At 65.6% G+C, this 41,955-nt stretch carries 39 protein-coding genes; 11 read left to right on the top strand and 28 right to left on the bottom strand.

The window, feature by feature from the left end; all coding sequences use genetic code 11:
• The first annotated feature begins 18 nt into the window (after positions 1-18).
• Positions 19-1,467, top strand: coding sequence for an aldehyde dehydrogenase (locus tag IAE37_RS24725; RefSeq protein WP_328822774.1), 1,449 nt, complete (start codon positions 19-21; stop codon positions 1,465-1,467).
• Between the two features lie 49 nt (positions 1,468-1,516).
• Here the strand turns inward: IAE37_RS24725 and IAE37_RS24720 are convergent, their stop codons facing one another.
• Complete coding sequence (locus IAE37_RS24720) at positions 1,517-2,893, bottom strand: APC family permease (RefSeq protein ID WP_201177903.1); 1,377 nt, start codon at positions 2,891-2,893, stop codon at positions 1,517-1,519.
• Positions 2,894-3,299: 406 nt separating this feature from the next.
• Between IAE37_RS24720 and IAE37_RS24715 the strand changes: the two genes are divergently transcribed.
• Complete coding sequence (locus IAE37_RS24715) at positions 3,300-4,247, top strand: ornithine cyclodeaminase family protein (protein ID WP_201177900.1); 948 nt, start codon at positions 3,300-3,302, stop codon at positions 4,245-4,247.
• A 68-nt stretch (positions 4,248-4,315) separates the two neighbouring features.
• The gene (locus tag IAE37_RS24710) at positions 4,316-5,536 is read left to right on the top strand and encodes an MFS transporter (RefSeq protein WP_201177897.1); all 1,221 of its coding nucleotides are present in this window, start codon (positions 4,316-4,318) and stop codon (positions 5,534-5,536) included.
• Positions 5,537-5,548: 12 nt separating this feature from the next.
• Here IAE37_RS24710 and IAE37_RS24705 read toward each other — a convergent pair whose 3' ends face one another.
• From IAE37_RS24705 to IAE37_RS24690, 4 genes are read right to left on the bottom strand one after another with little or no spacing between them, the layout of a single operon-like run.
• Positions 5,549-6,211 (bottom strand): hypothetical protein, encoded by a 663-nt coding sequence (locus IAE37_RS24705; protein WP_236410139.1) that lies wholly within the window; start codon positions 6,209-6,211, stop codon positions 5,549-5,551.
• Between the two features lie 49 nt (positions 6,212-6,260).
• Positions 6,261-6,932 (bottom strand): hypothetical protein, encoded by a 672-nt coding sequence (locus IAE37_RS24700; protein WP_201177894.1) that lies wholly within the window; start codon positions 6,930-6,932, stop codon positions 6,261-6,263.
• Complete coding sequence (locus IAE37_RS24695) at positions 6,929-8,251, bottom strand: M48 family metallopeptidase (protein ID WP_236410138.1); 1,323 nt, start codon at positions 8,249-8,251, stop codon at positions 6,929-6,931. Before IAE37_RS24695 ends, IAE37_RS24700 begins: the two co-directional genes overlap by 4 nt.
• A gap of 5 nt (positions 8,252-8,256) precedes the next feature.
• The gene (locus IAE37_RS24690; RefSeq protein ID WP_201177891.1) at positions 8,257-8,685 is read right to left on the bottom strand and encodes a hypothetical protein; all 429 of its coding nucleotides are present in this window, start codon (positions 8,683-8,685) and stop codon (positions 8,257-8,259) included.
• Positions 8,686-8,856: 171 nt separating this feature from the next.
• On the opposite strand from IAE37_RS24690, the gene IAE37_RS24685 reads away from it, so the two are divergent.
• Positions 8,857-9,804 carry a helix-turn-helix transcriptional regulator gene (locus tag IAE37_RS24685; protein ID WP_201177888.1) on the top strand — a complete coding sequence of 316 codons (948 nt, stop codon included), beginning with the start codon at positions 8,857-8,859 and terminating at the stop codon, positions 9,802-9,804.
• 24 nt (positions 9,805-9,828) lie between these two features.
• On the opposite strand, the gene IAE37_RS24680 is transcribed toward IAE37_RS24685, so the two are convergent.
• The 12 genes from IAE37_RS24680 to IAE37_RS24625 all read right to left on the bottom strand — a co-directional run bounded on the left by IAE37_RS24680 (position 9,829) and on the right by IAE37_RS24625 (position 22,738).
• Positions 9,829-11,040 (bottom strand): OprD family porin, encoded by a 1,212-nt coding sequence (locus tag IAE37_RS24680; RefSeq protein ID WP_201177887.1) that lies wholly within the window; start codon positions 11,038-11,040, stop codon positions 9,829-9,831.
• Positions 11,041-11,293: 253 nt separating this feature from the next.
• A complete protein-coding gene (locus IAE37_RS24675) occupies positions 11,294-11,674 on the bottom strand; it encodes a RidA family protein (RefSeq protein WP_201177885.1) in 381 nt (126 codons plus the stop codon).
• A 30-nt stretch (positions 11,675-11,704) separates the two neighbouring features.
• Positions 11,705-13,156: an NAD-dependent succinate-semialdehyde dehydrogenase gene (locus IAE37_RS24670; RefSeq protein ID WP_201177884.1), complete on the bottom strand. Its 1,452-nt coding sequence runs from the start codon at positions 13,154-13,156 to the stop codon at positions 11,705-11,707.
• Positions 13,156-14,538, bottom strand: coding sequence for an aspartate aminotransferase family protein (locus IAE37_RS24665; protein WP_201177882.1), 1,383 nt, complete (start codon positions 14,536-14,538; stop codon positions 13,156-13,158). The genes IAE37_RS24670 and IAE37_RS24665 overlap by 1 nt, the downstream gene beginning before the upstream one ends.
• 55 nt (positions 14,539-14,593) lie before the next feature.
• Positions 14,594-15,655, bottom strand: coding sequence for an ABC transporter ATP-binding protein (locus IAE37_RS24660; RefSeq protein WP_201177879.1), 1,062 nt, complete (start codon positions 15,653-15,655; stop codon positions 14,594-14,596).
• Between the two features lie 20 nt (positions 15,656-15,675).
• Positions 15,676-16,476, bottom strand: coding sequence for an ABC transporter permease (locus IAE37_RS24655; protein WP_201177877.1), 801 nt, complete (start codon positions 16,474-16,476; stop codon positions 15,676-15,678).
• A gap of 2 nt (positions 16,477-16,478) precedes the next feature.
• Complete coding sequence (locus IAE37_RS24650) at positions 16,479-17,387, bottom strand: ABC transporter permease (protein ID WP_201177875.1); 909 nt, start codon at positions 17,385-17,387, stop codon at positions 16,479-16,481.
• A 73-nt stretch (positions 17,388-17,460) separates the two neighbouring features.
• Entirely contained in the window at positions 17,461-18,543 is a 1,083-nt protein-coding gene (locus IAE37_RS24645; protein ID WP_201177873.1) for an extracellular solute-binding protein, read from the bottom strand.
• Positions 18,544-18,594: 51 nt separating this feature from the next.
• Complete coding sequence (locus tag IAE37_RS24640) at positions 18,595-19,560, bottom strand: membrane dipeptidase (RefSeq protein ID WP_201177871.1); 966 nt, start codon at positions 19,558-19,560, stop codon at positions 18,595-18,597.
• A gap of 21 nt (positions 19,561-19,581) precedes the next feature.
• The gene (locus tag IAE37_RS24635) at positions 19,582-20,292 is read right to left on the bottom strand and encodes a hypothetical protein (RefSeq protein ID WP_201177869.1); all 711 of its coding nucleotides are present in this window, start codon (positions 20,290-20,292) and stop codon (positions 19,582-19,584) included.
• Positions 20,289-22,019 carry a hypothetical protein gene (locus tag IAE37_RS24630; RefSeq protein WP_201177867.1) on the bottom strand — a complete coding sequence of 577 codons (1,731 nt, stop codon included), beginning with the start codon at positions 22,017-22,019 and terminating at the stop codon, positions 20,289-20,291. The genes IAE37_RS24635 and IAE37_RS24630 overlap by 4 nt, the downstream gene beginning before the upstream one ends.
• Positions 22,016-22,738 carry an IclR family transcriptional regulator gene (locus tag IAE37_RS24625; protein ID WP_201177865.1) on the bottom strand — a complete coding sequence of 241 codons (723 nt, stop codon included), beginning with the start codon at positions 22,736-22,738 and terminating at the stop codon, positions 22,016-22,018. The genes IAE37_RS24630 and IAE37_RS24625 overlap by 4 nt, the downstream gene beginning before the upstream one ends.
• A 196-nt stretch (positions 22,739-22,934) precedes the next feature.
• Here IAE37_RS24625 and IAE37_RS24620 point away from each other — a divergent pair, with 196 nt between their 5' ends.
• From IAE37_RS24620 to IAE37_RS24595, 6 genes are all read left to right on the top strand, one after another.
• Positions 22,935-23,846 (top strand): LysR family transcriptional regulator, encoded by a 912-nt coding sequence (locus tag IAE37_RS24620; RefSeq protein ID WP_201177863.1) that lies wholly within the window; start codon positions 22,935-22,937, stop codon positions 23,844-23,846.
• A gap of 110 nt (positions 23,847-23,956) precedes the next feature.
• Positions 23,957-24,877 carry a hydroxymethylglutaryl-CoA lyase gene (locus tag IAE37_RS24615; RefSeq protein ID WP_201177862.1) on the top strand — a complete coding sequence of 307 codons (921 nt, stop codon included), beginning with the start codon at positions 23,957-23,959 and terminating at the stop codon, positions 24,875-24,877.
• Positions 24,877-26,079: a CaiB/BaiF CoA transferase family protein gene (locus IAE37_RS24610; protein ID WP_201177860.1), complete on the top strand. Its 1,203-nt coding sequence runs from the start codon at positions 24,877-24,879 to the stop codon at positions 26,077-26,079. Before IAE37_RS24615 ends, IAE37_RS24610 begins: the two co-directional genes overlap by 1 nt.
• A complete protein-coding gene (locus IAE37_RS24605) occupies positions 26,080-26,604 on the top strand; it encodes a gamma carbonic anhydrase family protein (protein WP_201177858.1) in 525 nt (174 codons plus the stop codon).
• Positions 26,605-26,672: 68 nt separating this feature from the next.
• A complete protein-coding gene (locus IAE37_RS24600; RefSeq protein ID WP_201177856.1) occupies positions 26,673-28,001 on the top strand; it encodes an MFS transporter in 1,329 nt (442 codons plus the stop codon).
• A gap of 48 nt (positions 28,002-28,049) precedes the next feature.
• Positions 28,050-29,333 (top strand): OprD family porin, encoded by a 1,284-nt coding sequence (locus tag IAE37_RS24595; RefSeq protein WP_201177854.1) that lies wholly within the window; start codon positions 28,050-28,052, stop codon positions 29,331-29,333.
• 12 nt (positions 29,334-29,345) lie between these two features.
• Here the strand turns inward: IAE37_RS24595 and IAE37_RS24590 are convergent, their stop codons facing one another.
• The 6 genes from IAE37_RS24590 to IAE37_RS24565 all read right to left on the bottom strand — a co-directional run bounded on the left by IAE37_RS24590 (position 29,346) and on the right by IAE37_RS24565 (position 35,122).
• On the bottom strand, positions 29,346-29,663 hold the full coding sequence (locus IAE37_RS24590) for a DUF202 domain-containing protein (RefSeq protein ID WP_201177852.1): 318 nt from the start codon (positions 29,661-29,663) through the stop codon (positions 29,346-29,348).
• Positions 29,656-30,042, bottom strand: coding sequence for a YidH family protein (locus tag IAE37_RS24585; RefSeq protein ID WP_201177850.1), 387 nt, complete (start codon positions 30,040-30,042; stop codon positions 29,656-29,658). The genes IAE37_RS24590 and IAE37_RS24585 overlap by 8 nt, the downstream gene beginning before the upstream one ends.
• 158 nt (positions 30,043-30,200) lie before the next feature.
• The gene (locus IAE37_RS24580) at positions 30,201-31,475 is read right to left on the bottom strand and encodes an OprD family porin (RefSeq protein ID WP_201177848.1); all 1,275 of its coding nucleotides are present in this window, start codon (positions 31,473-31,475) and stop codon (positions 30,201-30,203) included.
• Between the two features lie 34 nt (positions 31,476-31,509).
• Complete coding sequence (locus IAE37_RS24575; protein ID WP_201177846.1) at positions 31,510-32,844, bottom strand: MFS transporter; 1,335 nt, start codon at positions 32,842-32,844, stop codon at positions 31,510-31,512.
• A 209-nt stretch (positions 32,845-33,053) separates the two neighbouring features.
• Positions 33,054-34,130: an aromatic ring-hydroxylating dioxygenase subunit alpha gene (locus IAE37_RS24570; RefSeq protein WP_201177844.1), complete on the bottom strand. Its 1,077-nt coding sequence runs from the start codon at positions 34,128-34,130 to the stop codon at positions 33,054-33,056.
• A gap of 38 nt (positions 34,131-34,168) precedes the next feature.
• Positions 34,169-35,122 (bottom strand): PDR/VanB family oxidoreductase, encoded by a 954-nt coding sequence (locus IAE37_RS24565; RefSeq protein WP_201177843.1) that lies wholly within the window; start codon positions 35,120-35,122, stop codon positions 34,169-34,171.
• 286 nt (positions 35,123-35,408) lie between these two features.
• Between IAE37_RS24565 and IAE37_RS24560 the strand changes: the two genes are divergently transcribed.
• Entirely contained in the window at positions 35,409-35,879 is a 471-nt protein-coding gene (locus IAE37_RS24560; protein WP_201177841.1) for a MarR family winged helix-turn-helix transcriptional regulator, read from the top strand.
• Positions 35,880-35,900: 21 nt separating this feature from the next.
• Here the strand turns inward: IAE37_RS24560 and IAE37_RS24555 are convergent, their stop codons facing one another.
• The 5 genes from IAE37_RS24555 to IAE37_RS24535 all read right to left on the bottom strand — a co-directional run bounded on the left by IAE37_RS24555 (position 35,901) and on the right by IAE37_RS24535 (position 41,666).
• Complete coding sequence (locus tag IAE37_RS24555) at positions 35,901-36,866, bottom strand: isopenicillin N synthase family dioxygenase (RefSeq protein ID WP_201177839.1); 966 nt, start codon at positions 36,864-36,866, stop codon at positions 35,901-35,903.
• A gap of 13 nt (positions 36,867-36,879) precedes the next feature.
• On the bottom strand, positions 36,880-37,962 hold the full coding sequence (locus IAE37_RS24550) for a BMP family ABC transporter substrate-binding protein (RefSeq protein WP_201177837.1): 1,083 nt from the start codon (positions 37,960-37,962) through the stop codon (positions 36,880-36,882).
• Between the two features lie 65 nt (positions 37,963-38,027).
• Positions 38,028-38,954 carry an ABC transporter permease gene (locus tag IAE37_RS24545; RefSeq protein ID WP_201177835.1) on the bottom strand — a complete coding sequence of 309 codons (927 nt, stop codon included), beginning with the start codon at positions 38,952-38,954 and terminating at the stop codon, positions 38,028-38,030.
• Positions 38,955-39,011: 57 nt separating this feature from the next.
• Complete coding sequence (locus IAE37_RS24540) at positions 39,012-40,112, bottom strand: ABC transporter permease (RefSeq protein WP_201177833.1); 1,101 nt, start codon at positions 40,110-40,112, stop codon at positions 39,012-39,014.
• A 12-nt stretch (positions 40,113-40,124) separates the two neighbouring features.
• On the bottom strand, positions 40,125-41,666 hold the full coding sequence (locus IAE37_RS24535) for an ABC transporter ATP-binding protein (protein ID WP_201177831.1): 1,542 nt from the start codon (positions 41,664-41,666) through the stop codon (positions 40,125-40,127).
• Between the last annotated feature and the right edge of the window lie 289 nt (positions 41,667-41,955).

The following is a 41,955-nucleotide window of genomic DNA, read 5'->3' as shown; positions in this document are numbered from 1 at the left end:
AGAGCGGTTCGTCGCAAGATTGGCGGTGTTCATGAGATCGAGCGCCGCCCGTGCAACGCCACCGACGGCGCCACCTTCGACGCCATCAACCCCGCCACCAACCAGGTCCTGGCACAAGTAGCCGCATGCGCCCAGCCCGACATCGACCTGGCCGTGCGCAGCGCCCGCCGGGCGTTCGAGCAAGGCCCCTGGCCGCGCATGGCGCCGGGCGAGCGCAAGAAAGTGCTGCAGCGCCTGGCCGAACTGATCATGACCAACCGCGAAGAGCTGGCCCTGCTGGACTCGCTGAACATGGGCAAGCCGGTCATGGATGCCTTCAATATCGATGTGCCAGGCTCGGCGCACGTATTCGCCTGGTACGGCGAGGCACTCGACAAGCTCTACGACCAGGTTGCACCCACTGCGGCCAATGCCTTGGCCACCATCACCCGCGAAGCGCTCGGCGTGGTCGCCGCCGTGGTGCCGTGGAACTTCCCACTCGACATGGCGGCCTGGAAGCTCGCCCCGGCGCTTGCAGCCGGTAACAGCGTGGTGCTCAAGCCGGCCGAGCAGTCGCCATTCTCCGCCCTGCGCCTGGCCGAACTGGCCCTGGAAGCCGGCCTGCCGGAAGGCGTGCTGAACGTGGTGCCGGGCCTGGGCGAGCACGCCGGGCGCGCGCTTGGCCTGCACCCGGATGTGGATTGCCTGGTGTTCACCGGTTCCACCCAGGTGGGCAAGTACTTCATGCAGTACTCAGCGCAGTCCAACCTCAAGCAGGTCTGGCTGGAGTGCGGTGGCAAGAGCCCGAACCTGGTGTTCGCCGATTGCCAGGACCTGGACCTGGCCGCCGAGAAAGCGGCGTTCGGCATCTTCTTCAACCAAGGTGAAGTCTGCTCGGCCAACTCGCGCCTGTACGTGCAGCGTTCGATCCACGACGCGTTCATCGAGCGCCTGCAAGCCAAGGCCCGCCAGTGGCTGCCGGGCAACCCGCTGAACCCGGCCAGCCGTGCCGGCGCCATCGTCGATGCCGAGCAGACCACGCGCATCGCCCGTGCCATCGGCCAGGCCAGCGAGCAGGGCGCGCGCCTGGTCTGCGGTGGCCGGCGCCTGAACATCGACGGCTCCGACAACTACATCGAGCCGACCGTCTTCGCCGGTGTCGAGCCGCACATGAGCCTGGCCCGCGAGGAAGTCTTCGGCCCGGTGCTGGCGGTGAGCGCCTTCGACACCGAGGAGCAGGCCGTTGCCCTGGCCAACGACAGCATCTACGGCCTGGCGGCTTCGGTATGGAGCGACGACCTCAATCGCGCCCACCGCGTGGCCAAACGCCTGAAGGCCGGTACCGTGTCGGTGAACACCGTCGACGCGCTGGATGTGAGCGTACCGTTCGGGGGTGGCAAGCAGTCCGGCTTCGGCCGTGATCTGTCGCTGCATTCGTTCGACAAGTACTCGCAGCTCAAGACCACCTGGTACCAGCTGCGCGATTGATAGTGTGGGGGCGCGCAGCGCCCCCAATCAACCGGTGCAGAAACCAGCGTCAGTCGGTCATCTGCAGCTCCGGCAGCTTGACCCGGAATGCCCGGGTCAACCCCAGCAGGAACAATACCCCGACCCCCATCCAGCACAGGCCGATGGTGAAGGACATGCTCGACAGGCTGGTCCACAGCCACACCGTGCTGAGGAAGCCCAGCCCCGGGATCAGGCCATAGCGCAGGGCGTTCTGCGTGCCTCGCAGCTTCTGGTCGACCAGGTAGTGCTTGACCACCGCCAGGTTGACCGCCGAGAAGGCGAACAGCGCACCGAAGCTGATCATGTTGGCCACGGTGTCCAGGCTGATGACCAGAGCGGTCAGCGACACCAGCCCGACCAGCAGGATCGCGCAGGCCGGCACGCGCTTTTTCGTCACCAACTGGCCGAACACCCGTGGTAGCGCACCATCGCGGCCCATGGCGAACAGCACGCGTGACACGCTGGCCTGGGACACCATGGCCGAGGCGAAGCAACCGGCGACGTAGGTGGCGGTGAAAGCGCTGGCCAGCAGTTGGCCGCCCGTGCTGCGCATCACTTCCACCGGTGCCGAGTCGGGGTCGGCGAAGCTGCTCCAGTCCGGGTGCACCAGCTGGGCGAAGTACGACACCACCAGGAACAGCAGGCCACCGCTCAGCGACACTGCCATGATCGCCTGGGGGATGCGTCGGGTCGGGTCGCTGGTTTCCTCGGCCATGGTCGACACCGCGTCGAAGCCGACGAACGACAGGCACAGCACGGCGGCACCCGCCATGATCGCCGAGGCGCTGAAGCCGTCATGGTAGAAGGGCGCGGTCAACGACACCGGTTGCGCCTGGTCGGACACGGTCTGGATCGACAAGACCACGAACACCACGATGAACACCAGTTGCGCGACCACCAGGATCCAGTTGACCCGGGTCACCGACTCGATGCCGATCAGGTTGAGGAAGGTGACCAGGCTGATCGAGCCGAGTACCCACACCCACGGGTGGATGTCCGGGAAGTACTCCGACATGTAGATGCCGATGAGCAGGTAGCTGAGCAGCGGCAGGAAGATGTAGTCGAGCAGCAGCGTCCAGCCGGCCATGAAGCCTGCGCAGGCGCCGAAGGCCTTGCGGGTATAGGTGTAGACCGAGCCGGAGTAGGGGTGGGCCTGGACCATGCGGCCATAGCTGTAGGCGGTGAAGAGCATGGCGCCGAGGGTCAGCAGGTAGGCGGTGGGCAGGTGGCCCTTGGTGATCTGGGCCACCAGGCCATAGGCGGAAAACACCGCCAGCGGCACCATGTAGGCGAGGCCGAACAGCACCAGTGCGGTCATGCTCATGGATTTGCGGAAACGGCCGCTGGCGTTCGAGGGTGAATGGGGATGCGCAGGGGGCGTGGCGGTAGTCGTTGTTGTATGCATTGCTAACTCCTGATGGCGGATGCAGGTCACCGCGGCATGCGAGTGGGCTCGATGCCGATGGGGAGGTCTGAAAGGGGGCAGGATGGCAAACGTTGCCCAGGGGAAACGACGGGGCTAGCGGATGAGCCCTGAGCCGCCGAATGCCGGGCTGGGGGGGCCGCAAAGGGTGGGATGACTTCGACGTGGCTGGGCGAAGGATGCGTTCATGACTTTTTTCTCTTTATTGTCAAGGCACGAAGGGTAAGGCCGCGCTCGACGAATGCTCCCATGTTCACTGGGCTGGCGAAATCACCCCTTGGGGTGATGGCCCGCCCAGGCAAATCCGTCCTATAAATTGACGCAAATCTCCAATCCATCACGCGCCGCCCACGCTAAAGTCCGCTCATCAGCACAGGACCTCCCGCCCATGAAAATCGTCTCCGCCGACCAGATCCACGCCGCCCTCGACTGGCAGGGCGTGCTCGATGCCCTGCACCAGGTGCACCAGGGCCCACGCCCGCAGATCGATGACTACTACCTGGGTGACACCGAGTACGGCTTGTTCAGCCGCGGGGTGATCCTCCCTGGCGTGGGCGCCGGAGTGAAGATCGCCTCGATCTTCCCTGCCAACCTCCAGGCCGAGCCTCCACGCCCGGCGGAGCAGGCGGCCTTCGTGGTCATCGATGAGCGGACCAAGGCCATCAGCGCCATCTTCGACGGGCCGGCCATCACGGCCTGGAAGACCGCCGGCGATTCGGTGCTGGCCGCCCGCAGGCTTAGCCGCGAGGACAGCGCGGTACTGCTGGTGCTCGGCGCGGGCCCGGTCGCTCGCGCGCTGACCGAGGCCTACCTGCACATCCGCCCCGGTATCGGCGAGGTGTTGCTGTGGAACCGCACCGCAGCCAGGTTGCAACCCGTGCTGGAGGACCTGTGCAAGCGCGGCATCGATGCCCGCATCGTCACCGACCTCGACAGTGCCGTGGCGCGGGCGGACATCATCACCTCGGCTACGGCCGCCGCCACGCCCTGCGTGAAGGGGCGCCTGGTGCGCAAGGGCACCCATGTCGACCTGGTCGGTGGCTACCGCGCGGACATGCAGGAAGCCGACCAGGACCTGTTCGCAGTGGCCCGGTTGTTCGTCGACGACCGACCGAGTGCGCTGAATTCCGGTGATCTGCAAATACCGTTGCGCGCCGGCATCATCAGCGAAAACAGCATCGAGGCTGATCTGTTCGAACTTTGCCAATCCTCTTCGTGGAGGCGGCAGGCCTCGGACATCACGGTGTACAAGAACGCCGGAGGTGCGCATCTGGACCTCACCGTCTGCCAGCAGGTATTGCGCCAATTGGGCGCTGGATCGTTCCCGCAACGGTGACGCCGTGGGGGCGGTAGCTGTATCGTTAGCAAAACAACGAATGCACTATCGCTATCAATGTGGGGCCCATGGCATCGACCTCTGCAACCCGCGGACTGCCCGCGTTGACCTTCGCCCTGGTGCTCAGCCAGTTCTTCCGTACCTGCCTCGGGGTCATGGCGCCCGAGCTCCAGCATGACCTGGGGCTGACGCCCGCCGGCTTCGGCACCTTGTCTTCGTGTTTCTTCCTGTCGTTCGGCCTGGCGCAGATTCCCGTGGGTATCGCCTTCGACCGCTATGGGGTCGGGCGGCCCGCACGCTGGCTGCTCGCCGTAGGCGTCGTGTCCGCTGCGCTGTTCGTGGTCGCTCCGGGCGGCCTGACGGCGATGCTCGCCCAGATCGGCCTGGGCCTGGCCTGCGCGCCGGTGTTCATGGGCTTGATGCACTATGCGGCGCAGCGCTTGTCCGGGCCATGCTTCACCTCGTTCGTCAGCCGCGCCAATGCCATGGGTATGGTCGGTGGTCTGTGTGCCACCGCGCCGCTGGGGTGGGCGGTGGACACCTTCGGTTGGCGGCCGGCGATCGCCTGCTCGGCGCTGATCATGCTGCTGGTGACGGTGTGGGTCTGGCGCACCGTCGAGGATCGGGCGGACTGCCCGCCGCAAGGCGAGAGCCTGGGCGGTATGCTGCGGGCGAGCCTCGGGCTGCTGGCGGTACCGGCGATGTGGACGTTGATCCCCATGTGCCTGGCGATGGCGGCGGGGACCTCGTTTCGCAATGCCTGGGGCGGACCCTACCTGGCCAGCGTGTTCGACCTCGACGCGGGCAGCCGGGGCGTTGCCCTGGCGGCCCTGAGCCTCGGGGCGCTGGTGGCGGCAGCGACGCAGCCGTGGATCCTGCATCGCTATTCGTTGCGTTCGAGCATTCTCGGCTGGACGCTGATGACCTTGCTGACGGCGCTGGTACTGGTGGCCTGGCCGGATGGTGCGGTGCTTGCCAATGTCGGTTTGCTGGCGGCACTGGCCACGGTCGGGGTGCTGCACCCGATGGTGATGGCCCATGGGCGGTTGCTGCTGGCGCCACAGATCAGGGGGCGCGGGCTAGGGGTGCTGAACAGCTTCGTGTTTCTGGGGTCGGCGCTGACGTCGTGGGTGTTCGGCCTGATCGCGGACGCTGGCAAGGCCGCCGGCACTCCTGCGCCGGTGACCTACGCCTGGATCTTCGCGACGGCGGCGTTGTTGCTGGTGCTGGGGTTGGCGGCGTATGCCTTCAGCCCGGCCGTGCCCTCGATGGATGCCGGGCGGAGGTGAGCGCGCTCGGTTTCACCTCCTGCCCTGCAATCGATCCAGCTCCTGCTGCGCCTGCGCGGCCTGGCAATAGGCCTCGAGCAGCGCATACACATCGTCGCACTCCAGCTTGCGACCTTGGCTCATCAGCCCGGCCGACAGGATGCGGATATGCGGCCGGGGCTTGCGCAGCGCCATGGCCTGGTTGCCGAACAGCTGCAACGCGGCGCGGTGGGTGGGCAGGGTGGTTTCTGGGCGCAGCATCAATTGCTGCTGCATGATGAATCCCTCGTCCTTGACCTCGATGCCGATCACGTCCAACAGGTCGACCGGCGCGCTCAGCGTGTCGACGAACAGCTGGCTGCGGGTCAGGCGCATGAAAGCATGGGTACCGGCGTTGCGGTGTTGCCACGTCATCAGTGCAAAGCTTGCGGTCATCAAGGCGGCGAAAACCGCAAGGCCGGTGGATCCGGTGTGGATGCTCCAGCCCAGCAGGCCCGCTGACAGCAGGACCATCAGCGGGCCGTAGCGCTTGTAGCGGCGGGTGTTGGTGAACTCGCTGGTGACCGGCACGCGCTCGACGACGCGTTGCAGTTCGCCGAGTACCCGAGCCTGCTTCGCATCACGCTGCTGGCCGTATTCGGCGCTCAGGGACTCGCTCAGCGAGGCCAGTGGGTCTGGTTGTTGCGGGGTGGACATGGGGTACTCCGAAAAAAGGGCGAATCACGCAGTCGCTGTGCGCGGCGGGTCAGGCCTGCCAGTCCGGCTGACGGGCCTTGAGCGCCTGCAGCTGCGCATGGGCGCGGGCGGCGTCGCAGTGGGTCAGGATGAGCTGCATCACTTCCTGGGGAATCAGCACGCTGTCGTTGAGGACCAGGCCGAACATCGACAGGCGCAGCTGCGGTGGCCGGCCGTGCTCGACCTTGGCCTTGGGCATCATCGGGCCGAGCGGGTTGTGGCTGGCCGGCAGTGGCGCGCCCTCGCGCAGGGTCAGGGTGATGTGCAACTGGCGGCCGTCCTTGACCCTGGCCTGGGTCAGGTCCAGCAGGTCGATCTGCGCGTCGAGCGTGCGGAACCACAGGTGCGTGCGGCTCAGGCGCAACAGTGGCTGCTTGCCTGCATGGCGCTGCAGCCACACCCCGGCGCCGAGGAATACCCCCAAGCCCAGGCAGATCACCCCGGCGGGCCAGGCTTTGCTGTCGCCGATGCAGAACGCGCCGAGGCCCAGCATGAACAGCGAATACAGCGCCAGGACACGGCGCACCTTGCCAGTGTCGGTCAGTTCGGTGATCTCCGGCACGTTGGCCAGGATCTGCTCGCGCTCCTCGATGGCGGCACGTAGTTGGTCGCCGGTATGGGCATTGAATTCGTCGGTCAGGGACTCGGCGAGGTGGGCCAGCGGATCGTCAGGGTGTGTCATGAATGCACTCCAGGTGAAGGGGGAGCGGTTGCCGCGGGGCTGGCGCTGGCCAATTGGCCGAACCAGTGGCGGTCGCTCTCGGTGGGGCGTCGGGTCGCCTCGGCCAGCAGTTGCGGGTCCAGCATCACGCCCAGTTGCCGCAAGCGCAGAGCGGTCGGCGGATGGCTGTCGAACGGGTGGGGTACGGCGCGGCTCAGCACCTGCTCGTCCAGGCACAGGGGGTGTTCGCGCAGGTGTTCGGCCAAGGCCTGGAGGAGATCTTGACGGTGCCGTTGGTGGAGCAGGGTATCGATGGCGCCATCCAGGGCGATGACCCGTAGCAGCGCCTGGCAGAACAGCCGTGGTCCGGCCACTTGCGCACCGGCGGCATCGGCCACCAGCTCCTGGGTACGGCTCCAGTGCTGCACGGCGATCTGGAAATGATGCAGGAAACGCTCGGCCATCCAGATTGCCGGGCGCTCGAACCACGAAGGTGGCGTGCCTTCGCCGACGATGTTCGAGAAATGCAGGCACATCAGCTGAAAGCGAGCGCCGGCCTCACTGCCGCGCTCGGTATCGCGGCTGCTGAAGTGCCCCAGTTCGTGACCGATGATCGAGGCTGCCTCCGTCTGGCTCATGCATGACAGGTAGGTCAGCGGCAGGTACAGGGTGCGCCCGCCGAGCACCTGGCCGGAGGGTTGCAGCACCACCTCGACGCTGGTGACGAAGAACGACTGGTCTAGACCCACGACGATATGGTCAGGCACCGGTGCTCCGGCAGGCGCAGCCAACGATTCGACCCAGGCCCACAAGCCGGGGGCGTCGGCACGGCCCAGGGCACGGCCGAGAAAAGCCGACGAAGGGGCATCGAGCAGTTGCCAGTGCTGGCGCAGACGCAGCATCAACAAGGTGCCGACATACAATACCGGCACCACCGGCAGGCAGATCAGCAGCATCGCCAGCACGCCGGCCCCAGGGGTGTGGCTGGCCCAGTTCAGCTCATACAGCAGGGCCAGCCCGAGCGATCCCATCAGCAGTGCCGTGTGGGCCATCAGGCAATGGCTCAGGGCGCGCCAGCTGCGCGATAGCTGGTCATGCAGGAAGTCCGGCGAGCGCAATGCCCGCCAGGCGTCTATCCGCAGTTTCAGCCAGGTGGCAGGCCCCGCCAACAGGGCGGCGATAGCCAGCCAGTGGCTGAGCGTGGCCAGCACTTGGCGCAGCGGCCTCGCACCGTCCAAGGCGCTTTCGGCGCGCATACCTTGCAGGCTGCTCCAGCCCATCAGCAGTAGTGGCAACAGCACCAGGCCAAGCACCCAAGCCAGGCGCCTCACACGCTCCATCGCGCTCACTCGGCCTGCAGGTAATCGGTGAGGAACGCCTGGGCATCGCCCTGGTTGGACAGGTTCTCGTCATAACCGACGCTGATTTCCTGTGCTTCGTTGGGCAGGTACAGGGTGCCCCAGCTGCTCTGCAGAATCAGCACCACGAACTTGTGGCCATCGACGGTGGTGGAGTAACGGGTGTCCTTGGCGGTCTTTTCCACGCTCATCTTCTGGATGCGCATGTCCCAGTCGTGGTCGATACCGCCTATCTGCACCAGCGCCTCGTTGGCGCTGCGCTCGCCGATGCGCAAGGTCCAGACCTTGGTGCCTTTCTCGCCCGAGTAGGCGACGACCTTGTCCGCCACCGGTGGGCGCTCGGCGGCGTGGCTCAGGGCACTGAACAGGGCGAGGGAGGTGGCGACGGCAACGGCCCATTTACGAAGGGTTGGCATGGATGAAGCTCCTGGAGAGGGAAAACGCGCCATTGAAGTGGCTGGACGACGCGTTGCCAACCGCGCTGGCCGGGGAACACAACTATTGAACCGGTGGTCACAAGCGCTGACGTTCGGATTGTGTTCGCGTTAACATTCCGGCCCGTGCAACCCATATCTGAGAACAGACCTATGGAAGGGTGGAACCCTTATCTGGATGCGGATTTCCGTTTCGATCAACCGGGAAATCTGGACCAGGCCGGTGTGCTGGACACCGCCACCGGGGCGATAACCGGCAGCTCGGTGGGCCACTACCGGGCCCGCACCGTGCGCCCGCACCTGCAGTACTTCGATTGCGACCTGCAATTTCCCGAGCCGCTGCGTATCCACAAGGTGCTGCCTGGCAGCCTGTGCATCGTGCAGGTACTCAAGGGGCAGTGGCAGCACCGCGTCGATGGTCGGCACAATGCCTACACCACCGGGGCACCCCATACCCTGGGCCTTTCGGAAAGCATGGAGGCGGTGGACCAGTTGCCTGCGGGCAGCTACGTGCGCATGGCCGGGCTACGGATCGCCGGCGACTACCTGCATGAGCTCGCCGAAGAGGACGCCTCGCTGCAACCGTTGCTGGGCTTGCTCGCCGACGGTGTGCAGTTCGCCGAACTGCACCGCTGCCAGGCCCTGGGCAGCCTGTTCCAGCGGCTCTACCATTCGCCATACCAAGGCGCCCTGGAACGCTTGAACCAGGAAAGCCTGAGCCTGGCGATACTGGTGGAGCTGGCCCAACACCTCAAGCGCCAGCCCGACGCAGCCGCGCCGGCGATCCGTGGCCAACGCGACCTGGCCCATGAGGCGCGCCGCCTGCTCGACGCGCAACTGGCCGATCCGCCCGGCAGCCAGGCGCTGGCGCAGCTGCTGGGTGTGGGCGAAACCACGCTGCGCCGAGCCTTTGCCCAGGTGTTCGGGCAGTCGATGCTGCAGTACGTGCGCCGCCAGCGCATGGAGCTGGCGCGGACCCTGCTGCGCCAGGGCAAGTGGCAGGTCGCGCAGATCGCCTACCGCATGGGCTACGCCAACCCGGCCAACTTCAATCACGCCTACAAGGCGTATTTCGGCCATCCGCCGGGGGCGGAACGCTAGCGCGGCCGGCCGCCCTGTGCTGAATCAGAACAGGCTCAGCGGGTAGTCGATGATCAGGCGCATTTCATCCACGCTGTTGCCCAGCGCACTCGAGCGGTGCGAGGCGTGCCGGATCTGCACGGCAAGGTCCTTGGCCGGCCCCGACTGCACCACATAGCGCAGGTTGACGTTGCGCTCCCATTCCTTGCCATCGTCGACGCTGCCGGTGTCGATGTGCTGGCCGCGGATGTACAGCACCATGGCGTTCAGCCCAGGCAGGCCGAGCGCGGCGAAGTTGTAGTCGTAGCGGGCCTGCCATGAGGTTTCGTCCTTGTCCATGAAGTCGGAGTACTGCACCGAGTTGGCCAGCCAGACCGCGCTGCCGCCGTCGACGCCATAGACATAGCCGGTGTCCCCGCTGCTTTTCTGATAGGCGCCGGTCAGGGTGTGCGGGCCGTGTTTCCAGGCGGCGGAGGCGCTCCAGATGGTGTTGTCGACCGGGCCGCTGAGCTCGGCACCCAGGCCCGTGGTGCGATACAGGTTGACGGCGAACTTCAGGCTGTCGGCTTCGCTCAGGGGGGCGGTCCAGTTCAGGTCGGCGTAGCGCTTCTCGAAATGGTCGGTGACGTGCGAGTAGTACAGGCCGGCATCGAGGCCGTCATTGAACTGGTAGCGGCCCCCGACCAGGTTGGCACGGGTCAGGTCGCGGCCGTCGTGGCGCGCGTTGAACTGCGAGCCCATGGCGGTGAAGCGGCCGACGTCCAGGCTCAGGCCTGGGATGTCCTCGCTGTGGATCAGCGTGCCCTGGGCGGTTTCCGGCAGCAGCCGGCCCATCATGGTCGCCAGCACCGGCAAGCTGACGAACTGGTCGCCGTACTTGAGCGTGGTCTGGCCCAGCCTGAGCTTCACCGCCGCACCCGCTTCGGATGTGCTGCCGCTGGCCGGTACGGTGGGCCAGCGGGCACGGCCGTCACCGCCATCGAGCCTGACCCCGAGCAGCGCAAAGGCGTCGACGCCCAGGCCGACCGTGCCCTCGGTGAAGCCCGAGGCGTACTTGAAGATGAACCCTTGGCTGGTGTCTTCGGTGTAGCTGGAGGGTGCTCCGTGGTTGCGGTAGTCCTGGTTGAAGTACAGGGTGCGGGCGAGCACGCTGGCGTGGCTGTCCTGCAGGAAGCCTGTGGGTTGTTCGCTGGCTATGGCGTGGTTCGCGCAGTGCAGGCCGATCATGGCCGCCAGCAGTCTTGGGGTGGTTGGCATGTTGTTGCTCCCGGAATTTCAGCGATATGCCGCAGACGGGGCTGCGGCTGTTGTTTTTGTTGTTGGCGCTAAAATCAGCACCGACACAGGTCGGCAGTCATGGCGTCGGTTGCCTGGGGCAACCGGGGTGGGGCCTCCTTCTACGGTGATCGCTCTTGTCTGGGGGCGATTTGCGGGCGAGCGAACCCGCTCGACGGCCGCTGCGGGCAGCGGGCCGAGTGGGGATTCAGGGGGAATCAGGTCGTGCGGCGGATCAGTCGGGGAACACGGCCTGGGCGACCAGTTCGATGCGCACGCCAGGCGACAGCAACTCCTTCACCACCACCGTGGCCCGGCAGGGATAGGGCTCGCTGAAGAACTCGGCGTAGACCTTGTTCATGCCCGGTGAGTCGCTACGTTCGGTGAGAAAGATCTGCATGTGGGCGACGTTGGCCAGGCTGCCGCCTGCGGCCTGCATGGCCTGGCGCAGGTTGCTCAGGGCCTGGTGGGTCTGGCGCTCGATATCGCCGTCGACGATCGCGCCGCTCTGCGGGTCCTTGGAGATATGCGCCGAATACACGATTCGACCGGCACGCACGGTGCCATTGAGTGGTGCCTTAGACCGGGCGATGCCGGTGTCGATGACTTGCAGCATGAATCACTCCCTAAATGGCTGGATGCAGGTTCAGCTCGGTGTGTTTTCGAAGTGGGTGACGAACTTGGTGTTCAGGTAGCCGGCGAAGGTTTCGCTGCCACCTTCGCTGCCATAGCCGCTGTCCTTGATGCCCCCGAACGGGGTCTCCGGCAGGGCCAGGCCAAAGTGGTTGATGCTGACCATCCCTGCCGCCAGTGCCTGTGAGGCGTGCTGGGCGTGGGCTGATGATTCGGTGAAGACGTAGGACGCCAAGCCGAAAGGCAAGGCGTTGGCGAGTTCGATCGCTTGGCTGAAATCATCGAACGGCGCGACCACGGCCAGCGGGCCGAACGGTTCTTCGTGCAGCAGGCGGATGTGCACGGGGGCATCGAAAACCACGGTGGGCGCATAGAAGTTGCCTGTTTCGCCGATCCGTTCGCCGCCGCAGGCGACCTGTGCGCCGTGCTCGCGGGCATCGGCGACCAGGGCCTGCATCGCCTGTACCCGACGGCCATGGCAGAGCGGGCCCATGTCGACGTCGGCGTGTTCGCCGTTGCCGATGCGGGTGGCCTGGATACGCGAGACGAAGCGTTGCAGGAAACGCTCGTGCGCCTCACGCTGCACATAGAATCGGCTGGGCGACACGCACACCTGGCCGGCATTGCGCAGCTTGTTCATGGCCAGCGCATCGGCGGCCGCCTCGACATCGGCATCGGCGAACACCAGCACCGGGGCGTGGCCGCCCAGCTCCATGGTACAGCGCTTCATGTGCTGGCCGGCGAGGGCGGCAATCTGCTTGCCGACCGTAACGGATCCGGTGAACGACACCTTGTTTACCCGTGGGTCGCTGATCAGGGTCTGGGAGATTTTTGCAGGCTCACCCCACACCAGGTTCAGGCAGCCGTCCGGCAAACCGGCCTGCTGCAGCAGGCGGCCGATGGCCATGACTGCCGACGGGGTGTCTTCGGGACCCTTGAGAATCACCGTGCAACCCGCGCCCAACGCCGCGCAGACCTTGCGCAGGGCCTGGCTGAAGGGGAAGTTCCAAGGGGTGAAGGCGGCACACACGCCTACCGGTTCGAGCAGCACGCTTTGCCGCACGCGGCTGTCGCGTGCCGGGATGATGCGCCCATAGAGGCGGCGGCATTCCTCGGCGTGCCATTCGGCGTGCTCGGCGGCGAAGCGCACTTCGCCCAGGGCCTCGGCCAGCGGCTTGCCCTGGTCGCGGGTGATGTCCAGGGCGATGGCCGGGGCCTGCTGGCGAATCAACGCGGCGAAGCTGCGCAGGATCTCCGAGCGCACCATGGGCGAGGTGTGGCGCCAGTGCCGGAACGCTCGCGCGGCACTGGCCACGGCATCTTCCAGGTCCTGCTCGGTGGCATGCGGCAGGCGACCCAGCTCGGCACCGGTCGCCGGGTTGAGCACGGCCTCGGTGACGCGCGGTTCGTTGCGCCACTGGCCGTCGATGAACAGCGCCAGGGCGGTATAGGCTTGGTTGTTCATCAGACGTCCACCAGGCCTTGCTCGCGGGCCCAGACCAGCGTGTCGTCGAGGGCGCGCTCGATCCGCGCGATCAGGTCGTCGATCTGCTCTTCGTCGATGATCAGCGCCGGGCACAGGCTCAGGGTGTCACCCAGGCCGCGGGTGATCACGCCATGAGCCTGGGCGCGACGGCCGGCGTAGGCGGCGGCGGACTGCTCGGGGGCGAAGGTTTCGCGGGTCTGCTTGTTGCGCACGAATTCCAGCCCGGCGACCAGGCCCACGCCGCGCGCCTCGCCGATCAGCGGGTGCTCGCCCAGGCGGCGGATACCGGCCTGGAAGCGTGGCGCCACGCGGCGGACGTGGCCGACGATGTCGCGCTCCTGGTAGATCTTCTGCGCCTCCAGGGCGACGGCAGCCGCCACTGGATGGCCACCGTAGGTGAAACCATGGGAGAAGCTGCCGATCTTCTCGCTCTGGGCCTTGAGCACCTGGTCGATCTTGTCGTTGACCAGCAGCGCCGAGATCGGCATGTAGGCCGCCGACAGTTGCTTGGCCAGGCTGATCATGTCCGGCTGCAGGTCGTAGGTCTGCCAGCCGAACATGTTGCCAGTGCGAGCGAAGCCGCAGATGACCTCGTCGACCACGAACAGGATGTCGTATTTGCGCAGCAGGGCCTGGACCTTGGCGAAGTAGCCTTGCGGCGGCAGGATCACCCCGCCCGACACCATCACCGGCTCGGCGAAGAATGCCGCGATGGTGTCGGCACCTTCGCGCTGGATCAGCGCCTCCAGGTTGGCCACGCAGCGGTCGACGAACGCAGCTTCGCTTTCGCCGGGCAGGCCATAGCGGTAGTAGTGCGGGCAGTCGGTGTGCAGGATGTTGGCAATTGGCAGGTCGAAGTCCCGATGGTTGTTGGGCAGGCCGGTGAGGCTCGCCGAAGCGACGGTGACGCCGTGATAGCCGCGCTGGCGGGCGATGATCTTCTTCTTCTGCGGCTGGCCGATGGCGTTGTGGTAGTACCAGACCAGCTTGACCGCGGTGTCGTTGGCCTCGGAGCCGGAATTGGCGAAGAACACCTTGGCCATCGACGGCGGCGACATGGCCAACAGGCGCTCGGCCAGTTCGATGCCGGGCTGCGTCGATTTGTGCGCGAACGCGTGGTAGAAGGGCATGCGCTGCAACTGCTCGAAGGCCGCCTGGGCCAGGCGTGGCTCACTGAAGCCCAGCGAGGCGCAGAACAGCCCGGCCAGGCCTTCGATGTAGCGGTTGCCCTGGTCGTCGGTGACGTAGATGCCCTCGCCACCGGTGATCACGTGGGGGCCTTGGCTCTGGTGCAGGTGGTGGTTGGTGTACGGGTGCAACAGGCTGTCGATGTCGCGTTGCTGCAGGTCGGTGAGGCTCATGCTGTTCTCCATTCTGGGTGGGCGGCGCAACCCTGTGCTGCCGCCGAAAAGGTCGTCAGGCGTGCAGTGCCGGGATCACGTGGATGTCGTTGGCCTGCCAATGCAGCGGCAAGCGCTGGCCAGCCTCCAGGCCCCTTGCCTGCGGGCCCGGGATGCGCACCCGCAGGGGGTTGCTGCCGAGTTTGCCGATGGCCAGGACGCTGTCGCCATAGTTGACGGCAGCCTCGACCTGCAGCGTGCCGTGGGCTGCGCCGGGCTCGGCCACTCGGATCATCTCCGGGCGCAGGAGCAGGTCGACGTTGCTGCCAGCCGGCAGGGCCAGGTCCCCGGCGTGCAGGTCGCCCAAGCCGTCGACCCGGTACTGGCCATTGCCCAGGCTGGTCGCGGCGAGCAGGTTGTTGTCGCCGACGAACGAGGCGACGAAGCGCGTGGCGGGCCTCAGGTACATCTCCTGCGGCGCGGCGATCTGTTCGATGCGGCCATGGTTGAACACGGCGATGCGATCGGACATGGTCATCGCCTCGGTCTGGTCGTGGGTCACGTAGATCATCGTCACGCCCAGCTCTTGGTGAATGCGCTTGAGCTCCACCTGCATGTGCTCGCGCATGTTCTTGTCCAGTGCGCCCAGGGGTTCGTCCAGCAGGATCAGGTCGGGCTCGAACACCAGTGCGCGGGCCAGCGCCACCCGCTGTTGCTGGCCGCCCGAGAGTTCGGCGGGACGCCGCCCGGCCAGTTGGCCGAGGCCGACCATTTCCAGCGCCGCGCCGACCTTGCGGGCCTTTTCCGCCTTGGCCACGCCGCGCATGCGCAGGGCGAAGCCGACGTTGTCGGCGACGCTCATGTGCGGGAACAGCGCGTAGTTCTGGAACACCACGCCGATGTTGCGGGCATGGGGCGGTACCTGGTCGATGGCGCGGCCACCGATGCGGATATCGCCGCTGGTAGGTTGCTGGAAGCCGGCGATCATCATCAGCGTGGTGGTCTTGCCGGACCCGGATGGACCGAGGAACGACACGAACTCACCGGGCTCGATCTGCAGCGACACATTGTCGACGGCCGGTTGCAGGTTGTCGTAGCGCTTCACGACGTTGTGCAGGGTAAGGGGATGGGCTGGCATGGCAATGTCTCCGAAGGCGGTCAATGGGCAACCTGGGCAGGCAGGCTGCCGCGGGTGGCGCGCTTGGTCAGGCGGGCGGCCAGTGGCACGAGCATGCAGGCCAGGACCATGATGAACAGGAACGACGAGGCGGCGGAAATCACCGGGTCCGCCTCCATGCGGAAGCTGTTGAACATCTGCCGCGGCAAGGTCGCGGTGTCGCGGCCCGAGATGAACACGGCGATCACCGTCTCGTCGAACGACTGGATGAACGAGAACAGTGCAGCCACCATGACGGCCGGGCGCAGTACCGGAAAGGTCACCAGCCTGAACGTGGTCAGGGGTGTCGCCCCCAGGCTCGAGGCGGCGCGCTCGAGGTTGTCGTCGAAGCTTTTCAGCGCGGCGGTGATGATCAGCGTGGCTACCGGGATGCCCAGGCAGGTGTGGGCGATGATGATGCCGGTGAAACTCTGGGTAAGCCCCAGGCTGCCGAAGTACATGTAGTACCCCAGCGCCATGACGATCTGCGGCACGATCATCGGCAGCATCAGCAACAGGTTGAATGCCCCGCGCCCGACGAAGTGGTGGCGAACCAGCGCGAACGAGGCCGGGATCGCCAGCAACAGCGTCAGCACGACGGTGGCCGCGCCAATCGCCAGGCTGTTGAACAGCGGCTGCATCCAGTTGATGTCACTGAAGAAGTGCTGGTAGTTGCCGAGCCAGTAGGCACTGGGCGGAAACTGCAGCGAGGCGTTGGCGCTGAACGACATCGGCACCACGATCAACAGCGGCACGGCGATGAACAGGGCGATCAGCGTGGCGAGGAAGGTCAGGGTTCTCATTTTCATTTCCTCCACAGGCGATCGAGGCCGATGAATCGGTGGTAGAGCCAGAACAGCGCGACGGTGATGACCAGCAGGATGACCGACATGGCCGAGGCCGCGCCGAAGTCGAGGACCTGCTCGATCTGGTCACCGATCACCCCCGAGATCATCTGTTGGTTGGGGCTGCCAAGCAGCACCGGCATGACGTAGAAACCCAGGCAGGTGATGAACACCAGGGTGCAGCCGTTGACCACGCCGGGCAGGCTCAGTGGCAGGTAGACCGTGGTGAATGCGCGCAGAGGATGAGCCCCCAGGCTCTGCGCGGCACGCACGTAGCGCGCGTCGATGCGTTTCATCACGGCGTACATGGCCATCACCATGAATGGCACCATGGCGTGGGTCATGGCCACGGTGGCGCTGAACGAGGTGAACAGCATCTTCGGTGGGGGCGTCCAGCCGATTGTCGCCAGCAGCTGGCTCAGCGGGCCCTGGCGGCCGAAGATGACCATCCAGGCGTAGGTGCGCACCAGGAAGCTGGTCCAGAAGCTCAGGGCGATGATCGCCAGCAGCACGCCGCCCAGGCGCCGGGCCGGGCCTGCCGCGAGGTAGGCCAGCGGGTAGCCGAGCAGCACGCTGCACAGGGTGACGATGGCGGCGGTCTTGAAGGTTTCCAGCAACACCCCGAAGAAATGCCTGGAACTCAACAGATAGGTGAAGTTCCCCAGGCCAGCCTTGGGTTCGGTAACGCTCATGACCAGCACGTAGCCCAGCGGCACGATGAAGAACGCCAGCAGGAACAGTGCGGCGGGTAGATAAAGAGGCGCGGGGCCCTTGGCCAGTGCAGTGCCCAGGCGGTACCAGAGGTTGCCGTTGGGTGCTGCAGGTTTGGCGAGCGTGGTGTCTCGCTGCAAGCTCGTAGCGTCGTTCATGTTGTTATCCCGTACAGCAAATGGGTAGGCGCGCGGCGTGGCCGAGGCTGGCCGCGCTGCCCGGGTCGTTCACTCAGCTGCTGATCCAGCGATCGAAGCGCGTCGCGATTTCGTCGAGTTGCGGCAACAGCTTGACGCCGTCCAGGACCACGGCCTTTTCCATGCGCTCGGGGCTGGTCGGTGTGATGGCCGCGGTCTTGGCGTCGATGTGCGCGAAGGCTTTCGGATTCAGCGGGCCGGAGGCGTCGACCGCGCAGAACCGCGCCATGCCCTCGGCGTTGTTGGCGATCGACTCGATCAGGCGCCAGGCATTGCGCGCACGTGGCGTGCCCTTGGCCACCACCCAGCAGCTCTTGTCGATCAGTGCCTGGTTCCAGACCACTTGCACTGGGTCCGGCGAGGTCTGCTGCACGTTGGTGGCGTAGTCGTTCCAGATACCGATCATGTCGACCTCGGCGTCACGCAGCAGCTGTTGCGACTGCGGGCCCTGGGTCCACCAGACGCGAATGGCCGGCTTGATCCGCTCCAGCGCGGCGAAGGCACGGTCCAGGTCGTAGGGGAACAGCTGGTCGGGCGGCACGCCATCGGCGAGCAAGGCAAACGCCAGTACCCGCACGGGGTAGCGCTGCAGGCTGCGGCTACCGGGAAAGCGCTCCAGGTCCCAGAAGTCCTTCCAGCTGTTCGGCTGGCCGTTGGGGAAGCTGTTCTGGTGGTAGGCGATGACGTTGGCGAAGGCGTGGGTGGCCACGCCGTTGGCGTACAGGGCGCCGGGCCACAGGGTGCTTTCGTCGATGTTGCCGGCCGCCGGCTCGATGAGGTTCGCGGCATTGGCCCTGGCGATTTCCGCCAGGCCCAGGGTGGTCACGTCGAACTCGTAGACGCCGGTGCGGGCCTGGGTAGCCAGCTTGGCGAAGGAAATCGGCGAGACGGTGCGGATCTGGATGCCGGTCTCCTGGGTGAACGGGTCGAAGAGGAATTCCTTCGCGGCCTTTTCCCAGTTGCCGCCCCAGGTGTTGACGTACAGGACGTCATCGGCGGCGTTCGCCTGGCGCATGAACGCCGGCATGCTCGCCAACGCGGTACCGGCCAGCGTCGCGCCGATGAAACTACGGCGCGACAGCTCGAACGGGCTTTTACTCGAATCACGATCACTCATGGTTGTTTTCCTTATTTAGGAAGCGTCGTGGCAGATTGGAAAGCGGCCCTGTCAGCCAAACACTTCCTGATAAAGGCGAAGCCAGTTGCCACCGAGGATCTTGTCGGCCTCTTGGGCATTGAACCCTGCACGCTGCAGGCCATCGGCGACCACGTTCAGCTGGCCGGCCTTGAGCAGCCACTCGGGCTTGCGGGCAGGGCCCGGGCTTGCGGCGGAGCCGGCCCCGTACTGCACGGTGCGGGTCCAGCGGCCTTTGCGCATCCAGTCGTAGTCACGCGGCTGCATGTTGTGGCTGTAGTCGGTGCCGATGCCGACATGGTCGATGCCGATCAGGTCCACGGTGCGGGCGACCATCTCGCACCAGCCATCGACCGTGGCACAGGCGCTTTCGGGGGTGATGTTGCGGTAGGCGACACAGCCGATCACGCCGCCGTTGGCGCGCAATGCATGCAGTACCTGGTCACTCTTGTTGCGCTTGTGGGCGAACAGCGAGGCGGCGTTGGCGTGGGTGATGGCCACAGGCTTCTGTGACCACTCGATGGCTTCAAGGGTGGTGCGATCGCCCACGTGGGACAGGTCGACGACCATGCCGACGCGGTTCATCTCGCGGATCACCTCGCGACCGAAGCGGGCCAGGCCACTGTCGACTTCTTCGTAGCAACTGCTGCCCAGCTCGTTCTGGTTGTTGTAGGTCAGTTGCACCACGCGCACGCCGAGGTCGGCGAACAGTTCGACGAAAGCAATACGGTTGTCGAACAGGTTGCTGTTCTGGTAGCCCAGCACCACGGCGATGCGGCCGCTGCGCTCGGCCTCGCGGATGTCTTCGGCGCTGCGAGCGATCAACATCAGGTCGGCGCACTCGCGCGCCATGTGGCGCCAGTGGCCGATGGCGTCAAGTGACTCGATGGCACCTTCCCAGAAGCCCAGCGTCGGGGTGACGCAGGTATAGCCGCCGGCCTGGAGCTCTTCGAACACTTGACGATCAAAATGGCCGCACTGCAAGGCATCGATAAGCATGAGGTTGTTCCTCTTTTTTGATTATGGGGTGGGGGCGGTGGTGCCGGATTCGATGCCGGCCATGAGCAGCGACAGGTCGGTCTCGTCTTCGTCGGGCCGGCCGACCAGGCGGCCGTCGGCGTCGACCATGATCGAGCCGGCATGCCGGCGCGATTCGAAGGAGTCCGGGGCCAGCGCTTCGTTGGCGTGGTGGAACAGTTGCCACCACAACGTTGCGTCGACGCTCAGGCCTTCCAGGCGCAGGCGATCGAGCCAGGCAGGAGCCGGCGATACCCGGTTGCTGGCGGTCAGCGACAGGCCTTCGGCATGGGGCTCCAGGTGGATGCTCAGGCCATAGCGTTCGGCCAGTGCCACGATCACCTGCAGCTCCCGCGGCTCCAGGACATCGACGACCAGCAGCTGGGCCTGGCCATCGCGCTTGAAGTCGTCCGCCAGGACATCGAGCGCCGTGTCGGCGACCCGCCAGGCATGCTGACCGGCGCAATCGAGGCGCTTCACCGCACCGTCATGGGTCAGCGCGAGGGCTCGTGCAGCGGACGACTCGAGCAGTTTCAGGTGGCGCTGCAGTTCGCCAAAGCCACCCAGGCCCAGGGCGGCGGAGTACAGGGCGCAATCGCGCAACGCCGGCACCATGCCGGGCTCCATGCGGATGACCTGCATCAGGCGCTCGAACACCAGGCGGCATTCGCGAAGGCTCACCTGCAGGGTGCAGGGGGTAGGGGACAAGCTCATAGGGCGGGCTCCGAGGGGTAGAACCAGTGTTGGCTGGCGTTGCCGCTGGCCAGGTCTTCAGGTAGCGGAGCGCCATGGAACAGCACGCCGCGTAGGTTGCGGTTGAGGTAGTCGCGGGTCTTGTCGATGCCGTGTACGCCGACATTCAGCAGACGCGTGATGTGAGCAGGGATGAACGCCTCGCTCATGATGTCGGCATGTGGCGAATGGTAGGGGGTGCCGGCAAGCGCCTGGACGCGAGTCACGATGGCCCGGTGCTGCGGGTGCGCCAGCAGGAAGCGTGCGGTGCTGAGGTCCGCCGGCTGGGCCGCCAGGTCGGTGTCCAGGTCGATGATCAGCTTGGGCATGTCCAGGCCGAGCTTGACCACGTCGCCCAGGGCATCCTTCGGGCCGCGGCGGGGTTCTTCGGCGGTGGCCGACTTGTACCAGACATAGCGGCGCTGGCTGTCATCGAGGTCGATGTCGAAGGCCCAGGCATATTCGCTGCGCAGCAAGTCGCGCAAGCGGCCTAGCGGCATTTGAGGCGTGCCTACCAGTTCTTCGTCGAGGATCAGGTTGCGGCAGAGGCGGTCGGCGATAGCCGGCACCAGTTCGATCAACAGGCTGTGCAGGGTCTCCAGCACTTCGTCATGGACACGCCCCTCCAGCGAACGACACAGCTCGGCGAACGGCAGTTCGCTGCAGGCCAGGTTGGCCTGCAGGCGCTGCTGCAGACGTTCGGCTTCGGCGCGCACTGTGCGCAACTCCTCGGCCACGGCGGCGCTGCTGACGAACGACTCGTAGACCCCTCGGTCTTCCTCGCGGAAGCGAATGGCCCGGTCGAGCAACTGCAGCAGGGTAGGGCACTGGGCGAGGGCGGCGGCAGGTTCGAGTGCCTTGGCGTTGGCCAGGGCCTCCTCGCGGATCCACAGCCAGCGCTCGATCAGGCGCGGATGGTTGTTGACGAACAGCATCAAGCCCAATGCCGAACCGTTGCCCACGCCGAGGAAACGGCGCAATTCAGGCGCCATCGCGCAGGCATTCGGCGAGGCCAGGCGGGCCAGGTGCTGCACCAGGTCCTGGGCGTACACGCGCATCATGTAGGCGCAGAGCATCTGCGACGCCAGCGACCAGCGCAGCGGGTGGTCGGCCTCGTAGGCCAGGAAGCTCTTGGTGCCGAAGGTGCCGTTGCCATCGAGGCCAGTGTTGCGCATCAGGTAGCAGGTTTCGGCCAGCACCCCGACATCCGGCTGGCGACCTGCGGCCAAGGCTTGCACAGCTTGGTCGAAGAAGCGTGCACTGCGGTTGGAGCGGCACCAGATCAGGGTGTTGGGGGTGGCGCGGCCTTCATAGAGCTTGGGCAGTTCCTCGCCGGTCTTGCGCAGGTCGGCCTCGCTGATCTCGCCTTCCACCAACGCTCCGAGCATGTCCCAGGTCCGGCCGATGATGCGGCCGGTACGGCCATGGGCCGAAGGCTCGAAGGCGAAGACCGGGAAGGAAAACTTCCAGCTGCCGATCTCGATCAGGTAGTTGGCCACGCCCTTGCCCTTGGCATCAATGTCGAAGCGGGTGCACGTGATCTTCCAGCGCTGTTCGATGGCTTGCGCCATCAGTGCGTGGGAGGCACTGATGCGCGACGGCTGGATCACCGCCAGGCGCTCGGGCTTCATCAGCTCGGCGGGCGAGCGCATGAGCCTGGCCAGGCGATGGGCAGGCGACTCGGTTTGGTAGTTAGGTACGGCGGTCATGCTTGGGCTCCACGCAGGCGCGCGTTAACGACATCCGCGGCGGCGGAGGCGATAGCAGCGCATTTATCAAGATCGAAGCCGGCTTCGGGGCCGGAAATCGCCAGGGCGGCGATGCAATGGTCATGGTTGTCGAAGATCGGTACGGCAACCGCCGAGACCGCGCGTGGGCCGCTCATGCCTGAGACCGCGTAGCCTTGCTGGCGATAGGTTTCGAGCAGTGCCGGGTCGGGCAGGGCAACGCCATCGGCCTGCAACTGGGCCAGGACTTCCGGGCGGGCGTGGGCCGCGAGGATCCGCCCCATGGCGGTGCGATCGAGGTTCAGGCGAGCGCCAACGCGCAGGTCGGCGCGCAGGATGCCCTTGGATTCGACGCGGCGCAGGATGACTGCCTCGTGGCCTTCGAGGATGGCCAGGGAAGCGGTCTCGAGGCTTTCGGTGACCATGTCCTGCAGCACATCGGCGACGCGCTCGCCCAGGTTGCCTTGCTCCATGGCCATGCTGGCGTAGCGGACGATGCGCAGGGTCAGGCGGTAGCTGCCTTCTTCGGTTTGTTCGATCCAGCCGCCATCGGCCAGGGTGATCAGGCGTTGGTGGGTGGCCGCGCGTGCTTCCTGCAGGGCCTTGGCGACTTCCGTGAGGCGCACCGGGCGCGGCGACGAGGCCACGTAGTCGAGCACCGCGAGGGTCTTGGTGACGGAGGAGAGGGTGCGAACAGCCATTTTTTTATTGTCCTTGTTGTATTCTATTAGAATACGTGGTATTCATATGCAATATTATTGATACTACCCTTGATGCATGTCAATGCCTCAGGGGTTTTCTCGTGGGTGAAATATCTGCAGGCGGGGGCATTCGGGCTTCGGGGTTCAGCCCAGGCCGGGTGCTATCCTGGCGGCTGTCTCCCTGCCGGATAGCACCATGCAACCTCTCGATCACCTGTCTCTGCACCTGTTCGTCGTGGTCTGCGAGGCGGGCACCATTTCCGCTGCCAGCGAACGGGCGTTCATGGCGCCATCGGCGATCAGCAAGCGTATTTCCGACATCGAGGCACGTTTCGGCACGGCCCTGCTCAAACGCAGCAAGCGCGGGGTGGAGCCGACACCGGCCGGCTTGGCCCTGTTACGTCATGCACGGGGCCTGACGCGGGCGATGGAGCGCCTGGAAAGCGAGCTGGGTGAGTTCGCCGAAGGTGCACGCGGGCATGTCCGCGTGCTGGCGAACATCTCGTCGATCATGGAGTTCCTGCCGGAGGAGCTGTCGGCGTTCATGCTGGAGAACCCGCTGATCCAGGCTGATATCGAAGAGCGCTTCAGCCCCGACGTGGTCCGCGGCGTGGCCGAAGGCAGCGCCGACCTGGGGATCTGCCGCAAGTCCATGGCGGTCGGCGACCTGGAGTTCGTGCCCTACCGGCAGGATCACCTGGCCGTGGTGGTCAAGGCCGATCACCCGCTGGCAGGCTGTGACAGCATCGCCTTCGCCCAGACCCTGGAGTACGAGCACCTGGGGTTGTCGGCCTTCGCCACTCTCAACAACTTCATGCGCCAGAGCGCCGAGGCCGCAGGCAAGGCGCTGCACTTTCGTTCCTACGTGTCGTCGTTCGACGCGGCCTTTCGCCTGGTCCAGTTCGGCCTCGGCCTGGCGGTGTTCCCGCAGGAGGCGGTGGTGCGCTACGCGCAGTTGTTCGACCTGCGGGTGATTCCCTTGACCGACGACTGGGCGCTGGGTGAGTTCGTCATCTGCATGCGCGACCGGCATGCCTTGAGCCTGTCGGCGCGGCGCTTGCTGGACCATCTGCTCAGGCGTGCGCCCGCTTGGCAGGCCCCGGCTTGAACCCTTCGCGATCCATCGTGGTTGGCGATGGATCAGCCCGCGAAACACGTCTTTTCTGGCCCTCTCACAGCTCATAGTCTGGCGCCATGCTTCAAGCCAGAGAGAGCCCGATGACCACGATAACAATCAATGAAGTCGGCATGCGCGATGGTCTGCAGAGCCTGCAGACCGTGATGCCAACCGCCGCCAAGCAGCGCTGGATCGACAATGCCTATGCCGCAGGCGTGCGCCACATGGAAGTCGCGTCCTTCGTGCCGGCCCGGCTGCTGCCACAGATGGCCGACGCCCGCCAGGTGGTCGCCCACGCCCTGAGCTATCCCGATTTGGTGGTGACCGTGCTCGCCCCCAACCTGCGCGGCGCCCAGGATGCGCTGGAGTCCGGCGCCCAGCGCATCGTCGCCCCGGTATCGGTGAGCACCGCCCACAGCCTGGCCAACGTGCGGCGCACGCCACAGGAGATGGTCGAGGAGCTTGGGCGCATGTGCCAACTGCGCAGCGAGTTGGGCCGTCACGAGGTGCAGGTGATCGCCGGCATGTCGGTGGCTTTCGGTTGCACGCGCCAGGGTGAAGTGCCCCTGGGCGACCTGTGCGCACTCACCGGTCAAGTGCTGGAGGCGGGTTGCGACCTGGTGTCGCTGGGCGATACCACCGGCTACGCCAACCCCGCTCAGGTCGCCACGGTGATCCAGGCCGTGCGTGCCATTGCCGGCGAGCGCCTGCGTGCCGCGCACTTCCACGACACCCGTGGCCTGGCGCTGGCCAACAGCCTGGTCGCGGTGCAGCAGGGCATTCGCGAGCTGGACGCCTCGCTGGCCGGCCTCGGCGGCTGCCCGTTCGCCCCCGGCGCCTCGGGCAACACGGTGACCGAGGACCTGGTGTTCATGCTCCAGGCCATGGGGTATCGGACTGGTATCGACTTGCCTGCCTTGATCGCCTCACGCCAGCTGCTGCGTGACGCCTTGCCCACTGAACCCCTCTACGGCGCCATCGCCCGCGCTGGCCTGCCGCTCAACTTCCAAGGAATCGCATGATGTCCAGACTGCCTCTGGACGGCATTCGTGTCGTCGAAATCTCGCACATGGTCATGGGCCCCACCTGCGGCATGATCCTCGGTGACCTGGGGGCCGAGGTGATCAAGATCGAACCGACCCGCGGCGACGGTACCCGTCGCCTGCTGGGCGCCGGTGCCGGGTTCTTCCGCACCTTCAACCGCAACAAGCAGTGCATCGCCGTCGATGTCGAGACGCCCCAGGGCCGCGCCGCCGTGTTGGAGCTGATCGATACCGCCGATGTGTTCATCGAGAACTTCAAGCCTGGGCGAATGCACAAGCTGGGCCTGGACTACACCGCATTGCGCCAGCGCAACCCGAAGCTGATCTATGCCTCGCACAAGGGGTTTCTCAGTGGCCCGTACGACAACCGCCTGGCCTTGGACGAGGTGGTGCAGATGATGGCCGGGCTGGCCTACATGACGGGGCCGGTGGGGCGGCCACTGCGCGCCGGCAGTTCGGTCAACGACATCATGGGCGGCATGTTCGGCGCCATCGGTGTGCTGGCCGCACTCAACGAGCGCCATACCAGCGGTGTCGGCCGCGAAGTGCAGAGCGCGCTGTACGAAAACTGCGTGCTGCTGGCCGCCCAGCACATGCAGCAATACGTGGTCACGGGGGAAGCGGCGGCCCCCATGCCCAATCGGATCAGCGCCTGGTCGGTCTACGACGTGTTCACCTTCAAGGGCGGCGAGCAGATGTTCGTCGCCGCCACCGGCGAGGGCCAGTGGCAGGCCCTGTGTCAGCTGCTGGGCCAGGGCGCCTTGCTCGACGATCCGACGTTGGCCAGCAACAACGACCGGGTGCTTCAACGACCCCGCCTGCTCGCGCACCTGGCCGAGGTGTTCGCCACGCTCGATGCCCAGCAACTGGCGCTGCAACTGGAAGCCAACGGCATTCCGTTCGCACCGATCCGCCGCCCGGAAGAATTGTTCGACGACCCGCACCTGCGCGACAGCGGCGGCATGGCCGAGCTGCGCCTGGAAGATGGCAGCAGCACCCCCATGCCGTTGCTGCCGCTGTCGCTGGACGGCCAGCGCCTGCAGCCGCGTCAGCCGATTGCCCGGATCGGCGAGCACACCCGCAAGGTGATGCGCGAGCTTGGCTACAGCGATGAACACATCGCCGAACTGTGCGCCGCCGGCGTGCTCAAGACCGATGACCTGCCTCAAGGAGCGTGCTGAATGGCGATCTATCGATACGACGCGGCCACGCCGGATATCCATGGCGAGACCTTCGTCGCCGAGCAGGCCACGGTGATCGGCGCGGTCACCCTGGAGCAGGGTGTCAGCGTATGGCCGCAGGCGGTGCTGCGCGGCGACAACGAACCGATCCACATCGGCCAGCACAGCAACGTGCAGGAAGGTGCGGTGCTGCATGCCGATCCAGGCTTTCCCCTGACCGTGGGCGCCAACGTGACCATCGGCCACCAGGCGATGCTGCATGGCTGCAGCATTGGTGAGGGCTCGTTGGTCGGCATCCAGGCGGTGGTGCTCAATGGTGCGGTGATCGGCCGCAACTGCCTGGTCGGCGCCGGGGCGATCGTCACCGAAGGCAAGGTGTTCCCGGACAATTCGTTGATCCTCGGCGCGCCGGCCAAGGTCGTGCGCGAGCTGGCCCCCGCGGCGATCGCCAACCTGCACGCCAATACCGCCGAATACGTGCGTAAAGGCCAAGCCTGCAAGGACAAGCTCGTGCGCATTGGCTGATAGGTTCGACGTGGCGTCCCGAGCGGGGCGCCACCACTCTCCAATAATTACAAGAATGGAGATTCATCATGGTTGCCTTGACTGGTGAACTGGCGCGCGAACGCGCCGATAGTCACATCGATGAACTGCTGCTGTACCGTCGCGTGGCCTGGCGCATCATGCCGCTGGCCATCGTCTGCTTCCTGTTTTCCTATTTCGATCGCATCAACATCAGTTTCGCCAAGTCGCAGATGCAGGCCGAGCTCGGCCTGAGCGATGCCGCCTACGGCTTGGCTGCGAGCATGTTCTTCATCGGCTACGTCCTGTTCGAGGTGCCGAGCAGCCTGGGCCTCAAGCGCTACGGCGCGCCGGCCTGGATCTGCCGGATCATGGTGTCCTGGGGCCTGGCCACGGCGGCGCTGGTGTTTGCCTATACCCAGTACACCTTGTACTTCCTGCGTTTTCTGATCGGGGTGATGGAAGCCGGCTTCGGCCCGGCGATCCTGTTCTACCTGGCGTGCTGGTTCCCAAGAAAGCACCTGGCGAAAATGAACGGCCTGTGGTTCCTCGCCGTGCCCCTGGCCGTGCCCCTGGCCGGGGCGGTGGGCGGGCCGGCGGCCGGCTTCCTGCTGGGCACCATGGACGGCGTGCTCGGCCTGGCCGGTTGGCACTGGCTGTTCCTGATGTCGGGCCTGCCGTGCGTGGTGCTCGGCGTGTTGGTGCTGTTCAAGCTCGACCGTGACATCGAGTCGGCCAGATGGTTGAGCCGCCAGGAAAAGGACCGCCTGCTGGAGAATCTGGCCCACGACCGCAAGACCGAAAGACCGGTGCTGGGGTCGGTCTGGCGGGTACTGCTGACCCGTGAGGTGGCGATCATGGCCTTCATCTACTACGTGGTGAAAACCGCGTCCTATGGCCTGAATTTCTGGATGCCGCACCTGATCAAGTCGTCGGGCGTGCAGGACATGCTCTGGGTCGGCCTGCTCTCGGCACTGCCGTATGCCGTGGCCTGCCTGGGCATGGTGGCGATCACCCGGCGCTCCGATCGCACCGGGGAACGCAAGCGCTACCTGGTGTACTGCCTGCTGGCCTCGGCGCTCGGCTACCTGCTGGCCTGCCTGTACGCGGACTCGTCCTGGGCGATGATGGCCGCGCTGGTGCTGGCCACGGCAGGTACCTTCATCGCCATCCCGATCTTCTGGACCATCCCGCAGTCGACCTTCTCGGGCCTTGCCATCGCCACCGGTACCGCCGCGATCAACTCGGTGGGGCAGTTGAGTGGCATCGTCGCCCCGGTGATGGTCGGCAAGATCAACGACCTCAGCGGCAGCAGCTACATGGGCATGCTGTCGATCGCCCCGCTGATTCTCATCGCCTGTGTGGTGGTGATGCGCTACCTCAGGAACCCGAGAAGCTGAGCCGACCGGCACAACCGCGCTTCCCAACAAGAACAACAAGGGCGACCCATGCACAACTTCCCACTGTGGCGAGCATCGCTGATGCTCGCAGTGTTTTCCTGCGTGTGTCAGTCGGCCCAGGCGGCCTTCGTCGACGACGGCAAGGCCAGCCTGGAGCTGCGCAACTTCTACTTCGACCGCGACTTCCATGGCGCTGCCGCCACCCAGAGCCGACGTGGCGAGTGGGCCCAGGGCTTCATGCTCAAATGGCAGTCCGGTTACACCGATGGCGTGCTTGGCGTCGGCCTGGATGCGGTAGGCATGCTCGGCATCAAGCTCGATTCGTCGCCCGAGCGTAGCGGCACTGGGCTGTTGCCCCGGGGCAGCGACAAACGGGCGGTGGATGACTATGGCAAAGCGGTCGCCACGTTCAAGGCCAGGCTCTGGCAGACCGAGCTGAGGGTCGGCGGGCTCAGCCCTCAGCTGCCCTTGCTGGCGGCCAATTACAGTCGCTTGTTCCCGCAGTGGTTCAACGGCGCGCAACTGGTCAGCAAGGACGTGGACGACCTGACCCTGACCCTGTTGCACGCGGACGCGACCAAGCTGCGCGACTCCACCGACTTCGAGGACCTGACTGCCATGGCGCAGCAGGGTGCCTATCCGGCAACGGTGACCAGCGATCACCTCTACTATGCGGGCGCGGACTACCAGGTGCGCAAGAACCTCACTGTGAGCCTGCACACCAGCCAGCTCGAGGACCTGTTCCGGCGCGATTTCGTCGGTTTCAAATACAAGGTCGGCCTGGGGCCTGGCGAAGCCTTCAGCGAATGGCGCTGGTTCAATGCCAGGGAGCAGGGCAGGGCGCTGCTGGGCGAGGTCGACAACCGCACCCTGAGCACCAACTTCGGCTACAGCCTGGGCGGGCACAGTTTCAGCGGCGGCTACCAGAAGGTCCGGGGCGACACCGCCTACGCCTACGTCGGCGGCACCGATACCTACCTGTTCAGCGAGCAGCAGGTGAGCACCTTCGCCCTGGCCAACGAGCGGGCCTGGATGCTGCGCTATGACTACAACTTCGCCGCGCTGGGGCTGCCGGGGCTGACCTTCAATGTGCGCTATGTGAAGGGCGACCAAGTGGATCCGCAGCGAATCGCCACGGCCAAAGGCCGGGCGTTGGCAGCGCGGGATGGAGAGGGTGAGGAGTGGGAGCGCACCACCGACGTCACCTATGTCGTGCAGTCGGGGGCGTTCAAGAATGTGTCGCTGCGCTGGCGCAATGCGAGCATGCGCTCGAACTTTGCCGATGCGGCGGATGAGAATCGGGTGATTGTCGGGTATGTGTTCGAGTTCTGACGGCTCTGCCGCCTAGGCCATGAGGATCGCCGCCAGCTCCAGCGCGCACAAGCCGGTCACGCACACGGCCAGCAGCAGGTTGGTGCGCACGCTGGCGGGCAGCGCCTGGGCGTTCAGCCCGGAGGCTGCCAGTTGGTAGCGCTTCTTCAGCCCCGACCAGGCCACCAGTGCGCTGAGCATGCAGGCCAGCGCCGGCAAGACAGCCAGCCAGTGATGATGCGGCACCCAGCGCAGGAAGAAGCAGCTGCAGACGATCATCGCGAGGATCGTCCGGCGCCAGGCCAGCAACGTTCGCTCTGGCTGCAAGCCGTCGTCGACCGGGCTAGGCACTGAAGAACACCGCATAGGCGAACACCACCATCACCAGCGACACGCCGATCGACAGCGCCGGCGCGATCAGCGGGAAGGGCAGCGGCCGTTTCTGGCGCATCGCCCGTTCCACGTTCAGCCAACGCACGAACGCCGGCAGGCTCAGCAGCAACGCCAACAGAATCAGCGCCACGGCCAGCAGACGGCGAGTCCCGGAGGAAAAGATCTCGGCGGTGAACATGTCGACGGCGATGCCACTGGCGAGCAAGGCCAGGGCGGTGCGGATCCAGGCGAGGAAGGTGCGCTCGTTGGCCAGGGTGAAGCGCGGGTCCGGCTCCTGGCCCTCGGCGAGGAGCTTGCTGGCGAGCCAGCCGCGGGATCGGTCGTCGGGTGAAGCCATCGAGCAGTCTCCTAGTTGTCAGGTCGTACCGCGGGGAACAGGAACGTCGCAAGGCACCAGGTGCCCGCCTGCCAGTGTTATCCGGAAGGGCCATCCATGTCCACGGTCCAGCGAACCAGCATGACTGCATACAGCTTCCAAGTGGCCCGGCATCCTGGCTAGAACTTCACGGTGTAATCGATGTTCACCCGGGTCTCGTTGTCGTCCCTGAAGGTAGCCCCAGGGTCGAGGTCGTTGCGGTAGAAGGCGTGGCGAAGGCGAAACGCCAGGTCCTTGGCCGGGCCGGACTGCACGACATAGGAAAGCTCCAGGTCCTTCGACGGCTCCGTCAGGTCGCTGCCGCCCAGGTGCGGCAGGTCGATGTGGCTACCCCTGAGGTAGCGGACCATGCCCACCAGGCCGGGAACCCCCATGGTCGCGAAGTTGTAGTCGTAGCGAACCAGCAAGGTTCGCTCCTTGGGGTTGACGAAGTCGGCGCTCATGGTCCCATCGCTGAGCACCGCCGGTTCGCCGCCTGCGAGGTAGGCGAAGGCGGTGTCTGCGCTCTGGTGCATGTAGCCGAGGCCGAAACTGTGCCCGCCGGTGAGGTAGGTGAAGGTGAGGCCGGCATTGAGGTTATCCACCTTTCCGGCCTCCGCCCGGCCGCTGTCGCGGCTGGCGAAAACCCTCAGTTCCGTCTTCAGCTTCCCCGGGCCCAAGGGCATGACGTGCAGGCCGCCAAGGAAGTCCTGGGTGTAGATGTTCTGCAGCTCGGCATGGTAATAGCGCGCGGTCAGATTGTCGGAGATCCGATAGTCGGCACCCACGTAATCGAAGCGGTCCGAGAACACCCCGGCCTTGAAACGACCGTTCGGCGAAGCCATGGCGATCAGCTGGTCGTTGGTCGAGTCGCGCAGGTTGACCCGGTCCATCCGGCCCGCTTGCAGGGTCAGGTCGTCGATTTCGGCGCTGCTGAGCGACACCCCCCTGAAGCTCTGCGGCAACAGCCGCGCCGGGCTGGCCGTGATGACCGGCAGCATCGGGAACTGGGTGCCGAGCGACAGGTTGGTTTTCGAGAGCCTGGCCTTCAGCGCCACACCAAGTTCGGAGTATTCGTCCTTGGCCCTGCGCGTCTGCGGGTCGACGGGCAACAACTGGGTGCCTGAGCGCTGGGGCGATGAGTCGAGCTTGACGCCGAGCATCCCGGTGAAATCGACACCCAGCCCGAGGGTGCCTTCGGTGTAGCCGGAATGGGCCCTGAAGATGAACCCCTGGGCCCACTCACGCGCGGCGGAGACCGCAGATGAGCCCTTGTAGTCGCGGTCGAGGTAATAGTTTCGAGTGGTCAGCGAGACACTGCTGTCCCCGAGGAGCTCTGCCGCCGCATGGGTGCTCAGGCAAAGCGAGGGTGTGCCCAGCGCCAACAGGCGCAGGCAATCGGCAAGACGTCGCATCGGATTTACCTTCTTGTTTTGATTGTCTGGTATTTCAGAGGCTGGTGGCAGCGGCAACGGGCCGAGGGGCGCCGACCCGCAACAGCGCGACAGCGATGCAAGCGAGCACGAAGGCCATGGCGAACAGCAGGTACAGGTCGGAGGGCGCCCATCGGGCGTCGATCAACCGCCCGGCTACCAGCGGCGACAGGATCGCCCCGGCCCGGCCAATGCCGATGCCCCAGCCCAGGCCAGTGACCCGCTGGCTTGCGTCGTAGATCGACGGGGTCAGCGCATAGAGGCCCGCCACGCAGCCATTGACGAAGATGCCGATGACGACCACCAGGGCAAAGGCCAGTTGCAGCTGGTGGGTGAACTTCACGAACACCGCAAGCAACAGCGCGTTGGCCAGCAGGTAGACCATCAGCACCCTGGACAACCGGAAGCGTGCGGCAAGCAACCCCACCAGGGCCGTGCCGAAGATGCCGCCGACATTGAGCAGCACGCCGCCGGTGATGCCTTGCTCGTTGGACAGTCCCGCCGCCACGAGCAACCGTGGGGTCCAGCTCATCACGAAGTAGAAGCCGAACATCACCAGGAAGAACGACGCCCAGATCAACAAAGTCGAGCGCAGCAGGCGCGGGGAAAACAGCTCGGTGAAGGATGCCCGCAGCGAAGGGCGTGTGACCTGGGTGGCCTGGGGCAGTTCGGCAATTGCCGCCAGCCCGACCTTGGCCAACAGCCGGTTGATCCGTTGCAGTGCTCCCGGCGATTTGCTCGAGGCCAGGAACGCCAAGGACTCCGGGAGCCACAGCAACAGCACCGGCAGCGTTGCCAGGGTCACCAGGCCGCCATAGAGGAACACCGAGCGCCAGCCCAGCGCGGGGATCATTTTCGCGGCAATCAACCCGCCGATCGTCGCGCCCAGGGCGTAGGCCGTCGATTGCAGGCTGATCGCCAGGCCGCGCCAGCGCTTGTTGGCGTATTCACCAGCGATCACGTAGCTGCTGGCCAGGATGCCGCCGATGCCCAGGCCGGTCAGCAGGCGCAGGCCCGCGAGCATCTCTGCTGAGGTAGCCTGCGACGAGGCGACCATGCCAGCGCCGGCCACGCCGACGCATCCCAGGATCAATGGCCGACGCCCAAAGCGGTCGGCCCAAGGCGCGATGAACAGCGAGCCGATGGCCATGCCGACCAGGCCGGCGCTCAGCAGATACCCCAGGCGCAGGCCATTGAGCGACCAGTCGGCGGCAACCGATGAAGCCGTGAACGCCATCACCAGGACGTCGAAGCCGTCCAGCATGTTGATCACGAAACACAGCGCAATGACGCCCCACTGGAAGGCGGACATGGCTTTTTCGTCGAGCTGTTGCGCGATTGGTCTAGTCATGGCGCAAGGCCTCGCACTTTGGCAGGTAAGGGCAGAGGTCGGGCGAGCGGGCAGGCACGGCTACCCAGTCTGGGAGAGTACGTTGGGGATGCATGGCGATACCTTTCTTGTTGTTGTAGCCAGTTGGCGTTGCATAGCGCGAAGCGCGCACTCAGGTATCCGGCGGTCCAGATACCTTGATGGGGCGATGATCCGGTCTTGAAGGGCGCTCAGCGCCCGGCGTTGCGCAGCCGCTCGATGATCCTGCGGGCGCGGTTGGCACCGACATCGACATGGATGTCGATCATCGGCCCGTTGCCGAGTTTGCACATGTTCTTGTACTGGGCCTCGATCACCACCTTGTCTTCATCGAAGGTCATCACGGTCTGCTCGACCACTTTCGCCTTGATCGCTTGGTGATTGCTCTGCGGGTTGGTGGCGATGGTCCAGAAGTAGTGGCTGGTGGTTTCGGTTTCCGGTGTGACGCCATGGAAGCCGCGCATGTGGAAACCGCCGCGGGCCGGGTCGTCCAAGGACTCGGTACCGGCGTCGGTGGCGCCGGTCCAGATACGCAGGTGGCTGACATGGAATTCGATTTCCTGCCAACGGTCGACGGTGTCCTTGAACGGGTAGGCGGCGAGGTAGGTGGGTGGAGGGACGGAGCCAGGCATGTGGCGGACCACCCGGACCACGTCGCCCTCGCTCTCGACCGTCATCCTGGCGTTCATGTGGATGCTGGCGTTGCCGCCGATCGTGCGCAGGTGCACATAGCCCAGGTGGCTCAGGTCCATGAGGTTGTCGTGGATGAGCTGGTAGGGCGCGTCGTAGTGATAGACGCTGCCATCGAACAGGTACTGACCGTTGCTGTGCACCGCATAGGCTGGAGGCTCGCAGAGCGGGGCCGGGTGCTCGGGGCTGCCGAACCAGATCCAGACGATTTGGTCCTTCTCGACGACATGGAAAGCCGCGACCTTGGCTTTGCCAGGGATCTTGTCCTGCCCGGGGATCTCCACGCATTTGCCCGCTTCATCGAACAGCAAACCATGGTAGCCGCAGCGCAGGCCGCCGGCTTCCAGGGTGCCATTGGACAGCGGCAGGGCGCGGTGGCAGCAACGATCTTCCAGGGCGGCAACCTTGCCGTTGGCCGTGCGGAACAGTACGACCGAGTGGTTCAACAAGGTGCGGCCGATGGGTTGGTCGGTCAGCTCCCAGGCCAGGGCCGCGACGTACCATTGGTCGAGAGGGAAGGTGGAGGGTTGGGCTGGGGCAATGTCTTGGGCCAGCGACTGGGCAGGCGAGGCAGTCATGGTCATCTCCGTCAGGCAGTGGATGTTGTTGTTCGATATCAGAGGTCGAGCACCAGACGGGGCGTCTTCGACCTGGAGCAGCAAGGAGTGAAGCGGTCATTGCGGGCGTGTTCGTCGGCGCTCATGAACTGGTCGCGGTGCTCGGGAATGCCTTCCAGCACCCCGGTCATGCAGGTGCCGCAGACACCTTGCTCACAGGAGGTCTCGAGGTAGATGCCGGCGTCGTCGAGTACCTCGAAGACGCTGCGGTCGGCGGGAATCGTGAACGTCTTGCCGCTGCTGGCGAGCACGACCTCGAACGCACTGTCCAGGTCGGGGTCGGCAGCTGGCGCGGCGAAAAACTCCCGGTGCAGGCGTGCCTGTGGCCAGCCGGCGGCATCGCCGGCAGTCAGCACATGGTTCATGAAGCCCGCCGGGCCGCAGACGTAAAGGTGGGTGCCGGCATCGGCGCTGGCCAGCAAGGCGTGGATGTCGAGCTTCTGGCCCTGAGCGCCGCTGTCGTCGTGAAGCCTGATGCGCTCGGCGAATGGCGCAGCGGCGAGTGCCTGGAGGAAGGCGGCGCGGTCGCTTGAGCGGAAGCAGTAGTGAAGTTCGAAATCGGCGCCCTGGTGGCAAAGCGTGTGGGCCATCGACAGCATCGGCGTGATGCCGATGCCGCCGGCGAACAGCAGGTGACGTGTTGCGCCAGGTTGCAGGCCGAACAGGTTACGCGGTGCGCCGATGGTCAGCGTCTGGCCTTGCTCGACGTCTGTGTGCATGGCTTGCGAGCCGCCCCGGGAGCCGGGTTCCTGCAACACGCCGATCAGGTAGCGGTCGCGGTCCTGGGGATCGTTGCACAGCGAGTACTGGCGGATGAGCCCACCGGGAACATGCACATCGATGTGCGCACCTGCTTCGAACGCTGGCAGCAGGCCGCCTGCCACGGGGCACAGTTCGAAGCTGCAGACGCCTTCTGCTTCCTGTGTCTTGCGGCTGACGTTGACTTGGAGCATGACTTGTCCCTCCACACTGAAGTGGCGATTGAAAAAATGCAGGTGAGATGGGGGGTGGTGAGCAGGTCAGCCCGGGGCGGGCGGTGCCAGCGCGGGTTTACGGCTGGGTACGCAGGGGGCGAGCCGGTCGCGAAGGGTCATGGCATTACCTGATAGTTGTTATTGTGAGGTACGGCTACGGCATATCATGCTGGGCTGGCCCCAGCTATCGGTTGAGTAGATCCTCTGATCAATTGGTTGTGGTGTCAACTAATTTTTCCCGACCCCGATTGGAGGTGTGCACCTGATGTCCACGGAACCCCAGCTAGACCTAGCTCGCTACGTGCCGGCACTGCTGAATTTTCTGTCGAACAAACTCTCGTCCGGGGCATCGCAGTGCTATCGCAAGCACTTCGACATTGGCGTGGTGGAGTGGCGAATGCTGTCCATGCTGGCGGTGGAAGACGGCATTACGGCCAATCGCATCTGCCAGGTGATCGGCCTCGACAAGGCCGCGGTGAGCCGTTCGTTGCGGGCGTTGGAAGAGGCGGGGCGGGTGCATATGGCAGCCGACCCTGCCGATGGCCGGCGCCAGACCGTGTCGTTGAGCGAAAGCGGCAGGACGTTGCACGGCCGGGTGCTGAAGGTGGCGCTGGAACGCGAACGCCGATTGCTCAGCGGCCTTGCTCCAGAGGAGGTCGACACCCTGATCGACCTGCTCGGGCGGCTAAATGCCCAGGTCGCCAACGTCAATCGCTACGACCCGGACAATCCCTAGGCATTCGAACCGCTTGCTGTCTCAGGCCGTGAGCTCTTCCCTGCGGTAGGCGTAGGTCTCGGCGAAACGCGACAGCATGTAGGCGCTGCACGAGACCGGTGGGTACTTCGCCGGGTTGTCGTCGCCGGAGCAGTTGGGCAGGCAACTGATCTCGGTGTCGGGGTGCGGTTCGGCGAAGAACGGCATCGAGTAGCGGTCGACCCCCAGCGGGCTGATCACCCGGTGCGGCGTGGACTTGTAGCGATCATTGCTCCAGCGCGCCATCATGTCGCCGATGTTCACCACATAGGTACCCTCGATGGGCGGCGCGTCGATCCAATCGCCGTCCACGCTGCGCACCTGCAAACCGCCCGCGTCGTCCTGGTAGAGCAAGGTCACGCAGCCATAGTCGGTGTGCGCGCCGGCCCCTTGCTGGTCGGCGCTGCTGGCGCTCTGGCGTGGCGGGTAGTGGATCATGCGGAACACGCTGATCGGTTCGGCGAAGCGCTGGTCGAAGAAGTCCTCCTCGATGCCCAGCGCCTCGGCCATCGCCCGCAGCAGGGTCAGCGACAGCGCATGCATGTCCTGGTAGTGCTGTTGCAGCAGCGCCTCCCAGCCGGGGATGGCGGGGTGGCGATTGGGACCGCGCAGCGGTTTTGCCGCGAGCACGTCAGGATGCTCGGCGCTCATGTGCAAGCCCATGTCGAAGGTTTCCTTGAGGTCGCTTGGCCGGCTGGGGTCGAGCTGCTCGGTGGCGATGGCGCCGTACCCGCGATGGTGCGCACTCTGGGTGATGTCGATGCGCAGTTTTTCTGCCGCCGGGCGGGCGAAAAAGTCCTGGGCCAGCGCTTGCAGCTGGGCGATGCGCGTGGCCGGGATCGGGTGCCCCTTGATGTAGTAGAAGCCCCATTGCCGGCAGGCGGCGTCGATCTGCTGCGCCACGGCATGGCGGGCGGCAGGGTCGTCCTGGTAGAGCGGGGCGATGTCGATGATCGGCAAGCTGTTCATGTCGGGCTCCGGGTCACTTCGGCAGTTGTGCGGTGATGCCTTTGACGTAGTAGTTCATGCCCGCCAGCTCGGCATTGCTGGCTACCGCACCGGCAGCGATGCGCACCGCGCCGCTCTGGTCGAGGATGGGGCCAGTGAACGGGTGGAAGGTGCCGTCCTTGATGCTGGCGATGATCTGCTCGGCGCCGCTTTTCACCTCGGCCGGGACCAGGTCGCTGATCGGCAGCTCGATGGTGCCTTCAGCAAGGCCACCCCAGTAGTCCTGGGACTTCCAGGTGCCGTCCATGACCGCCTGGGTGCTCTTGATGTAGTGCGGCCCCCAGTTGTTGACGATCGAGGTCAGCACCGCTTTGGGGCCGAAGTGGGCCATGTCCGAGGCGTAGCCCACCGCGTAGATGCCACGCCGCTCGGCGGTCTGGATCGGGGCCGGGCTGTCGGTGTGCTGGAACAGTACGTCGACGCCCTGGTCGATCAGGGCATTGGCGGCGTCGGCTTCCTTGCCTGGATCGAACCAGGAGTTGACCCACACCACCTTGATCTCGGTGCCGGGGTTGTACTTGTCCAGGGCCAGCTGGATGGCGTTGATGTCGCGCAGCACTTCCGGGATCGGGAAGGAGGCGACATAGCCGATCTTCTTGCTCTTGGTCATCTTCGCCGCCAGGTAGCCGCCGACGTAGCGACCTTCATAGGAGGTTGCCAGGTAGGTGGCCAGGTTCTTGTCCTGCTTGTAGCCGGTGGCGTGCTCGAAGGTGACCTTGGGGAACTGCTTGGCGACCTTGGCGGTGGGGTTCATGTAGCCGAACGAGGTGGCGAACACCAGGTCGTAGCCGCCCTTGGCCATGTTGCGCAGTACCCGTTCGGCATCGGCGCCTTCCGGCACGTTCTCGACGAAGCTGGTCTGCACCTTGTCACCGAACTGCTTGATCAGGGCCTGGCGACCCTGCTCGTGCTGGTAGGTCCAGCCGTGGTCGCCGATCGGGCCGATATAGACGAAACCGACTTTCAGCGGGTCGGCGGCGGAGGCGGACAGCGCGCTGGTGAGGCCGATGGCGGCGGCCAGGGTGCGCAGCAGGTTCTTGCTTTTCTGTGGGTGCATTCGGGTGGAGCTCCTGTAGGTCTTTTGTTCTAGTGGTGTTGGTTTCATCGATTGATTCGAGGTCGTCAGCGCCCGGCCTTCCACGGCTGGCCGAGCGACACGGGGGCATACAGGCGGGTCTTGATCGCATCGCGCGACAGCACCACCAGCACCAGGATCGTCGCCACGTAGGGCAGCATCGCCAGCAGGTTGGCCGGGAAACTCACGCCGATGCCCTGGGCGACCAGGTGGAGAATGCTTGCCAGGCCGAACAGGTACGCGCCGAGCAGTACGCGGAACACCCGCCAACTGGCGAACACCACCAGCGCCAGGGCGATCCAGCCGCGCCCTGCAGTCATGTTCTCTGCCCACATTGGCGTGTAGGCCAGCGACAGGTAGCCGCCCGCAAGCCCGGCCATGGCGCCGCCGTACAGCACCGCCAGGGTGCGCACGCGCAGAACCGGCAGGCCCATGGCGCTGGCGGCGTCGGGGTTTTCGCCGACGGCCTGCAGCACCAGGCCGATGCGGCTTTTCAGCAGCACCCAGGCAATCAGCGCGAACAGGGCGAACGACAGGTAGACCAGCACGTCCTGGTTGAACAGCATGTGGCCGAAGATCGGCAAGTCGGCCAGCAGCGGGAGGGCCACCGGCTCGAAGCCGGTCAGCGGCTTGCCGACCCAGGCCGCGCCGACGAAGGACGACAGGCCCACGCCGAAGATGGTCAGGGCAAGGCCCGTGGCGACCTGATTGGCCTGGCAACCGAGCGCCACCAGGGCGAACAGCGCCGACAGCAGCATGCCGGCCAGGCACGCCATCAGCACGCCGAGCCACAGGTTGCCGGTGGCGAAGGCGGCGATGAAGCCGACCACCGCACCGAACAGCATCATGCCTTCCTGGCCGAGGTTGAGTACCCCGCTCTTTTCGCACACCAGTTCACCCAGGGCGACCAACAGCAGCGGGGTGCCACAGCGGACCATGGCGTAGAGGATGTTGCCCAGCAGATCGAGATCCATAGTCGAAGCCTCAGCCTGCGCACGGTCGGCGGCAGGCAATCGAAAAAGTCGTGGGGTTCAGGCGCTGGCGGTTTCCGCCAAGGGGGCTCGGCGCCACCCCTGCAGTTTCAGGCGCGGCCGGTAGAGGATCAGCACGTCGCAGGCAAGCAGGTAGAACAGCATCATTCCCTGGAACAGGCCGGTAAGTGACTGCGGCAGGTTGAGTGTCATCTGCGCGTTCTCGCCGCCCAGGTAGAGCAGCGCCATCAACAGGCCGGCAACCAGGATGCCAAGCGGGTTCAGGCGCCCGAGAAAGGCCACGGTGATCGCCGCATAGCCATAGCCGGGCGACACCTGCGGCACCAACTGGCCAATCGGCCCGCTCACTTCACAGACTCCGGCCAGGCCTGCCAGGCCACCGCTGATGAGCAGCGCCAGCCACACCAGACGCTTCTCGCGAAAGCCAACGAAGCCTGCGGCGCGCGCGTCGAGCCCGAGTACCTTGATCTGGAACCCGAGAAAGCTCTTGTGCAGCAGCACCCAGGCCGCAACCAGGGCCAGCAGCACGAAGTACAGGCCGACATGCAACCGGCCATCCTCGAACAATGCCGGCAAGCGACTGGCATCGCCGAACATCGCCGACTGCGGGAAGCTGAAGCCGTCCGGGTCCTTGAGCGGGCCATGCACGAAGTACAGCAGCAGGTTCAGGGCGATGTAGTTGAGCATGATGGTGGTGAGGATTTCATTGGCATTGAAGTGCGTGCGCAGCCAGGCCGCGAGCGCCCCCCAGAGGGCCCCGGCGAGGGTGCCGGCGGCCAGCACCCAGAGCAGCGCCCAGCGGCTTTCCCAGTCGATGATCTGGATCGCCAGCGCACTGCCGGCCAGGGCGCCGATCAGCAGTTGACCCTCGGCACCGATGTTCCAGATGCGTGCCCGATAGGCCACGGCCAGGCCAAGGGCACAGAGCAGGATCGGCAAGGCCTTGAGCAGCAGTTCGCAGAGGCCGTAGAAATCGCTGATCGGCTCGATCAGCAAGGTATGGAAGGTCAGCAGCGGGTCATGCCCCAAGGCGCTGAACAGCAACGCCCCGCTGGCCAGGGTCAGGAGGCCGGCGAGCAGCGGCGACAGCAACAACATGGCGCGCGATTGCTGGGTACGGGGTTCCAGGGATAGCAACATGGCAGGCTCTCGTCAGGCGGCGTCTTGCGGGGCTTCGAATTGGCCGGCCATCCAGCTGCCGACCTCCACGGTGTGGGTCTGGGCGGTGGCCTTGAGCGGCGACAGGCGCCCGCTGCACAGGGCACCGATGCGATCGCTGATCTGGAACAGCTCATCGAGGTCTTCGGATATCACCAGGATGGCGGCGCCGGCATCGCGCAGGGCGATCAGGGCGCGGTGGATCGCTGCGGCGGCGCCGACGTCGACGCCCCAGGTCGGGTGGGCGGCGACCAGCAGCTTGGGCTTCTGCAGGATCTCGCGGCCGAGGATGAACTTCTGCAGGTTGCCACCGGACAGGCTGCGCGCCGTGGCCTGGGCGTCAGGGGTCTTCACCGCGAAACGTTGGATGATCTGCTCGGCCAGCGCCTGCACCTTGCCTGAGCGGATCAGCCCGCGGCTGACCAGGCCTTGCTGGAAGGCGGTGAGCAGGGCGTTGTCGGCCAGGCTCATGTCCGGTACGGCGCCATGGCCCAGACGCTCGGCCGGGACGAACGCCAGGCCCAGGGCGCGCCGGGCGTCGGGGTGCAGGTGGGCCATGGGCTGGGTGTCCAGGGTGATGCGCTCGCGCTCGCTGGCGGGCAGGCGCGTCTCGCCGCTGAGCAGCGCCAGCAGTTCGTCCTGGCCATTGCCAGCGACCCCGGCGATGCCGACGATCTCGCCGCTGCGCACTTCCAGGCGCAGGTGCTCGAACGAGCTGCCGAACGGGTCCTTGTTGCGCCAGCTCAGGTCATCCACGCGCAGGCGCGGCAGGCCACCGGCGCTTTTCGCATAGCTGGCCTCCAGCCCCTCGGCGTCGCCGACCATCAGCCGCGCCAGTTCCAGGTCGCTGCAACGCGCCGGCACGCAGTGGCCAGCGACGCGTCCGCCGCGCAGCACGGTGGCGCTGTGGCAGAGGGCGCGCACTTCGTTGAGTTTGTGGCTGATGAACAGGATGCTGCAGCCTTCGGCGGCCAGGGCGCGCAGGGTGACGAACAGCTCGTCGACTTCCTGCGGGGTCAGCACCGAGGTTGGCTCGTCGAGGATCAGCAGCTTGATGTCCTGCATCAGGCAGCGGACGATTTCCACCCGCTGGCGCTCGCCGATCGACAGGCGGTGCACCAGGCGCTCGGGCTCCAGGGCCATGCCGTAGCGCTGCGACACCTCGCGAATGCGCGGCGCCAACTGCCTGGGCGTACCCGCCTCGCGGCCCAGGGCCAGGGCGATGTTCTCTGCCACGCTCAGGGTCTCGAACAGGGAAAAGTGCTGGAACACCATGCCGATCCCCAGGCCACGCGCCTGGGCGGGGTCGCGCACCTGCACCGTGTGGCCCTCCCACAGCACCTGGCCGGCGTCCGGCGCGGTGACGCCATAGATGACCTTCATCAGGGTGCTCTTGCCGGCGCCGTTTTCGCCGAGCAAGGCATGGATTTCACCGGCTGCGATGCGCAGGTCGATGCGGTCGTTGGCCAACGTGCCTGGGTAGCGCTTGGTGATGGCACGCAGTTCGAGGCGCAGGGGTGTGGAAGAATCGGACATGATGCTGCTCGGCTCAGTGGTGTGAGCAGCTTCAAAGCAAAAACATGGCCAAGTGGTCAGCTTATTCTGCTGGGGCTCGTGGTTAAGGGGGTTGGCCGGTGGGAAACGATACGTAGGCGCGTGCGAAAACGAGCTGATGTGAGTGGTTTTGGGGCGGGGGATGGCCAAAGTGGTGCGGGGGGGTGAAGGTGTTCGCTTAGGATTTGCGGTGGCGCGGATATCGAGCGCCGCCTGCGCGGCGCTTCGCGGTGTTCGACTCAAGGGGTGCACTGCCTCTGATTTCGCGCGC

Source organism: Pseudomonas sp. S31 (assembly GCF_016648105.1).
Lineage (GTDB): Bacteria > Pseudomonadota > Gammaproteobacteria > Pseudomonadales > Pseudomonadaceae > Aquipseudomonas.
This window is presented reverse-complemented; position numbering and strand designations above follow the sequence as displayed.

Excerpts from the sequence above, each read along its gene's own strand:
- IAE37_RS24545 (WP_201177835.1), bottom strand. The coding sequence starts at position 38,954 with ATGGATCTCGATCTGCTGGGCAACATCCTCTACGCCATGGTCCGCTGT.
- IAE37_RS24535 (WP_201177831.1), bottom strand. The coding sequence starts at position 41,666 with ATGTCCGATTCTTCCACACCCCTGCGCCTCGAACTGCGTGCCATCACC.
- IAE37_RS24705 (WP_236410139.1), bottom strand. The coding sequence starts at position 6,211 with ATGTCCACCCCGCAACAACCAGACCCACTGGCCTCGCTGAGCGAGTCC.
- IAE37_RS24695 (WP_236410138.1), bottom strand. The coding sequence starts at position 8,251 with ATGGAGCGTGTGAGGCGCCTGGCTTGGGTGCTTGGCCTGGTGCTGTTG.
- IAE37_RS24645 (WP_201177873.1), bottom strand. The coding sequence starts at position 18,543 with ATGAGTGATCGTGATTCGAGTAAAAGCCCGTTCGAGCTGTCGCGCCGT.
- IAE37_RS24540 (WP_201177833.1), bottom strand. The coding sequence starts at position 40,112 with ATGTTGCTATCCCTGGAACCCCGTACCCAGCAATCGCGCGCCATGTTG.
- IAE37_RS24710 (WP_201177897.1), top strand. The coding sequence starts at position 4,316 with ATGGCATCGACCTCTGCAACCCGCGGACTGCCCGCGTTGACCTTCGCC.
- IAE37_RS24680 (WP_201177887.1), bottom strand. The coding sequence starts at position 11,040 with ATGCCAACCACCCCAAGACTGCTGGCGGCCATGATCGGCCTGCACTGC.
- IAE37_RS24580 (WP_201177848.1), bottom strand. The coding sequence starts at position 31,475 with ATGCGACGTCTTGCCGATTGCCTGCGCCTGTTGGCGCTGGGCACACCC.
- IAE37_RS24620 (WP_201177863.1), top strand. The coding sequence starts at position 22,935 with ATGCAACCTCTCGATCACCTGTCTCTGCACCTGTTCGTCGTGGTCTGC.
- IAE37_RS24675 (WP_201177885.1), bottom strand. The coding sequence starts at position 11,674 with ATGCTGCAAGTCATCGACACCGGCATCGCCCGGTCTAAGGCACCACTC.
- IAE37_RS24595 (WP_201177854.1), top strand. The coding sequence starts at position 28,050 with ATGCACAACTTCCCACTGTGGCGAGCATCGCTGATGCTCGCAGTGTTT.
- IAE37_RS24625 (WP_201177865.1), bottom strand. The coding sequence starts at position 22,738 with ATGGCTGTTCGCACCCTCTCCTCCGTCACCAAGACCCTCGCGGTGCTC.
- IAE37_RS24560 (WP_201177841.1), top strand. The coding sequence starts at position 35,409 with ATGTCCACGGAACCCCAGCTAGACCTAGCTCGCTACGTGCCGGCACTG.
- IAE37_RS24685 (WP_201177888.1), top strand. The coding sequence starts at position 8,857 with ATGGAAGGGTGGAACCCTTATCTGGATGCGGATTTCCGTTTCGATCAA.
- IAE37_RS24660 (WP_201177879.1), bottom strand. The coding sequence starts at position 15,655 with ATGCCAGCCCATCCCCTTACCCTGCACAACGTCGTGAAGCGCTACGAC.
- IAE37_RS24550 (WP_201177837.1), bottom strand. The coding sequence starts at position 37,962 with ATGCACCCACAGAAAAGCAAGAACCTGCTGCGCACCCTGGCCGCCGCC.
- IAE37_RS24670 (WP_201177884.1), bottom strand. The coding sequence starts at position 13,156 with ATGAACAACCAAGCCTATACCGCCCTGGCGCTGTTCATCGACGGCCAG.
- IAE37_RS24575 (WP_201177846.1), bottom strand. The coding sequence starts at position 32,844 with ATGACTAGACCAATCGCGCAACAGCTCGACGAAAAAGCCATGTCCGCC.
- IAE37_RS24630 (WP_201177867.1), bottom strand. The coding sequence starts at position 22,019 with ATGACCGCCGTACCTAACTACCAAACCGAGTCGCCTGCCCATCGCCTG.
- IAE37_RS24635 (WP_201177869.1), bottom strand. The coding sequence starts at position 20,292 with ATGAGCTTGTCCCCTACCCCCTGCACCCTGCAGGTGAGCCTTCGCGAA.
- IAE37_RS24600 (WP_201177856.1), top strand. The coding sequence starts at position 26,673 with ATGGTTGCCTTGACTGGTGAACTGGCGCGCGAACGCGCCGATAGTCAC.
- IAE37_RS24615 (WP_201177862.1), top strand. The coding sequence starts at position 23,957 with ATGACCACGATAACAATCAATGAAGTCGGCATGCGCGATGGTCTGCAG.
- IAE37_RS24565 (WP_201177843.1), bottom strand. The coding sequence starts at position 35,122 with ATGCTCCAAGTCAACGTCAGCCGCAAGACACAGGAAGCAGAAGGCGTC.
- IAE37_RS24650 (WP_201177875.1), bottom strand. The coding sequence starts at position 17,387 with ATGAACGACGCTACGAGCTTGCAGCGAGACACCACGCTCGCCAAACCT.
- IAE37_RS24555 (WP_201177839.1), bottom strand. The coding sequence starts at position 36,866 with ATGAACAGCTTGCCGATCATCGACATCGCCCCGCTCTACCAGGACGAC.
- IAE37_RS24720 (WP_201177903.1), bottom strand. The coding sequence starts at position 2,893 with ATGCATACAACAACGACTACCGCCACGCCCCCTGCGCATCCCCATTCA.
- IAE37_RS24610 (WP_201177860.1), top strand. The coding sequence starts at position 24,877 with ATGTCCAGACTGCCTCTGGACGGCATTCGTGTCGTCGAAATCTCGCAC.
- IAE37_RS24715 (WP_201177900.1), top strand. The coding sequence starts at position 3,300 with ATGAAAATCGTCTCCGCCGACCAGATCCACGCCGCCCTCGACTGGCAG.
- IAE37_RS24570 (WP_201177844.1), bottom strand. The coding sequence starts at position 34,130 with ATGACTGCCTCGCCTGCCCAGTCGCTGGCCCAAGACATTGCCCCAGCC.
- IAE37_RS24690 (WP_201177891.1), bottom strand. The coding sequence starts at position 8,685 with ATGCCAACCCTTCGTAAATGGGCCGTTGCCGTCGCCACCTCCCTCGCC.
- IAE37_RS24585 (WP_201177850.1), bottom strand. The coding sequence starts at position 30,042 with ATGGCTTCACCCGACGACCGATCCCGCGGCTGGCTCGCCAGCAAGCTC.
- IAE37_RS24640 (WP_201177871.1), bottom strand. The coding sequence starts at position 19,560 with ATGCTTATCGATGCCTTGCAGTGCGGCCATTTTGATCGTCAAGTGTTC.
- IAE37_RS24665 (WP_201177882.1), bottom strand. The coding sequence starts at position 14,538 with ATGAGCCTCACCGACCTGCAGCAACGCGACATCGACAGCCTGTTGCAC.
- IAE37_RS24605 (WP_201177858.1), top strand. The coding sequence starts at position 26,080 with ATGGCGATCTATCGATACGACGCGGCCACGCCGGATATCCATGGCGAG.
- IAE37_RS24700 (WP_201177894.1), bottom strand. The coding sequence starts at position 6,932 with ATGACACACCCTGACGATCCGCTGGCCCACCTCGCCGAGTCCCTGACC.
- IAE37_RS24655 (WP_201177877.1), bottom strand. The coding sequence starts at position 16,476 with ATGAGAACCCTGACCTTCCTCGCCACGCTGATCGCCCTGTTCATCGCC.